Origin of the sequence: Streptomyces bicolor (assembly GCF_000719285.1) — a bacterium.
GTDB classification, from domain to species: Bacteria; Actinomycetota; Actinomycetes; order Streptomycetales; family Streptomycetaceae; genus Streptomyces; species Streptomyces bicolor.
In genome coordinates this window covers 1-57,237 of record NZ_JOFS01000001.1, presented here as the reverse complement: position 1 = coordinate 57,237, position 57,237 = coordinate 1, and the positions used below count along the sequence as shown (strand labels likewise).

Annotated in this window: 48 protein-coding genes, 1 tRNA gene and 2 pseudogenes (1 of these 51 only partly in view); 35 read left to right on the top strand and 16 right to left on the bottom strand. The window is 71.5% G+C overall.

The annotated features are described in order from the left end of the window. The 7 genes from IF78_RS0100235 to IF78_RS0100205 form a co-directional block, all read left to right on the top strand. Nucleotides 1–931 carry the 3' portion of an ABC transporter permease gene (locus IF78_RS0100235; RefSeq protein WP_031475934.1) on the top strand. Its footprint begins 89 nt before the window's first position, so the window shows 931 of its 1,020 coding nt (coding positions 90–1,020); its start codon lies beyond the left edge, outside the window; it ends in the stop codon at nucleotides 929–931. Between the two features lie 17 nt (nucleotides 932–948). Next, nucleotides 949–1,998, top strand: coding sequence for a substrate-binding domain-containing protein (locus IF78_RS0100230; protein WP_234439687.1), 1,050 nt, complete (start codon nucleotides 949–951; stop codon nucleotides 1,996–1,998). A gap of 326 nt (nucleotides 1,999–2,324) precedes the next feature. After that, a complete protein-coding gene (locus tag IF78_RS0100225) occupies nucleotides 2,325–3,554 on the top strand; it encodes a Gfo/Idh/MocA family protein (RefSeq protein WP_031475938.1) in 1,230 nt (409 codons plus the stop codon). Between the two features lie 15 nt (nucleotides 3,555–3,569). Beyond that, on the top strand, nucleotides 3,570–4,568 hold the full coding sequence (locus IF78_RS0100220; protein ID WP_031475940.1) for a sugar phosphate isomerase/epimerase family protein: 999 nt from the start codon (nucleotides 3,570–3,572) through the stop codon (nucleotides 4,566–4,568). 81 nt (nucleotides 4,569–4,649) lie between these two features. Continuing rightward, nucleotides 4,650–7,157, top strand: coding sequence for a PQQ-dependent sugar dehydrogenase (locus IF78_RS0100215; RefSeq protein ID WP_031475942.1), 2,508 nt, complete (start codon nucleotides 4,650–4,652; stop codon nucleotides 7,155–7,157). Between the two features lie 21 nt (nucleotides 7,158–7,178). Further along, nucleotides 7,179–8,558, top strand: coding sequence for a ThuA domain-containing protein (locus IF78_RS0100210; RefSeq protein WP_051827452.1), 1,380 nt, complete (start codon nucleotides 7,179–7,181; stop codon nucleotides 8,556–8,558). Between the two features lie 112 nt (nucleotides 8,559–8,670). Continuing rightward, nucleotides 8,671–9,837, top strand: a complete 1,167-nt coding sequence (locus IF78_RS0100205) for an inositol-3-phosphate synthase (RefSeq protein WP_051827432.1) — start codon at nucleotides 8,671–8,673, stop codon at nucleotides 9,835–9,837. Here the strand turns inward: IF78_RS0100205 and IF78_RS48215 are convergent. Then, entirely contained in the window at nucleotides 9,800–9,985 is a 186-nt protein-coding gene (locus tag IF78_RS48215) for a hypothetical protein (protein WP_158751237.1), read from the bottom strand. The two genes, IF78_RS0100205 and IF78_RS48215, sit on opposite strands and share 38 nt — an antisense overlap. Nucleotides 9,986–10,005: 20 nt before the next feature. Here IF78_RS48215 and IF78_RS0100200 point away from each other — a divergent pair, with 20 nt between their 5' ends. Genes IF78_RS0100200 through IF78_RS0100175 form a run of 6 tightly spaced genes read left to right on the top strand, consistent with a single transcriptional unit; the run spans nucleotide 10,006 to nucleotide 16,507 of the window. After that, nucleotides 10,006–11,031: a sugar phosphate isomerase/epimerase family protein gene (locus tag IF78_RS0100200; protein ID WP_031475948.1), complete on the top strand. Its 1,026-nt coding sequence runs from the start codon at nucleotides 10,006–10,008 to the stop codon at nucleotides 11,029–11,031. Further along, nucleotides 11,028–11,837 (top strand): EboA domain-containing protein, encoded by an 810-nt coding sequence (locus IF78_RS0100195; protein ID WP_031475950.1) that lies wholly within the window; start codon nucleotides 11,028–11,030, stop codon nucleotides 11,835–11,837. Before IF78_RS0100200 ends, IF78_RS0100195 begins: the two co-directional genes overlap by 4 nt. After that, entirely contained in the window at nucleotides 11,837–12,769 is a 933-nt protein-coding gene (locus IF78_RS0100190; protein WP_031497926.1) for a TatD family hydrolase, read from the top strand. The genes IF78_RS0100195 and IF78_RS0100190 overlap by 1 nt, the downstream gene beginning before the upstream one ends. Nucleotides 12,770–12,772: 3 nt before the next feature. Next, on the top strand, nucleotides 12,773–13,942 hold the full coding sequence (eboE, locus tag IF78_RS0100185; RefSeq protein WP_031475953.1) for a metabolite traffic protein EboE: 1,170 nt from the start codon (nucleotides 12,773–12,775) through the stop codon (nucleotides 13,940–13,942). After that, nucleotides 13,939–15,411, top strand: a complete 1,473-nt coding sequence (locus tag IF78_RS0100180; RefSeq protein WP_031475955.1) for an alkaline phosphatase family protein — start codon at nucleotides 13,939–13,941, stop codon at nucleotides 15,409–15,411. The genes eboE and IF78_RS0100180 overlap by 4 nt, the downstream gene beginning before the upstream one ends. A 46-nt stretch (nucleotides 15,412–15,457) precedes the next feature. After that, nucleotides 15,458–16,507 (top strand): sugar phosphate isomerase/epimerase family protein, encoded by a 1,050-nt coding sequence (locus tag IF78_RS0100175; protein WP_031475957.1) that lies wholly within the window; start codon nucleotides 15,458–15,460, stop codon nucleotides 16,505–16,507. 106 nt (nucleotides 16,508–16,613) lie between these two features. On the opposite strand, the gene IF78_RS0100170 is transcribed toward IF78_RS0100175, so the two are convergent. The 4 genes from IF78_RS0100170 to IF78_RS0100155 all read right to left on the bottom strand — a co-directional run bounded on the left by IF78_RS0100170 (nucleotide 16,614) and on the right by IF78_RS0100155 (nucleotide 23,197). Next, nucleotides 16,614–18,002, bottom strand: a complete 1,389-nt coding sequence (locus IF78_RS0100170) for an OFA family MFS transporter (protein WP_031475959.1) — start codon at nucleotides 18,000–18,002, stop codon at nucleotides 16,614–16,616. Nucleotides 18,003–18,123: 121 nt separating this feature from the next. Continuing rightward, nucleotides 18,124–20,268 (bottom strand): acetate--CoA ligase family protein, encoded by a 2,145-nt coding sequence (locus tag IF78_RS0100165; RefSeq protein ID WP_031475961.1) that lies wholly within the window; start codon nucleotides 20,266–20,268, stop codon nucleotides 18,124–18,126. Nucleotides 20,269–20,272: 4 nt separating this feature from the next. After that, complete coding sequence (gene frc / locus IF78_RS0100160; protein ID WP_031475963.1) at nucleotides 20,273–21,505, bottom strand: formyl-CoA transferase; 1,233 nt, start codon at nucleotides 21,503–21,505, stop codon at nucleotides 20,273–20,275. 9 nt (nucleotides 21,506–21,514) lie between these two features. Continuing rightward, nucleotides 21,515–23,197: a thiamine pyrophosphate-binding protein gene (locus IF78_RS0100155; RefSeq protein WP_031475965.1), complete on the bottom strand. Its 1,683-nt coding sequence runs from the start codon at nucleotides 23,195–23,197 to the stop codon at nucleotides 21,515–21,517. 166 nt (nucleotides 23,198–23,363) lie between these two features. Here IF78_RS0100155 and sucC point away from each other — a divergent pair, with 166 nt between their 5' ends. The 4 genes from sucC (at nucleotide 23,364) to IF78_RS0100135 (ending at nucleotide 27,411) form a co-directional block, all read left to right on the top strand. Continuing rightward, a complete protein-coding gene (gene sucC, locus IF78_RS0100150; protein ID WP_031475967.1) occupies nucleotides 23,364–24,497 on the top strand; it encodes an ADP-forming succinate--CoA ligase subunit beta in 1,134 nt (377 codons plus the stop codon). A 14-nt stretch (nucleotides 24,498–24,511) separates the two neighbouring features. Beyond that, nucleotides 24,512–25,396 (top strand): succinate--CoA ligase subunit alpha, encoded by an 885-nt coding sequence (gene sucD / locus IF78_RS0100145; RefSeq protein ID WP_031475969.1) that lies wholly within the window; start codon nucleotides 24,512–24,514, stop codon nucleotides 25,394–25,396. 167 nt (nucleotides 25,397–25,563) lie between these two features. Next, nucleotides 25,564–27,105: an aldehyde dehydrogenase family protein gene (locus IF78_RS0100140; RefSeq protein WP_031475971.1), complete on the top strand. Its 1,542-nt coding sequence runs from the start codon at nucleotides 25,564–25,566 to the stop codon at nucleotides 27,103–27,105. A 221-nt stretch (nucleotides 27,106–27,326) separates the two neighbouring features. Beyond that, nucleotides 27,327–27,411, top strand: a tRNA-Leu gene (locus IF78_RS0100135). Here the strand turns inward: IF78_RS0100135 and IF78_RS45530 are convergent. Further along, on the bottom strand, nucleotides 27,376–27,927 hold the full coding sequence (locus IF78_RS45530; protein ID WP_167348299.1) for a WD40 repeat domain-containing protein: 552 nt from the start codon (nucleotides 27,925–27,927) through the stop codon (nucleotides 27,376–27,378). The genes IF78_RS0100135 and IF78_RS45530 overlap by 36 nt on opposite strands. On the opposite strand from IF78_RS45530, the pseudogene IF78_RS49345 reads away from it, so the two are divergent. The 3 genes and pseudogenes from IF78_RS49345 to fusA form a co-directional block, all read left to right on the top strand. Next, a pseudogene (locus tag IF78_RS49345) lies at nucleotides 27,878–28,012 on the top strand (cytochrome P450); the annotation flags it as partial. The gene IF78_RS45530 and the pseudogene IF78_RS49345 overlap by 50 nt on opposite strands. Nucleotides 28,013–28,151: 139 nt before the next feature. Beyond that, entirely contained in the window at nucleotides 28,152–28,277 is a 126-nt protein-coding gene (locus IF78_RS50330; protein WP_267882929.1) for a hypothetical protein, read from the top strand. 140 nt (nucleotides 28,278–28,417) lie between these two features. After that, nucleotides 28,418–30,490: an elongation factor G gene (gene fusA / locus IF78_RS0100125; RefSeq protein ID WP_051827431.1), complete on the top strand. Its 2,073-nt coding sequence runs from the start codon at nucleotides 28,418–28,420 to the stop codon at nucleotides 30,488–30,490. Between the two features lie 125 nt (nucleotides 30,491–30,615). Here fusA and IF78_RS0100120 read toward each other — a convergent pair whose 3' ends face one another. From IF78_RS0100120 to IF78_RS0100110, 3 genes are all read right to left on the bottom strand, one after another. Continuing rightward, entirely contained in the window at nucleotides 30,616–30,999 is a 384-nt protein-coding gene (locus IF78_RS0100120; RefSeq protein ID WP_031475975.1) for a hypothetical protein, read from the bottom strand. Nucleotides 31,000–31,034: 35 nt separating this feature from the next. Continuing rightward, a complete protein-coding gene (locus tag IF78_RS0100115) occupies nucleotides 31,035–31,427 on the bottom strand; it encodes an SCO5389 family protein (protein WP_031475977.1) in 393 nt (130 codons plus the stop codon). 65 nt (nucleotides 31,428–31,492) lie between these two features. Further along, nucleotides 31,493–32,440: an ATP-binding protein gene (locus tag IF78_RS0100110; protein WP_031475979.1), complete on the bottom strand. Its 948-nt coding sequence runs from the start codon at nucleotides 32,438–32,440 to the stop codon at nucleotides 31,493–31,495. A 181-nt stretch (nucleotides 32,441–32,621) separates the two neighbouring features. Between IF78_RS0100110 and IF78_RS0100105 the strand changes: the two genes are divergently transcribed. From IF78_RS0100105 to IF78_RS0100090, 4 genes are read left to right on the top strand one after another with little or no spacing between them, the layout of a single operon-like run. Beyond that, nucleotides 32,622–33,158, top strand: a complete 537-nt coding sequence (locus tag IF78_RS0100105; protein WP_037639339.1) for a GNAT family N-acetyltransferase — start codon at nucleotides 32,622–32,624, stop codon at nucleotides 33,156–33,158. Between the two features lie 3 nt (nucleotides 33,159–33,161). Continuing rightward, nucleotides 33,162–34,664 carry an ABC transporter substrate-binding protein gene (locus IF78_RS0100100; RefSeq protein WP_031475983.1) on the top strand — a complete coding sequence of 501 codons (1,503 nt, stop codon included), beginning with the start codon at nucleotides 33,162–33,164 and terminating at the stop codon, nucleotides 34,662–34,664. A gap of 3 nt (nucleotides 34,665–34,667) precedes the next feature. Continuing rightward, nucleotides 34,668–36,464, top strand: a complete 1,797-nt coding sequence (locus IF78_RS0100095) for an ABC transporter permease subunit (protein WP_031475985.1) — start codon at nucleotides 34,668–34,670, stop codon at nucleotides 36,462–36,464. Further along, complete coding sequence (locus tag IF78_RS0100090) at nucleotides 36,461–37,690, top strand: MDR family MFS transporter (protein WP_051827430.1); 1,230 nt, start codon at nucleotides 36,461–36,463, stop codon at nucleotides 37,688–37,690. Before IF78_RS0100095 ends, IF78_RS0100090 begins: the two co-directional genes overlap by 4 nt. Nucleotides 37,691–38,105: 415 nt before the next feature. On the opposite strand, the gene IF78_RS0100085 is transcribed toward IF78_RS0100090, so the two are convergent. Further along, nucleotides 38,106–38,867, bottom strand: a complete 762-nt coding sequence (locus IF78_RS0100085; protein ID WP_031475989.1) for a CDP-alcohol phosphatidyltransferase family protein — start codon at nucleotides 38,865–38,867, stop codon at nucleotides 38,106–38,108. Between the two features lie 108 nt (nucleotides 38,868–38,975). Between IF78_RS0100085 and IF78_RS0100080 the strand changes: the two genes are divergently transcribed. The 5 genes and pseudogenes from IF78_RS0100080 to IF78_RS49340 form a co-directional block, all read left to right on the top strand. Beyond that, nucleotides 38,976–39,959, top strand: a complete 984-nt coding sequence (locus IF78_RS0100080; protein WP_031475991.1) for a zinc-dependent alcohol dehydrogenase — start codon at nucleotides 38,976–38,978, stop codon at nucleotides 39,957–39,959. A gap of 151 nt (nucleotides 39,960–40,110) precedes the next feature. Beyond that, on the top strand, nucleotides 40,111–40,509 hold the full coding sequence (locus tag IF78_RS0100075) for a 6-pyruvoyl trahydropterin synthase family protein (RefSeq protein ID WP_031475993.1): 399 nt from the start codon (nucleotides 40,111–40,113) through the stop codon (nucleotides 40,507–40,509). 107 nt (nucleotides 40,510–40,616) lie between these two features. Continuing rightward, nucleotides 40,617–41,759, top strand: a complete 1,143-nt coding sequence (locus IF78_RS0100070; protein WP_107049860.1) for a glycosyltransferase family 4 protein — start codon at nucleotides 40,617–40,619, stop codon at nucleotides 41,757–41,759. 236 nt (nucleotides 41,760–41,995) lie between these two features. Next, complete coding sequence (locus tag IF78_RS0100065) at nucleotides 41,996–42,946, top strand: class I SAM-dependent methyltransferase (protein WP_051827429.1); 951 nt, start codon at nucleotides 41,996–41,998, stop codon at nucleotides 42,944–42,946. Beyond that, a pseudogene (locus IF78_RS49340) lies at nucleotides 42,943–44,169 on the top strand (lysylphosphatidylglycerol synthase transmembrane domain-containing protein); the annotation flags it as partial. The gene IF78_RS0100065 and the pseudogene IF78_RS49340, both read left to right, overlap by 4 nt. A 146-nt stretch (nucleotides 44,170–44,315) precedes the next feature. Here IF78_RS49340 and IF78_RS45520 read toward each other — a convergent pair. Then, the gene (locus tag IF78_RS45520; RefSeq protein WP_078662253.1) at nucleotides 44,316–45,104 is read right to left on the bottom strand and encodes a creatininase family protein; all 789 of its coding nucleotides are present in this window, start codon (nucleotides 45,102–45,104) and stop codon (nucleotides 44,316–44,318) included. Nucleotides 45,105–45,145: 41 nt separating this feature from the next. On the opposite strand from IF78_RS45520, the gene ribA reads away from it, so the two are divergent. Genes ribA through IF78_RS0100035 form a run of 4 tightly spaced genes read left to right on the top strand, consistent with a single transcriptional unit; the run spans nucleotide 45,146 to nucleotide 49,241 of the window. Further along, complete coding sequence (gene ribA / locus IF78_RS0100050) at nucleotides 45,146–45,814, top strand: GTP cyclohydrolase II (protein WP_031476002.1); 669 nt, start codon at nucleotides 45,146–45,148, stop codon at nucleotides 45,812–45,814. Next, complete coding sequence (locus tag IF78_RS0100045; RefSeq protein WP_324617246.1) at nucleotides 45,792–47,027, top strand: NAD(P)/FAD-dependent oxidoreductase; 1,236 nt, start codon at nucleotides 45,792–45,794, stop codon at nucleotides 47,025–47,027. The genes ribA and IF78_RS0100045 overlap by 23 nt, the downstream gene beginning before the upstream one ends. Beyond that, on the top strand, nucleotides 47,024–48,085 hold the full coding sequence (locus IF78_RS0100040) for a saccharopine dehydrogenase (protein ID WP_031476004.1): 1,062 nt from the start codon (nucleotides 47,024–47,026) through the stop codon (nucleotides 48,083–48,085). The genes IF78_RS0100045 and IF78_RS0100040 overlap by 4 nt, the downstream gene beginning before the upstream one ends. Next, entirely contained in the window at nucleotides 48,078–49,241 is a 1,164-nt protein-coding gene (locus IF78_RS0100035; protein WP_031476006.1) for a saccharopine dehydrogenase family protein, read from the top strand. The genes IF78_RS0100040 and IF78_RS0100035 overlap by 8 nt, the downstream gene beginning before the upstream one ends. Nucleotides 49,242–49,246: 5 nt before the next feature. On the opposite strand, the gene IF78_RS0100030 is transcribed toward IF78_RS0100035, so the two are convergent. The 3 genes from IF78_RS0100030 to IF78_RS0100020 all read right to left on the bottom strand — a co-directional run bounded on the left by IF78_RS0100030 (nucleotide 49,247) and on the right by IF78_RS0100020 (nucleotide 52,482). Next, complete coding sequence (locus IF78_RS0100030; RefSeq protein WP_031476008.1) at nucleotides 49,247–50,479, bottom strand: serine hydrolase domain-containing protein; 1,233 nt, start codon at nucleotides 50,477–50,479, stop codon at nucleotides 49,247–49,249. Nucleotides 50,480–50,545: 66 nt separating this feature from the next. After that, nucleotides 50,546–51,895 carry an MFS transporter gene (locus IF78_RS0100025; protein ID WP_031476010.1) on the bottom strand — a complete coding sequence of 450 codons (1,350 nt, stop codon included), beginning with the start codon at nucleotides 51,893–51,895 and terminating at the stop codon, nucleotides 50,546–50,548. After that, nucleotides 51,892–52,482 (bottom strand): TetR/AcrR family transcriptional regulator, encoded by a 591-nt coding sequence (locus IF78_RS0100020; protein WP_234439688.1) that lies wholly within the window; start codon nucleotides 52,480–52,482, stop codon nucleotides 51,892–51,894. Before IF78_RS0100020 ends, IF78_RS0100025 begins: the two co-directional genes overlap by 4 nt. An 82-nt stretch (nucleotides 52,483–52,564) precedes the next feature. On the opposite strand from IF78_RS0100020, the gene IF78_RS0100015 reads away from it, so the two are divergent. Beyond that, complete coding sequence (locus IF78_RS0100015; RefSeq protein ID WP_031476014.1) at nucleotides 52,565–53,014, top strand: PPOX class F420-dependent oxidoreductase; 450 nt, start codon at nucleotides 52,565–52,567, stop codon at nucleotides 53,012–53,014. Nucleotides 53,015–53,094: 80 nt separating this feature from the next. Further along, nucleotides 53,095–55,194, top strand: a complete 2,100-nt coding sequence (locus IF78_RS0100010) for a tetratricopeptide repeat protein (RefSeq protein ID WP_031476016.1) — start codon at nucleotides 53,095–53,097, stop codon at nucleotides 55,192–55,194. 61 nt (nucleotides 55,195–55,255) lie between these two features. Here the strand turns inward: IF78_RS0100010 and IF78_RS43180 are convergent, their stop codons facing one another. Both IF78_RS43180 and IF78_RS50590 read right to left on the bottom strand, forming a co-directional pair. Then, entirely contained in the window at nucleotides 55,256–56,113 is an 858-nt protein-coding gene (locus IF78_RS43180) for a hypothetical protein (RefSeq protein WP_324617247.1), read from the bottom strand. Then, the gene (locus IF78_RS50590; protein WP_324617248.1) at nucleotides 56,089–56,520 is read right to left on the bottom strand and encodes a hypothetical protein; all 432 of its coding nucleotides are present in this window, start codon (nucleotides 56,518–56,520) and stop codon (nucleotides 56,089–56,091) included. Before IF78_RS50590 ends, IF78_RS43180 begins: the two co-directional genes overlap by 25 nt. Nucleotides 56,521–57,237 lie beyond the last annotated feature (717 nt).

Genomic DNA, 57,237 nt, shown 5'->3' with positions numbered 1-57,237 from the left:
CGCCGACGTGCGCACCCTCTCCCTTCTCGGCGTCCTCGCCGCGCTCATCCTCATCGGCGGCATCACCAAGCCGGACCAGTTCCTGGACAGCCGCAACCTCCAACTCGTCCTCACCCAGGCCTCCGTGATCGGCGTCGTCACCGTCGGCATGACCTTCGTCATCATCTCCGGCGGCATCGACCTGTCCGTCGGCGCGATCGTCGCGCTCGCCTCGGTGTGGGCGACGACGGTGGCCACCCAGGAGTACGGCTTCGGCGGCATCCTCTTCACGGCGGTGATCGTCGGCGTGGGATGCGGCCTGGTCAACGGAGTGCTGATCGCCTACGGCGCGATGGTCCCGTTCATCGCCACGCTCGCCATGCTGGCCTCCGCGCGCGGCCTGGCCTTGCAGATCACCGACGGCAAGACGCAGATCGTCACCATTCCCTCGGTGCTGGACCTCGGCGAGCGCGACGCGTACGTACTCGGCATCCCGCCGCTGGTCATGGTGTTCGCGGTCGTGACGATCATCGGCTGGCTGATCCTGAACCGCACCACCTTCGGGCGGCGCACGGTCGCCGTCGGCGGCAACGCGGAGGCGGCCCGGCTCGCCGGCATCGACGTCCGCCGCCAGCGGCTCTACCTCTACCTGCTGTCCGGGCTGTGCTGCGGCATCGCCGCGTTCCTGCTGATCGTCCTGTCCGGCTCCGGTCAGAACACCAACGGCAACCTCTACGAACTCGACGCCATCGCCGCCGCGATCATCGGCGGCACACTGCTCAGCGGGGGCCGCGGCACCATCGTCGGCTCCGTGCTCGGTGTCCTGATCTTCACCACGATCACCAACATCTTCGCCCTGAACAACCTGCAGAGCGACGTCCAGCAGATCGCCAAGGGCGCGATCATCGTCGCCGCCGTGCTGGTCCAGCGCCGTACCGCGAGCACGACCTGAGGAAAGGGTTCACCGCCATGCCAGAGACCATGGGCCGCTTCACCAGTCGCAGAGGGCTGCTCTTCGGGACCGCCGCCGTAGGAGCCGGTGCCCTCCTCACGGGTTGCACGAGCAACGAGTCCAAGGACGAGCCGGCCGCGAACGACCAGCCGGCCGCCGACGACAAGCCCGGCAAGCAGGTCACCATCGGCTTCGCCGGACCGCAGGCCGACCACGGCTGGCTCAACGCGATCAACGACAACGCCAAGAGCCGCGCGAAGAAATACTCCGACGTGACGCTGGAGATCACGGAGGGCTCCAACGACACCGCCGCGCAGATCGGCCAGATCGAGACGCTGATCAACAAGAAGGTCGACGTGCTGGTCGTGCTGCCCGCCGACGGCAAGGCACTCACCCAGGTCGGCCTGAAGGCGATGCGCGCGAACATCCCGGTCATCAACCTCGACCGGATCTTCAACACCCCGCAGGCCTACCGCTGCTGGATCGGCGGCGACAACTACGGCATGGGCCTGAACGCCGGGCACTACATCGGCGAAAAGCTCAAGGACAAGCCGGACGCCACCGTCATCGAACTGGCCGGCCTGGACAACCTCGAGCTCACCAAGCAGCGCACCCAGGGCTTCGACGACGCCCTGAAGAACTACCCCAACATCAAGAAGGTGGCCCGCCAGGCGGCCGAGTTCACGGTCGAGTCCGGGCAGGCCAAGATGGCCCAACTCCTGCAGGCCCAGCCGAAGTTCGACGCGCTGTGGAACCACGACGACGACCAGGGCGTGGGCGCGCTGCGGGCCATCGAGCAGGCCGGGCGCGACGACTTCCTGATGGTCGGCGGCGCCGGCGCCCTGTCCGCGTTCCAGGCGATCAAGCAGGACGACGGGGTCCTCAAGGCCACCGTCCTGTACCCGCCGACCATGGCCGCGTCCGCCATCGACCTGGCCCGTGCGCTGGGCCAGGGCAACGGCGTCAGCGGCATGGCCGAGTTCGAGATCCCCGCCTCGATCACCCTCTACTCGGCGGTCGTCGACAAGACCAACGTCGACCAGTACATGTCCACCGGCTTCAAGTGAGGCGCACCCTGCCCGGCGGGGACGAGGGGTCCGCCGGGCAGGGCGGGAGCGTTCTGTGGATCGAGCCGACCGGGACTGCGGTGACTGTGGGCGGGCCGGCCTCGCGGAGTTCGGGACTCCGGTGGGTGCGGGCCGTCGGGCCCGGCGACCCGCGCGACGGCCCCCGTGCCGGCCGGGAGCTCGGTGAGGTGGCGGCCGGCTGTGGCCGTGGTCGCCGTATGGGCCGAGGCCGCGGTACTGCCAGTCAGCTGCTACTCGACGGTCGCGAACTCCGCAGGACGTCCCCCAACCCCCCACCGCGGCACGACGACGAGGAGGACTTTCGCATGGGACAGCCGCAGCAGCCCGACCAGGCCGAGGCGGAGGCAGGGGCCACAGGGTCCGGGAATCCGCCACTGCGCGTCGGCATGGTCGGCTACGCCTTCATGGGCGCCGCCCACTCCCAGGGCTGGCGCACCGTGGGCCGTGTCTTCGACCTGCCCCGCAGCCCGGTCATGGCCGCGATCTGCGGGCGGGACGAGGCGGCCGTGCGCGCGGCGGCCGACCGGCACGGCTGGGCCACGGCGGAGAGCGACTGGCGTGCGCTGATCGCACGGGACGACATCGACCTCGTCGATATCTGCACCCCCGGCGACAGCCACGCCGAGATCGCGCTCGCCGCGCTGGCCGCCGGCAAGCACGTCCTGTGCGAGAAGCCCCTCGCGAACAGTGTCGAGGAGGCCGAGGCGATGGCCGTGGCAGCGGAAGAGGCATACGCACGCGGCCAGTTGGCGATGGTCGGCTTCAACTACCGTCGGCTGCCCGCCACTGCGCTCGCCCGCAGTATGGTCGCCGAGGGGCGCCTGGGCTCCCTGCGCCATGTCCGGGTGACGTACCTTCAGGACTGGCTGATGGATCCGGAGTTCCCGCTCACGTGGCGGCTGCGCAAGGAGCTGGCCGGCTCGGGCGCGCTCGGCGACCTGGGCGCGCACATCATCGACCTCGCGCAATATCTGGTAGGGGAGCGGCTCACCGGGGTGTCCGCCCTGACGGAGACCTTCGTGAAGGAACGCCCGCTGCCCGGCGGCCCCACGAGCGGCCTCTCCGCCGTCTCGGCCACCGGCGCCGGTCAAGTCACCGTCGACGACGCCGCCCTGTTCACCGGCCGCTTCCCGTCCGGCGCGCTCGCCTCCTTCGAGGCCACCCGCTACGCCACCGGCCGCAAGAACTCCCTGCGCATCGAACTCAACGGCTCACACGGCTCGATCGCCTTCGACCTGGAGCGGCTCAACGAGCTCGCTTACCACGACGGCACCGAACCCGCAGCCCACGCCGGCTTCCGCCGCATCCTCGTCACCGAACCCGAACACCCCTACCTGGACGCCTGGTGGCCGCCGGGCCACGGCCTCGGCTACGAGCACACCTTCGTCCACCAGGCCCGCGACCTGGTCCACGCCATCGCCGAGGGCAGGCAGCCCGAACCCTCCTTCGCCGACGGGCTGCAGGTGCAGCGCGTGCTCGCGGCGGTGGAGGAGAGCGCCGAGAAGAACTCCGTCTACACCCCGATAGCGGTCTGAGGAGGCTGACGCGCGATGCCGCGTACGTTCACGCTGTTCACCGGCCAGTGGGCCGACCTGCCGCTGGAAGAGGTCTGTCGGCTCGCCCGCGACTTCGGCTACGACGGCCTCGAACTCGCCTGCTGGGGCGACCACTTCGAGGTCGACAAGGCCCTCGCGGACCCGTCGTACATCGACTCCAGGAAGGCCCTGCTCGACAAGTACGGCCTCAAGTGCTGGGCCATCTCCAACCACCTGGTCGGCCAGGCGGTCTGCGACGCCATCATCGACGAACGCCACCAGGCCATCCTGCCGGGCGAGGTGTGGGGCGACGGGGACCCGGAAGGAGTCCGGCAGCGCGCCGCGGCCCGTATGAAGGACACCGCGCGGGCCGCGGCCGCCTTCGGCGTCGACACGGTGATCGGCTTCACCGGCTCCGCGATCTGGCACCTGGTCGCCATGTTCCCGCCCGCGCCCGAGTCGATGATCGAACGCGGCTACGAGGACTTCGCGACACGCTGGAACCCCATCCTGGACGTCTTCGACGCGGAGGGCGTGCGGTTCGCGCACGAGGTGCACCCGAGCGAGATCGCCTACGACTACTGGACGACGGTACGCGCGCTGGAAGCCGTTGACCGCCGCTCGGCCTTCGGGCTGAACTTCGACCCCTCCCATTTCGTGTGGCAGGACCTCGACCCCGTCGGCTTCCTGTGGGACTTCCGCGACCGCATCTACCACGTCGACTGCAAGGAGGCCCGCAAGCGCCTCGACGGCCGCAACGGCCGCCTCGGCTCGCACCTGCCGTGGGGCGACCCGCGCCGCGGCTGGGACTTCGTGTCGGCCGGGCACGGCGACGTGCCCTGGGAGGACGTCTTCCGGATGCTGCGGTCCATCGACTACCAGGGGCCCGTCTCCGTGGAGTGGGAGGACGCCGGCATGGACCGGCTCCAGGGCGCCCCCGAGGCGCTGACGCGTTTGAAGGCGTACGACTTCGAGCCGCCGTCGGCCTCCTTCGACGCGGCGTTCGGCAACTGATCCTTCTCTGATTCCCCGGGATGACGGCGCATCCCGGCGTACGCACCCGCCCGTACAACCGGCCCCTTTCTGGAGGCACTCGTGCACGGGAACGACCGCACCACCAGCACCGACAGAAACGAGACCCACAGACAACGCCCGTCATTCCGCAAGGCGGTGGCGCTGCTGAGCGGCGTACTGCTGGCGGGCGCCACCCTCACCTTCACCGCACCCCAGGCCGGCGCAGCCGTCGCCGACGAGGGAACCGCCGCGGCCGCCGCGGCCGAGGACTTCCAGCAGGTCACCCTCGCCAAAGGCGAGCCGGAGGTCGGCGAGCCCATGTCGCTGGCCGTCCTCCCGGACCGCTCGGTCCTGCACACCTCCCGCGACGGCGAGCTGCGCATCACCGACGCGGCCGGCAACACAAGGCTCGCGGGCAAGCTCGCCGTGTACTCACACGACGAGGAGGGCCTGCAAGGCGTCGGCGTCGACCCCGGATTCGCCGAGAACCGCTTCATCTACCTCTACTACGCACCCCCGCTCAACACCCCCGCCGGTGACGCCCCCGAAACCGGAACGGCGGCGGACTTCGCCCCGTTCGACGGCGTCAACCGCCTCTCCCGCTTCGTCCTGAAGACCGACGGCACGCTCGACACGTCCAGCGAGACGAAGATCATCGACATCCCCGCCTCCCGCGGCCTGTGCTGCCATGTCGGCGGTGACATCGACTTCGACGCGGCGGGCAACCTGTATCTGTCAACGGGCGACGACACCAATCCGTTCCAGTCGGACGGCTTCACCCCGATCGACGAGCGCTCGAACCGCAACCCGGCCTTCGACGCCCAGCGTTCGTCGGGCAACACCAACGACCTGCGCGGCAAGATCCTGCGCATCAAGGTCAACGCCGACGGCTCGTACTCGATCCCCGAGGGCAACCTCTTCGCGCCCGGCACGGACAAGACGCGGCCCGAGATCTACGCGATGGGCTTCCGCAACCCGTTCCGCTTCAGTGTCGACAAGGCGACCGGGATCCTCTACGTCGGCGACTACGGCCCCGACGCCGGCGCCGCCGACCCGGCCCGCGGCCCGGCCGGCCAGGTCGAGTTCGCCCGCGTCACCGCCCCCGGCAACTACGGGTGGCCGTACTGCACCGGCGACAACGACGCCTACGTCGACTACGACTTCGCGACCGGTCAGTCGGGCGCGTCCTTCGACTGCGCGGCGCCGAAGAACACGTCACCGAACAACACCGGCCTGACCGACCTTCCCCCGGCCCAGGCCGCCTGGATCCCGTACGACGGCGGATCCGTGCCCGAGTTCGGCTCGGGCTCCGAGTCGCCGATGGGCGGCCCGGTCTACCGCTACGACGCCTCGCTCGACTCGCCCGTGAAGTTCCCCGAGGCCTACGACGGGAACTTCTTCGCCGGCGAGTTCGGCCGCCGCTGGATCAAGCGGATCGTGAGCGACGACGCCGGGACCGTGCAGTCGATCAACGACGTCCCCTGGACCGGCACCCAGATCATGGACATGGCCTTCGGCCCGGATGGCGCGCTGTACGTCCTCGATTACGGCGTCTCCTGGTTCGGCGGCGACGAGCACTCGGCCCTGTACCGCATCGAGAACGCCACCGACGGCCACTCGCCGGTCGCACAGGCCGCGGCGAGCAAGACCTCGGGACAGGCGCCGTTGAGGGTCCAGTTCTCCTCGGAGGGCACGACCGACCAGGACGGCGACGCCGTCACGTACAGCTGGGACTTCGGCGACGGCGGCAAGTCGACGGCGGCGAACCCGACGTACCGCTACAAGAAGAACGGCACCTACACCGCGACCCTGACCGCCAAGGACGCCTCGGGCCGCAGCGGCAGCGCGAGCGTGCAGATCGTGGTCGGCAACACCGCGCCCAAGGTGACGCTGGAACTCCCGCAGGACGGGCAGCTGTTCAGCTTCGGTGACGCCATCCCGTTCAAGGTGAAGGTCACCGACCCCGAGGACCGGACGATCGACTGCTCGAAGGTCAAGGTCAGCTTCATCCTCGGCCACGACAGCCACGGCCACCCGCTGACCTCGGCGAACGGCTGCACCGGCAGCCTCCAGACCAGCGCCGACGGCGGCCATGACGAGGACGCCAACATCTTCGGCGTCATCGACGCCGAGTACACCGACGGCGGAGGCGGCGGCCAGGCCCCGCTCACCACGCACGACCAGAACGTCGCCCAGCCCCGGCACCGCCAGGCCGAGCACTTCGGCAACGGCTCCGGCGTCTCCATCATCACCAAGGCCACCGCACACGGCGGCCGTACCGTCGGCGACATCAACAACGGCGACTGGATCTCCTTCACGCCGTACGCCCTGAGCAACGCCAAGAAGATCACCGCCCGGATCTCCTCCGGCGGCGCGGGCGGCACCCTCGAGGTCCGTGCGGGGTCCTCGACGGGCACCCTGCTCGGCAAGGCGACCGTGCCGGTGACCGGCGGCTGGGAGACCTTCCAGGATGTCACGGCCGATCTGTCCCGCGCGCCGAGGGGCACGACCACGCTCTACCTGGTCTTCAAGGGGAGCGGCTCGGGCGCCCTGTACGACGTGGACGACTTCACCTTCACGACGGGCTGAGAGGAGGTACGGAGAATGCGCATGCGTCCAACGGGACGAATGACAACGGCCGTCGTGGGAGCCGCCGTACTCCTCGGCTGTGTGTCGGGACCGGCCGCCTCACAGGCCTCACGGCCGGGTGCCGACGACAAGCGGGTGCTGGTCTTCTCCAAGACGGCCGGCTTCCGCCACGACTCCATCCCCGACGGCGTCGCCGCGGTGAAACAGCTCGGTGAGCAGGGTGGCTTCACGGTCGATGCGACGGAGGACGCCGCGGCGTTCACCGCCGGCAACCTGCGCCGCTACGCCGCGGTCGTGTTCCTGTCGACGACCGGAGACGTCCTCGACGCCGCCCAGCAGAGGGCCTTCGAGGGCTACATCCGGCACGGCGGCGCCTACGTCGGCATCCACGCGGCCGCCGACACCGAGTACGACTGGGAGTTCTACGGCGGTATCGCCGGCGCCTACTTCCAGTCGCACCCGGCGATCCAGCCCGCGACCGTGGACGTCGAGGACCACGCCCATCCGGCGACCTCAGGTCTGGCGCAGACCTGGAACCGCACGGACGAGTGGTACAACTACCGCTCGAACCCGAGGGAGAGGGCCCACGTCCTCGCGTCCCTCGACGAGTCCTCGTACACCGGCGGCACCATGAACGGCGACCATCCCATCGCCTGGTGCCAGAACTACCAGGGTGGCCGCGCCTTCTACACCGGGGGCGGCCACACCAAGGAGTCCTACGCCGAGCCCCTGTTCCGCGAGCACCTGCTCGGCGGAATCCGCTGGGCCATCGGAGACGCCCAGGCCGACTGCCGCCCGGAGAACGGCTACCGCCCGCTCTTCGACGGCACCCAGGCCTCGCTGGACGCCTGGCGGCAGGCGGGCCCGGGCTCCTTCGCCCTGTCCGAGGACGGCACACTCACGTCGACCGGCGGCATGGGGATGCTCTGGTACGCCGGGTCGGGCTTCGGGTCGTACTCCCTGAAGCTCGACTGGAGGATGGCCGGCGACGACAACTCCGGTGTCTTCGTGGGCTTCCCGCCCTCGGACGACCCGTGGTCGGCCGTCAACAACGGTTACGAGATCCAGATCGACGCGACCGACGCCGCCGACCGCACCACCGGTGCGGTGTACGGCTTCAAGTCCGCCGACCTGCAAAAGCGTGACCGTGCGCTGAATCCGCCGGGGGAGTGGAACACGTACGAGATCCGCGTGGAGGGCGAACGCCTCCGCGTCTATCTCAACGGCGTGAAGATCAACGAATTCACCAACACCGACCCGGCCCGGAGCCTCACCGACGGACACATCGGCATCCAGAACCACGGAGCCGACGACGAGGTGTCCTTCCGTGACGTCCGGATCAAGGAACTGCCCGTGCAGGCCCCGAAGTCCTCCGGACTCACGGCCTCGCAGGGCGACTGAGCGACGGCGGGCGGGGGACGCCGGACTCCCGCCCGCCGTCTCCACCCCACCGGGCCTTGTCCTAGGCCCGGCCATGGGGCTCACATACGACGCGCTCGACAAGGAGGCTGCCATGTCCGCGTCCGTTTCCCCGTCCGTGTCACGCGTCGGCGTATGGCTGATCGGGGCGCGTGGCTCCGTCGCCACGACCGTCGTCGCCGGGTGCGCCGCCGTCACCGCGGGCCTGCATCCCCCAACGGGCCTGGTCACCGAGACCCCGACGTTCGCGGACAGCGGCCTGCCCGCACTGCCGTCCCTCGTCTTCGGCGGCCACGACACGGTGGACTGCCCCCTGCCCAAACGCGCCGAGGCACTGGCGGCAGGCGGCGTCCTGCCCCCGGGGCTGCCCGCGGCGGTACGGGCCGAACTCGTCGCGGCCGACCAGGAGGTCAGGCCGGGCGGCCCGCTACCCGGTGACACACGCGGCGAGGACGAGCTGATCGCCGACTTCGCCTCCGACATCCGGGACTTCGTACGGCGGTGTGAGCTCACCCGGGCGGTCGTGGTGAACGTCGCCTCCACCGAGCCCGCACCCACCGGCACCTCCCTGCCCCCGAGTTCGCTGTACGCGGCGGCGGCCCTGCGCGCGGGCTGCCCGTACGTGAACTTCACCCCCTCGACCGGCCTCAACCACCCGGCGCTCGCACCCCTGCTGTCGTCGACCGATCTGCCATTCGCCGGCCGCGACGGCAAGACGGGCCAGACCCTGCTCCGCTCGGCCCTGGGCCCGATGTTCACCCAACGAGCACTGGCGGTCCGCGCCTGGTCCGGCACGAACCTGCTCGGCGGCGGCGACGGCGCCGCCCTGTCCGACCCGGCCGCCGCGGCGGCGAAGAACGCCGGCAAGGAGCGCGTCCTGACGGACACCCTCGGCACCCCTCCCGAGGGCGAGGTCCACATCGACGACGTTCCCGCCCTCGGTGACTGGAAGACCGCCTGGGACCACATCGCCTTCGACGGCTTCCTCGGCACCCGCATGATCCTCCAGACCATCTGGCAGGGCTGCGACTCGTCCCTGGCAGCACCGCTCGTGCTCGACCTGGCTCGCCTGACCGCACGCGCCCACGAGGCCGGCCTGTCCGGACCACTCGGCGAGCTGGGCTTCTACTTCAAGGATCCGGTCGGGGACGGGCCGTCGGCGCTGGGGGAGCAGTACGCGGCGCTGACCGAGTTCGCCGAGCGACTGGCGGCCCCCACACCGCCTACGCCGCACGCCGGTTCTGCCGGGGAGCGGCCGTGAACGACGCGGTGATCCTCGCACGCCATCGGCCGCCGGCCGCACCGGAGAGCCCCATGGCCCTGCGCCAGCCCGGGCCGAACCGCCGTACCCGCCCGGCCTGTTCGCCGTCCCCGGCCACGCCCCTGGCGGGCGCTGCGGCGACCGCCACGGAAGGAAGGTGAGCGTCGGATGAGCCACGCGACGACAGCCCGGGCGCGGTCCACCGAGGCCCGGCGGGACGGCGACAGCCCCCACAGCGCCGGCGCCGAGCACGCCACCGTCGTCTCCCCGTCCCCGGCCGTCACCCCTCTCCGCCTCGGCTACGGCACCAACGGCCTCGCCGACCTGCGCCTCGACGACGCCCTGGCCCTGCTCGCCGACCTCGGTTACGACGGGGTCGGCCTGACCCTCGACCACATGCACCTCGACCCCCTCGCCCCCGACCTCGCCACCCGCACCCGCCGCGTCGCGCGGCGGCTGGACACGCTCGGTCTGGACGTCACCGTGGAGACGGGCGCCCGCTATGTGCTCGACCCGCGCCGCAAGCACGGCCCCTCCCTGCTGGACCCCGACCCGGACGACCGTGCCCGCCGCGTCGACCTGCTGATCCGTGCCGTCCGGGTCGCCGCCGACCTCGGCGCCCACGCCGTCCACTGCTTCAGCGGCATCACACCGCCGGGCACGGACCCGGAAACGGCCTGGCACCGCCTGACCGAGGCCCTCACCCCGGTACTGGACGCCGCCACCGCCGCCGGCATCCCCCTCGCCGTCGAACCCGAACCCGGCCACCTCCTCGCCACCATCGCCGACTTCCGCCGGCTCCACCGCACCCTCGGCGAACCGGAACACCTCGGCCTCACCCTCGACATCGGCCACTGCCAGTGCCTCGAACCCCTCTCTCCCGCCGACTGCGTACGCGCCGTCGCTCCCTGGCTGCGCCACGTCCAGATCGAGGACATGCGCCGCGGCGTCCATGAACACCTCCCCTTCGGCGAGGGTGAGATCGACTTCCCACCCGTGCTCGCCGCCCTCTCCGCCACCGGCTACCAGGGCCTGACCGTCGTCGAACTGCCCCGTCACTCCCACGCGGGCCCCCACTTCGCCGAACTCTCCCTCCCGTTCCTCCGCCGCGCCGAAGCCACGGCCACCGAATCACCCGTACTCGCCCCAGCCCACGGCGATCCCTCCGTCACCTCTGAAGGGAGCACCTCATGACCCACCCCCGCACCAGCCCGGCCATCCCGGGCGCGGAGGCTTCTCCGGGCGCAGAGGACAAACCGGACAAGGTCGCTCCCGCACGCGACGGCGGCCCGGCCGACGCCGTCGGCCAGTCGGCAGGCCAGGGCACCACCCTCGCCCTCACCCCGCCCACCGAACTCCGCGTCCACCTCACCGCCCGCCTCGACGCCGCCGCCCGCAACTGGCTGCACCGAGCTCTCGAGGAGGCCGCCGCGAAACCCGGCACCCATGGGCCCATCTCCGTGTGGGAGCTGCGCATCGCCGAGGCCGGCCGCCGCTGCGGCCCCGACCACGCCGACGCCGCCCGCGTCCTTATCCTGAACGCGGCCCGCGCCGACGCGGACGCCCTCACACGGGTCTACTTCCAGGGAACCGCCGCCGAACGTCGCGCCGTCCTGCACGCACTGCCCCATCTGGTGCCCGGCCCGGAGGCCCTCCCGCTCGTGGAGGACGCCCTGCGCACCAACGACACCCGGCTCCTCGCCGCCGCCGTCGGCCCTTACTCCGCCCGGCACCTCGACTCCCACCAGTGGCGTCACGCCGTCCTGAAGTGCCTGTTCACCGGTGTGCCCGTCCACAGGGTGGCCGACCTGGACCGCCGCGCCCGCCGCGACGCCGAACTCGCCCGCATGCTGGGCGACTACGCCGCCGAGCGCACCGCCGCGGGCCGTTCCGTGCCCGAAGACCTGCACCGCGTCCTGACCCTGACCGACCCCACGGCCACCCCACCCGAGCCCGCCGCCGAGCGCGGCACCCGCGGCACCGACGGCAAGGAGTCCTGATGCGCCTCTTCGACCCCCACATCCACATGACCTCGCGCACCACCGACGACTACGAAGCCATGTATGCCGCCGGCGTCCGCGCCGTCGTCGAGCCCTCCTTCTGGCTCGGCCAGCCCCGCACCTCTCCCGCCTCCTTCCTCGACTACTTCGACTCCCTTCTCGGCTGGGAGCCCTTCCGCGCCGCTCAGTACGGCATCGCCCACCACTGCACCCTCGCCCTCAACCCCAAGGAGGCGAACGACCCGCGCTGTGTCCCCGTCCTCGACGAACTGCCCCGGTATCTCGTCAAGGACCAGGTCGTCGCCGTCGGCGAGATCGGCTACGACTCGATGACCCCCGCCGAGGACACCGCCCTGTCCGCACAGCTCGAGCTCGCCGCCGAACACGAACTGCCCGCGCTGGTTCACACCCCGCACCGCGACAAGCTGGCCGGCCTGCGCCGCACCCTCGACGTCGTCCGCGAGTCCGCACTGCCCCCGGACCGTGTCCTGGTCGACCACCTCAACGAGACGACGGTCAAGGAGGCCAAGGACAGCGGCTGCTGGCTCGGCTTCTCCGTCTATCCCGACACCAAGATGGACGAGGAGCGGATGGTCGCCATCCTGCGCTCCTACGGGACCGAGCAGGTGCTGGTGAACTCGGCCGCGGACTGGGGCAGAAGCGATCCGCTCAAGACCCGTAAGGTCGCCGATCTGATGCTGGCCGAGGGCTTCGACGAGGACGACGTCGACCAGGTGCTGTGGCACAACCCCGTCGCCTTCTACGGCCTCAGCGGCCGCCTCACCCTCGACGGCGCGACCCCGGAGGCGACCCACGAGGGCAACTCCATCCTGCGCGGCGCTCCGAAGGACCCCGAAGGACAGGCCGGCGTACCCGGAGAGGCGGACGCTTGGGCCGACTCCCCGACCGACGCCCATGCCTCTGGAGCGTGAGCCATGCGCTTCCGCCACCCCGACGGGTCCACCGTCCACCTCGCCTACTGCACCAACGTCCACCCCGCGGAGAACCTCGACGGCGTCCTCGCCCAACTGCGGGACCACTGCGAACCCGTGCGCCGACGGCTCTGCCGCGACCGCCTCGGCATCGGCCTGTGGCTCGCCAAGGATGCCGCCCGCGCCCTCGTCTCCGACCCGTCCGCCCTGCGCGGACTGCGCACGGAACTCGACCGGCGCGGCCTCGAGGTCGTCACCCTCAACGGCTTTCCCTATGAGGGCTTCGGTGCCGAAGAGGTCAAGTACCGCGTCTACAAGCCGGACTGGGCCGACCCCGAACGCCTCGACCACACCACGGCCCTGGCCCGAGTCCTCGCCGGCCTCCTCCCCGACGACGTCACCGAGGGCAGCATCTCCACCCTGCCCCTCGCCTGGCGCACCGCCCACGACGACGGACGCGCGAACACGGCCCGTACCGCCCTGCTCACGCTCGCGGAACGCCTCGACGCCCTGCAGGAGTTGACCGGCCGCGACATCCGCGTCGGCCTCGAACCCGAACCCGGCTGCATCGTCGAGACCACCGCCGACGCCATCGCCCCGCTCACCGCGATCGGCCACGACCGCGTCGGCGTCTGCGTCGACACCTGTCACCTCGCCACCTCCTTCGAAGATCCGCACAGCGCCCTGGACGCGCTCGCGGAAGCCCGCGTCCCCATCGTCAAGTCCCAGCTCTCAGCCGCCCTGCACGCCGAACACCCTCACCTCCCCGACGTCCGCGAGGCCCTCGCCGCCTTCGACGAACCCCGCTTCCTGCACCAGACCCGCACCGCCACCGCCGCCGGTCTGCGTGGCACCGACGACCTCGGCGAGGCACTCAAGGGCGATGCCCTCCCCGACGCCTCCCCATGGCGCGCCCACTTCCACGTCCCGCTCCACGCAGCCCCTGCCGCGCCCCTCACCTCCACACTCCCCGTGCTCAGGGCCGCACTGACCCGGCTCGTCGCCGGACCCACCCCGCTCACCCGGCACCTCGAGGTCGAGACCTACACCTGGCAGGCCCTCCCGGCCGAACTTCGGCCCCGCGCCCGCAGCCAACTCGCCGACGGCATCGCCGCCGAACTCACCCTCGCCGGCGACCTGTTGACGGACCTCGGCCTGAAGGAGCTGCCATGACCGAGGGACCGGACCCGGCAGTCCCGGCCACCCACTCAGCACCCCGCCCGGACGCCACGGCCAAGCGCCGCCCCACCCCTCTCCTGGTCCTCGACGTCGTCGGCCTCACCCCCCGTCTCCTCGACCACATGCCCCACCTCAAGACGCTCGCCCAGTCCGGCTCCCAGGCGCCGCTCGGCACCGTCCTGCCCGCCGTCACCTGCGCGGCCCAGTCCACGTTCCTCACCGGCACCCACCCGTCGGAGCACGGCATCGTCGGCAACGGCTGGTACTTCCGCGACCTCGGCGACGTACTGCTGTGGCGTCAGCACAACGGCCTGGTCGCCGGCGACAAACTCTGGGACGCCGCCCGCCGAGCCCACCCCGGCTACACCGTCGCCAATATCTGCTGGTGGTACGCCATGGGCGCCGACACCGACATCACCGTCACCCCCCGTCCCATCTACTACTCCGACGGCCGCAAGGAGCCCGACTGCTACACCCGGCCGCCCGCCCTGCACGACGAACTCACCGAGAAACTCGGCACCTTCCCGCTCTTCCACTTCTGGGGCCCCGGAGCGGACCTCGTCTCCAGCCGCTGGATCATCGACGCGACCCGCCACATCATCCGCACCCGAAACCCCGACCTGACCCTCTGCTACCTCCCTCACCTCGACTACGACCTGCAGCGCTTCGGCCCCGACGACCCACGCTCACTGAAAGCGGCCGCCGACCTGGACGCGGCCATGGCTCCGCTCCTGGACGACGCCCGAGCGGAGGGCCGTACCGTGGTCGCGCTCTCCGAGTACGGCATCACCCGCGCGAACCGGCCCGTCGACATCAACCGCGCCCTGCGCCGCGCAGGACTGCTGGAAGTGCACACGCAGGACGGCATGGAGTACCTCGACCCGATGGCGTCACGTGCCTTCGCCGTCGCTGACCACCAGCTCGCCCACGTCTACGTACGCCAGCCGGAAGACCTGGACGCCACCCGGGCCGCCCTCGACGGGCTCCCCGGCATCGAGCAACTCCTCGACGACGAGGGCAAGAAGGGCCACCACCTCGACCATCCACGCTCGGGCGAACTCGTTGCCATCGCGGAGCCGGACGCCTGGTTCACGTACTACTACTGGCTCGACGACGCCCGCGCGCCCGACTTCGCGCGGCTCGTCGAGATCCATCGCAAACCCGGCTACGACCCGGTTGAACTCTTCCTGGATCCCCGCGACCCCTACGTCAAGGTCAAGGCGGCGACAGCGCTCGCCCGTAAGAAACTCGGCATGCGCTACCGCATGGCGGTCGTGCCCCTTGATCCGTCACCTATTCGCGGCAGCCACGGCCGCCTTCCCGCGAGCGACGACGAAGGTCCGCTCCTCATCTGCTCCACCCCCCGCGCTGTCGGCGACCGCGTCGCGGCCACCGATGTGAAGTCACTCCTGCTCCAACTCGCCGGACTCACAGGCCCGTCTCTTCCGACTGGTCACCAGTGAAGCACTCACCACTGACAACGGCCTTCGACCTCAAGGAGTTCCAGGCATGAGCCGCATTTCCCAGACGGACCCCGAACTCACCCACCGCCTCACCAGACGAGGCATGCTGGGCGTCGCCGCGGGCGCCACGGCCGCCGCGCTGCTGGGCGCCGCCGCCCCGGCGACCGCCGCCCCCGCGTCCACCACCGACGCGTCGTCACGCACCGCCGGTCGGGGCCGCCCCGTCCTCCCGCCCGGCCGACTCGGCATCCAGCTCTACAGCCTGCGCGACAAGGTCTCCACACTCGGCTTCGCCCCCGTCTTCGCCGAACTCGAGAAGTACGGCTACGACGAGGTCGAATTCGCCGGATACACCCAGGGCTCGGCCGGCCCGATCACCCTCGCCCAGCTCAAGCGGCTGGCCCGCGACCACGGCCTGAACCCGATCGGCAGCCACGTCGGCTACTACTCCAACGACCCGAACGCCTACACCTTCGCCCAGAACCTCACCAAGGTTCTCGACGATGCCCAGGCCCTCGGCCTGAAGCACATAGGCACCGCCTCCGGGCCGTTCCGCTACGGCTCCACCGTCGACGCCTGGAAGCGCGCCGCCGAGGAGTTCAACACCTACGGCGCGGCGGCGAAGGCGCGCGGCATGAAGTTCTACCAGCACAACCACTCCGAGGAGTTCTCCTTCGCCACCGACAACCCCAAGGTCCGTCTCTACGACGTGCTGCTCGCCGAGACGGACCCCGACCTCGTCTACCTGGAGATGGACATCTTCTGGGCCTACTCGGGCCAGTTCCGCTTCTCGCAGCGGCCCGACGGCACCCCCGCCCCCTTCGAGCCGCTGGACTACGTACTGAAGCAGCCCCACCGCTACCCGCTCTTCCACGTCAAGGACGGCGTGAGCGATCCGGCCAACACCTACGGCTACCGGATGGTCGACGTCGGGGACGGCGACATCGACTACCAGCGGTTCATCTCCGCCGTGACCAGACTGCGCGGGCAGCGATTCGCCCACCACTGGCAGGCGGAGCACGACAACCCGACCGACTCCCTCACGTTCGCCCGCCGTTCGAGCGAGCACCTGCACTCGCTGCGGGAGAAGTGCTGACGGCGATACGGACATGAGGAGGCCCTCCCCGAAGCGGGGAGGGCCTCCTCATGCTCGCGACAGGTCAACCCACGAGCTGCTTTCCGCGTACGGATCTGCCGTCATGTCAGGCCATGTCCTCGCCGAGCGGTTGCGGGTTGGGAACTACGCGGCTCTCTGTCTTGTCGCGCCCCGGGGGAGTGAGGAAGAGCGCCATGCAGCCGGCGAAGAGCGAGATGGACCCGGCCAGGATGAAAGCACCTGAGTGTCCCCAGGCACCGACGACCACGGCACCCATGCCCGCGCCCAGACCGGAGACGAGCTTGGCGCTGTAGACCATGCCGTAGTTGGACGCGTTGTTGTTCTCGCCGAAGTAGTCGGCGGTGAGCGCGGCGAACATCGGGAAGATGGCGCCGCCGCCGAAACCGGAGATCGAGGAGAAGACCAGGAACAGCGGAAGGTTCTTGGCCTCGGCCGACCAGAGAATGCCGTACTGGGAAAGGCCCAGGATGACGCACACGACCAGCAGGCACCGTTTGCGGCCGTAGAGGTCGGAGAGCCAGCCGATGACACCGCGGCCGGTGCCGTTGACGATTGCCTTCAGGGACATGGCCGTCGCCACTATGCCGCCCGCGAATCCGGCCTCTTCGCCGATGTCCACCTGGAAGGCGATACCGAAGATGTTCACGCCGGACGTGCACGCCAGACAGAACCACATCAGGGCCACTCGGCCGGTTTTCCATGCCTCCTTGGGCGTGTACTGGCGGACCGCCGGCGGGTTCATCCGCAGCGAGCGGGCCGCGCGCGGGTCGTTCGGCGGGTTGAGCGGGTCGACCGCTGCGGGCCACCAGTTCTTCGGCGGGTCCCTGAAGAAGAAGCCGGAGCACGCGACGATTCCGGCGAGGAACACACCCACCGAGACCAGTACCCAGCGGAAGTTGGTCAGGTCCATGTAACCGTTGAAGAGGAAGACGAAGGGCACCGATCCGTAGGCGAAACCGCCATTGACGAACCCCGTCTTGCCGCCCTTCCGCTCCGGATACCACTTGCCCACCATGTTGACGCAAGTGGCGTACACCATGCCCGCGCCCATGCCGCTGAACACGCTGAAGCCGATATAGGCGACGATGACGTGCGGCGCGAAGGCCAGCGACAGATAACCCATCAATGTGCCAATCGCGCCGAGCATCATCGCCCAGCGGGCCGGCAGTCTGCCGCTCTCACGCAGTTTTCCCGCGGGGAAGGCCACCGCGGCCTGGAAGAAGACCCAAACGGTCATCATCCAGAAAATGTGCATGCTGTTCCAGTGGTGCGCGGTGTGCAGGGTGTCCTCGGCGGACGCGAACGCGTACTCGGCGGAGGAAATGCCCATCATGCCTATCCAGGGCAGAATCACCATCCACTTGCGCTTGCGGCCCATGATGTCGATGTCGGACTCGCCGATGCGGTAGACGCGTCCGTTCTTGTCGGTCACCTCCCGATAGGCGGCGACCCGTGAAACGTCGGTGGTAGTCACGTTGGTTGCACCCCTTGCGTCGAAAGTTCTGGCCAGCGCCCCCTGTCCAATGCCTTTCGTGCGCGCGCGGGTCCCGGGGCCGGCCGACGCGCACCGTCGGCCGACCCCCCGCTGCCTCACGTCATGAACCGCCCCCCAACAGGCCCGCCGCCCGCGCCCACCGGTACTTGGCGCCCAGCACGGCCACCGGCTTCTCGGTCGTGTACGGATACGCCACGACCCCCCGCTCGTACAGGTACTGGCAGGCTTCCTCGACCTCGACGTCACCCGCGAGCGACGCGACGACGGGCTTCTCGATGCCGCGCTCCCGGAACTCGGCGACCACGCGCGCGGTGAGCTCCGCGAAGACCATCGGGGGAGTGACGATCGTGTGCCAGTAGCCCAGGACCAGGGCGTGGATGCGCGGATCCTCCAGGCCGAGCCGGATCGTCGCCTCGTACGTCGACGGTGGCTCGCCGCCCGTGATGTCGACCGGGTTGCCCGCCGCCCCGAAGGGCGGGATGAACTTCCGGAAGGCCTCGTCCAGGTCCGGCGGGATCTCCATCAGGGACAGGCCGTTGTCGGTCACCGCGTCCGACAGCAGTACGCCGCTGCCACCGGCCCCGGTGATGATCACGACGTTGTCGCCCTTGGGAGCGGGAAGCACCGGCAACGCGCGCGCGTACTCCAGCATTTCGTTCAGCCCGGGCGCCCGGATGACACCGGCCTGCCTGAGGATGTCGTCGTAGACGGCGTCGTCGCCGGCGAGCGCTCCGGTGTGCGAGCCCGCTGCCTTCGCGCCGGCCGCGGTACGGCCCGCCTTGAGGACGACCACCGGCTTCCTCGGTACGGTCGCCCGCGCTGCCTCGACGAAGGCGCGCCCGTCCTTGAGGTCCTCCAGGTGCATCGCGATGCACTCGGTGTGCGGGTCCTCGCCGAACCAGGTCAGCAGGTCGTCCTCGTCCAGGTCCGACTTGTTGCCGAGGCCCACGATCGCCGACACGCCTGTCTTCGTGGTCCGTGCGAAGCCCAGGATGGCCATCCCGATGCCGCCGGACTGCGAGGTCAGAGCAACCCCGCCCTTGACGTCGTACGGCGTGCAGAACGTGGCGCACAGGTCCTGCCAGGTCGAGTAGTAGCCGTAGATGTTCGGCCCGAGCAGCCGGATGCCGTGCCGCTCGGCGATGGCCACGATCTCCTCCTGGAGTTCGTGCTCGCCGGTCTCCGCGAACCCGGAGGGGATCAGTACGGCGTTCGGGATCTTCTTGCGTCCCACCTCCTCCAGGGCCGAGGCCACGAACTTGGCGGGGATAGCGAAGACCGCCACATCCACCTCACCGGGAACGTCCGTGACACTCTTGTACGCCTTGCGGCCCAGAATGTCATCGGCCCTGGGGTTCACCGGATGGATGTCCCCGGCGAAACCGCCGTCGATGAGGTTGCGCATGACCGAATTGCCGATCTTGCCCTGCTCGTTGGAGGCACCGATGACGGCGACCGACGACGGCTGCATCAGGCGGCGCATGGAGGTGAGGATCTCGTCGCGCGTGTAGCGGCGGCGGGGCTTTGCCGGCGCCTCCGACAGGATCACGCGGATGTCGGCGGCGACCGCCCCCTCCGCGGTCGCGATCACCGGGTTGAGGTCTACCTCGGCGATCTCCGGGAAGTCCGCGACCAGTTGTGAGACCCGGCGGATCTGCTCGGCGATCGCCCACCGGTCCACGGCCGCCTGACCACGCACCCCGCGCAGGATCTCCGCCGACCGGATCGAGTCCAGCATGGACAGCGCCTCGTCGGCGGACACGGGCGCGAGCCGGAAGGTGACGTCCTTGAGGACCTCGACGAGCACCCCGCCGAGCCCGAAGGCGACGACCTTTCCGAACGTCGGGTCGGTGACCGCTCCGACGATGACCTCCTGCCCCTTGCGAAGCAGTTCCTGGACCTGCACGCCCTCGATGCGGGCGTCGGCGTTGTACGCCCGAGCGTTGTCGACGATCTGGTGGAACGCTGCCCGTACGTCCGTCGCGCCCTCGACGCCCACGATCACGCCGCCCGCGTCGGTCTTGTGGAGGATGTCCGGCGAGACGATCTTCATCACCACGGGCCCGCCGAAGCGCGCCGCGTACGCCACCGCCTCGTCGACGTCCGTCGCGAGCTCCTCGCCCGGTACGGCGATCCCGTACGCGTCGGCGACCACCTTGCCCTCGGGCGCGGTCAGCGCGGTGCGTCCCTCGGCCCGCACGGAGTCGAGGAGCGCCCGCACCTTCAGGACGCGGTCTTCGGCCATCACGTCAGATCACTCCGTTCGACTTGAGCAGGCGCAGCTCCTCGTCGCCGAGGCCGAGCTCGCCTATGTACACCTCTTCGTTGTGCTGGCCGAGCAGAGGTGAACTGCTCACCTCGACGGGGGAGTCGGAGAGCTTCAGCGGGCTGCCCACGGTCACGAACTCGCCCCGCTCGGGGTGCGGCACGGTGACCACCATCTCGTTGGAGACCAGCGAGGAGTCCTCGATGATCTCCTTGGTGGACAGGATCGGCCCGCACGGGATGTTGTGCGCGTTGAGCTTCTCCAGCACCTCCCACTTGGGCAGGGTCGAGGACCACTCCTCGATCAGCTGGAACATCTTGTTGAGCTTGGGCAGCCGGGCCTCCGGCGTCGCCCACTCCGGGTCGTCGGCGAGTTCGGGCCGGCCGATGAGCTCGCTGATCGGCTGCCAGCCGACGGGCTGCACGATGACGTACACGTAGTCGTTCGGCCCGCCCGGCGCGCACTTGACCGCCCAGCCCGGCTGACCGCCGCCGGACGCGTTTCCCGAGCGGGGAACTTCCGTGCCGAAGTCCTCGTTCGGATATTCAGCAAGCGGCCCGTGTGCCAGACGTTGCTGGTCCCGCAGCTTCACCCGGCACAGGTTGAGTACAGCGTGCTGCATGGCCACGTTGACCCGCTGCCCACGCCCGGTGTTCTCGCGCTGGAACAGCGCCGCGAGAATCCCCGCCACGGCGTGCACTCCGGTCCCCGAGTCCCCGATCTGGGCTCCGGTCGCCAGCGGCGGCCCGTCCTCGAAACCGGTGGTCGACATCGACCCGCCCATGGCCTGCGCGACGACCTCGTACGCCTTGAAGTTGGTGTACGGGCCTTCGCCGAACCCCTTGATGGAGGCATAGACGATACGCGGATTGATCTCCTGGATGCGGTCCCAGGTGAAGCCCATGCGGTCGACCGCGCCCGGCCCGAAGTTCTCGACCATGACGTCGGAGCGCCGGATCAGCTCGGTGAGGATCTCCTTGCCGCGCTCGGTCTTGGTGTTGAGGGTGATGCTCCGCTTGTTGCAGTTGAGCATCGTGAAGTAGAGGGAGTCGACGTCCGGGAGGTCACGCAGCTGCTTGCGCGTGATGTCACCGGTCGGCGCCTCCAGCTTGACGACGTCCGCGCCGAGCCAGGCGAGCAGCTGGGTGGCGGAGGGCCCGGACTGGACGTGGGTCATGTCCAGGACGCGGATGCCTTCGAGAGCCTTGGTCGTCACCGGGTCACCTCACTTGTACATGGTCTGGTTCATGGTTCCGGGGGCGTACGCGTCCGGGTCGACCCAGACGTTTATCAGCGACGGCTTGCCGGACTCGCGGGCGCGCCGCAGCGCGGGGCCGATGTCGGCGGGGTCGCGGACCTCCTCGCCGTAACCGCCCAGCATCTGCGCGAACTTGTCGTAGTGGACGTCGCCGAGGGTGTTGCCGACCCGCTCGCGCTCCACGCCGTACTTCTGGGCCTGGCCATAGCGGATCTGGTTCATGGAGGAGTTGTTGCCGACGATGCCGACGAAGGGGAGGTTGTAGCGGACGAGAGTCTCGAAGTCCCAGCCGGTGAGGGAGAACGCGCCGTCGCCGAAGAGCGCGACGACCTCCTTGTCGGGCCGCGCCTGCTTGGCCGCGAGCACGAAGGGGACGCCGACGCCGAGCGTGCCCAGCGGACCCGGGTCCATCCAGTGCCCGGGTGACTTGGGCTGCACGACCTGACCGGAGAAGGTGACGATGTCGCCGCCGTCGCCGATGTAGATCGAGTCCTCGGTGAGAAAGTCGTTGATCTCGCTGACCAGCCGGTACGGGTGGATCGGTGAGGCGTCCGACTTCAGGCTGGGCAGCCGCTTCTCGAGGGCGGTCTGCTCGGCCGCGCGCAGCTCGTCGAGCCACTCCTTGCGCTTCGACGCGCCGCCGTTGACGCGACCGGAGGCCGCCTCGGTCACCGACTTCAGCACCAGCCCGGCGTCGCCCACGATCCCGAGGTCGATGTCACGGTTCTTGCCGACGGTGCGGTAGTCGAGGTCGATCTGCACGACGGTCGCGTCCGGTGACAGCCGCTTGCCGTAGCCCATGCGGAAGTCGAAGGGGGTGCCGACGATGACGATGACGTCGGCGTTGGAGAAGGCGTACCGGCGCGACAGCTGGAAGTGGTGCGGGTCGCCGGGCGGGAGCGTGCCGCGGCCGGCCCCGTTCATGTAGGCGGGGATGTTCAGGGTGCGCACCAGCTCGATGGCCGCCTCGGTGCCGCGGGTCGTCCACACCTGGCTGCCGAGCAGGATGGCCGGCTTTTCCGCGTGGACCAGCAGGTCGGCGAGCTTCTCGATGGCCTCGGGGTCGCCGGCCGAGCGGGTGGAGGCACGGTAGGCGCCCTGCTTGGGCACGCGTGCCTTGCTCACCGGCACCTTGGCGTCGAGGACGTCGCGCGGGATCTCCAGGAAGGAAGGCCCGGGTGCGCCGTGGTAGCACTCGCGGAACGCCATCGACACCATGTCCGCCGCGCGCGCCGTGTCCGGCACGGCCGCCGCGAACTTGGTGATCGGCGTCATCATGTCGACGTGCGGCAGGTCCTGCAGGGACCCCATCTTGTGCTGGGTGAGGGCGCCCTGGCCGCCGATGAGCAGCATTGGCGATTCGGCGCGGAAGGCGTTGGCGACACCGGTGACGGCGTCGGTCGTGCCGGGCCCGGCGGTGACGACCGCGCAGCCGGGCTTGCCGGTGATGCGGGCGTAACCGTCGGCGGCATGGGCGGCGACCTGCTCGTGGCGGACGTCGACGACCTCGATGCCCTCGTCGACGCAGCCGTCGTAGATGTCGATGATGTGGCCGCCGCACAACGTGTAGATGCGGTCGACCCCCTCGGCCTTGAGCGCCTTGGCTACGAGATGACCACCGGAAATGACGTCCTGGGTGTCGTCGGGCATGGCGAAGTCCTGTCCCTTCGTAGGGGGTTGGGAACGCACTCAGCGGTATGTCGTCGGCCGTCGGCGTACATTGCATACAGTCGACGAATACTGTATGAACCTTGTTATCCCGCATCCGGTGGGTGGTGTCCAGGGGGCGTGCGGCACTTTTGAGTCAGGAGCCGGAATGGACCTGTACGAACACCAGGCAAGGGAACTCTTCGAGGAACACGGCATCTTGGTGCCGCGGGCAGAGGTGACGGACTCACCCAAGGAAGCCCGCGAGATCGCTCGCCGGCTCGGCGGCCGTGTCGTGGTCAAGGCCCAGGTGAAGACCGGTGGCCGTGGCAAGGCGGGCGGTGTGAAGCTCGCCGCGGACCCGGCAGCCGCCGAGATCACGGCACGCCAGATCCTCGGGATGGACATCAAGGGGCACACGGTCGGCAAGGTGATGCTGGCCCAATCCGTGGACATCGAGGCCGAGTTCTATGTGTCGTTTGTGCTCGACCGGGCAGCGGGCGGGTTCCTCGCCATCGCCTCGGCCGAGGGCGGCACGGAGATCGAGGAGTTCGCCGCCAGTAGGCCCGAGGCCGTGGCGCGCATCCCCGTCGATCCCGCCGTGGGCGTCACCTCCGCGAAGGCCGGCGAGATCGCCGAGGCGGCCGGACTGCCCCCGCAGGCCGTCGACGTCCTCGTACGGCTGTGGGAGGTGCTGGTCCGCGAGGACGCCCTCCTCGTCGAGGTGAACCCGCTCGTGCGCACCGGGCACGGCCAGATCCTCGCCCTCGACGGCAAGGTCACCCTCGACGACAACGCCCGCTTCCGGCAGGCCCGGTGGGGCGCCGAGGGCGTGGAGCACGACGACGCGCTGGAGGCGGCGGCCGCCGCCAAGGGCCTCAACTACGTCAAGCTGGACGGCGAGGTCGGCATCATCGGCAACGGAGCCGGACTCGTCATGTCCACACTGGACGTGGTCGCGGGCTGCGGCGCCCGCCCCGCCAACTTCCTCGACATCGGGGGCGGGGCGTCTGCCCAGATCATGGCCGACGGCCTGTCCGTCATCCTCTCCGACCCCGCCGTGAAGTCGGTCTTCGTCAACGTCTTCGGTGGGATCACCGCGTGCGACGCGGTCGCCGACGGCATCGTGCGGGCCCTGGACAGCGTCCAGTTGACCAAGCCCCTCGTCGTACGCCTCGACGGCAACAACGCCGCGCGCGGCCGAGCGATCCTCGACGACCGCGCTCACCCCCTGGTCCAGCAGGCCACCACCATGGACGGCGCCGCGCTGCGTGCCGCCCAACTCGCCGCCGCAGCAGCCTGAGGAGACATGACGACATGGCGATCTACCTCACCAAGGAGAGCAAGGTCCTCGTCCAGGGCATGACCGGCGGCGAGGGCATGAAGCACACCCGGCGCATGCTCGCCGCCGGTACGGACGTCGTCGGCGGCGTCAACCCGCGCAAGGCCGGCCGCACCGTCGACTTCGACGACCGTGCCGTCCCGGTCTTCGGGTCGGTTGCCGACGGTGTACGGTCCACAGGCGCCGATGTGACCGTCGTCTTCGTGCCGCCCGCCTTCGCCAAGGCGGCCGTCGTCGAGGCCGCGGACGCCGGCATCGGACTCGCTGTCGTGATCACGGAGGGCATCCCGGTCCACGACTCCGTGGCCTTCACGGCGTACGCGAAGGCGCGCGGCACCCGCATCATCGGCCCCAACTGTCCGGGGCTGATCACCCCCGGCCAGTCCAACGCGGGCATCATCCCGGCCGACATCACGAAGCCGGGCCGCATCGGCCTGGTCTCCAAGTCCGGCACGCTCACCTACCAACTGATGTACGAGCTGCGCGACATCGGCTTCTCGACCTGCGTCGGCATCGGCGGCGACCCGGTCGTCGGCACGACCCACATCGACTGCCTCGCCGCCTTCCAGGACGACCCGGACAGCGAACTCATCGTCCTCATCGGAGAGATCGGCGGCGACGCCGAGGAACGCGCGGCGGCCTTCATCCGCGACCACGTCACCAAGCCGGTCGTCGGCTACATCGCCGGGTTCACCGCACCCGAGGGCAAGACGATGGGGCACGCGGGTGCGATCGTGTCCGGCTCGTCCGGTACGGCGGCGGCGAAGAAGGCGGCGCTGGAGGCGGTGGGCGTAGGGGTCGGCAGCACGCCCACCGAGACCGCGCGTCTGGTGCTGAACCGCCTGGGGGCGGATGCGTGACGTCACTCATGGTCGGCGCGAGGCTGCCGTCCGGAGTCTCCTGGCCGCGCCGGCGCCCGCCGCGGCCCTGTACGACCGCCCACCCGTCTCCCATCACCACCACCCTTCCAAGGAAGGGCCCTACCGGCCCCTTTCCTCTCGACTGTGCACCGAGAGCGGAGACCCCGATGGCAACCACCCTCACCCTCAAATCCGGCACCTCCTGGTCCGACGCCTGGCAGCGCTGCCTCGCGGTCGCACCCGAGGCCTTCCGGGACGACCGTGTCCTCAACCTCTGGAACTCCGACTGGCGGGCGGACGGCCGTGCGCTGCCCGCCACCAGCCCCGTCGACGGCAGCCCGATCGCCGGTCCGCCACGCCTGGACCGGGCCACCGCGCACCAGGCCGTACGCGCCTCGCTCGACCAGCACCGCGCCTGGCGGCACATCCCGCTGGACGGACGCCGGGCCCGCGTCGCCGCCACCCTCGACGCCCTGACCCAGCACCGGGAGCTGCTCGCCCTGCTTCTCGTCTGGGAGATCGGCAAGCCGTGGCGGCTCGCCCAGGCGGACGTCGACCGGGCCATCGACGGCGTGCGCTGGTACGTCGACGGCATCGAACCGATGGTCGCCGGCCGAGCCCCTCTGGAGGGGCCGGTATCCAACATCGCGAGTTGGAACTACCCGATGAGCGTGCTCGTTCACGCAGTGTTGGTACAAGCACTGGCAGGCAACGCGGTCATCGCCAAGACCCCGACCGACGGCGGTGTCGCCTGTCTGACCCTGGCCTGCGCGCTCGCCGCCCGCGAGGGAATTCCCGTCACCCTCGTCAGCGGCAGCGGAGGCGAGCTGTCCCCGGCGCTGGTGCGGGCGCCCGAGATCGGCTGCGTCTCCTTCGTCGGTGGCCGCGACACCGGCGCCGCGGTGGCCACGACCGTCGCCGACCTCGGCAAACGACACGTACTCGAACAGGAAGGACTCAACACCTGGGGCATCTGGAACTTCACGGACTGGGACGCGCTGACGGCGGTCGTCCCCAAGCTCTTCGACTACGGCAAACAGCGCTGCACGGCGTACCCGCGCTTCGTCGTCCAGCGTGAGCTGTTCGACGAGTTCCTCGCGGCGTACCTCCCGGCGGTGCGCACGCTGAGGGTCGGCCACCCCTTGGCGGTCGAGAAGCGGGACGATCCCTACCCGCGGCTGGACTTCGGGCCGGTTGTCAACGCGGCCAAGGCGAAGGAGCTGCACGATCAGGTCGCCGAGGCGATCGACCGCGGCGCCGTCCCGCTGCACCGGGGCAGGCTGTCCGACGCCCGCTTCCTGCCCGGCCAGGACACCTCGGCGTACGTCCAGCCGGTCACGCTGCTGAACCCGCCGCCGTCCTCCCCGCTCCATCACGCGGAACCCTTCGGTCCGGTCGACACGATCGTCCTGGTCGACACCGAGGCGGAGCTGCTGGCGGCGATGAACGCGTCCAACGGCGCGCTGGTCGCCACGCTGTCCACCGACGACCGGGCGACCTACGACCGTCTGGCCCCGCAGATCCGCGCGTTCAAGGTCGGCCACGGCAAGCCGCGCTCCCGTGGCGACCGCGACGAGCTGTTCGGCGGCTTCGGCGCGTCCTGGCGCGGGGCGTTCGTCGGCGGGGAGCTGCTGGTGCGCGCGGTCACCCAAGGGCCGGAGGGGGAGCGGCTCCCCGGGAACTTCCCGGACTACCACCTCATGCCCTGACGAGACCGGCCGGTGGGGCCCGCCGGGTCAGGGCGCCACCGGCCCGGTACCACCTGTGCGTGACCGGCGGATCACGCGTGGTGAAGCCCGTTCGGTCGCCTGGTCTCTTGCTCGCGTCGGCCGTCCGACGGGCGGATATGCAGGTGAAAGGCACTCCGAAACCTTGGTATTGTTGTCCATGTCGCCGCGGGGAACACCCCTGGCAAGGCGGCAGACACCTAGTCCGGGTGGCGGAATGGCAGACGCGCTAGCTTGAGGTGCTAGTGCCCTTTATCGGGCGTGGGGGTTCAAGTCCCCCCTCGGACACAGATCATTTCCAGCTCGTGCGGGCCGAGGACACCTCGGCCCGCACGACTGTTTTGCAGGGGCCGCGGGCCGTGCCTCCGCTCGCGCACCGATCTCCTTCCGCACGTCCCACACCCGCGCCCCGTCGTCGTACCCCGCCGTGACGATCAGCGGCGGGTCCCCGGACGGGCGGACCTGGCACACGGCGCGCACCCAGCCATGGCCGCTCATCCGGCCGGCGAGGTCGGTGCCCAGATCGCCCACACGCTCGCCGGTGACGGGGTCCCAGACGGCGATGCCCAGGCCGTCGCCGCCGGCCACGAGGAGCGTGCGGTCCTCGACGTCCGCCCGGCACAGAAGAAGGTCGGCACCGCTGACGAAGCCCGAGTCCGGACCGAGCAGGAACGCGTCCGCGGAGGCGATGCCGGCCGGTGTGCCCAGCCGTCCGGCGGCCCGTGCATCGATGATCGCGCGCATCATGGTGCCGCCGCACTCGTGCCTCGGGCAGAGCCTGGCCCACACCGAACTGCAGGTCACCCTCGAGGTCCTCCTCCGCAAGCCGCCCACCCTTCGACTCGCCGATTCGGTCCAGGAGCTCCAGCGGGTGGAGGGGCTCCTCGTGGCGGACTGTTTCGTAGCCGGTGGCGGCCGCGGAAATTCGCGTGCCTCGACCTCGCCCGTTTCTCTAAACTCACCACGAAATCACGCGCCGCCCCCAGCCCGGCGGCGCGTCACCGTGACGAGTCGAGGGGAGCCGGGCCGTGCGTGACCGCACCGCTGTCGCCGTCTCCCCCTCCCGGCATGACCGGTACGACGTGATCCTCGTGTCCTCGTCCGCCCGGTGCCCGCTGCGCGGCCGGCACCGGATGCCCGTGACGAACACCTGAGTACCGAAGCACTCGAGTACCTCAACTGCCCTGCCATTCCTTGTCGCTGACAGGCACGGCAGGTCGTTCTCGCATGCGCCTCGTCCGGGAATCGCGCTGACCCCTTCACCGCTTCCGGAGCATCCGAAAGGCCAAGGGCCGTGCGCACCAACCCCAACACCCTCGCCGTCGTCCGAAACCTCGGCATCCTCGCCCACGTCGACGCCGGCAAGACCACCGTCACCGAACGGATCCTGTACGCCACCGGGACCACGCACAAGCGCGGCGAGGTCCACTACGGCACCACCGTCACCGACTTCGACCCGCAGGAGCGCGATCGCGGCATCACCATCTTCGCGGCGGCGGTGAGCTGCGACTGGGACGGTCACCGGATCAACCTCATCGACACCCCCGGGCACGTCGACTTCGCCGACGAGGTGGAGCGGTCGCTGCGCGTCCTCGACGGCGCGGTCGCGGTGTTCGACGCCGTCGCGGGCGTCGAGCCGCAGAGCGAGTCCGTGTGGCGCCAGGCCGACCGGCACGGCGTGCCGAGGATCGCGTTCGTCAACAAGCTGGACCGGGCCGGCGCCGACCTCGACACCGCGGTCGCGTCGATCCGGGAACGGCTGCATCCGGCGCCGCTGGTCGTGCAGTTGCCCATCGGTGCGGAGGACGGTTTCCGCGGCGTCGTGGACCTCGTACGGATGCGGGCGCTGGTGTGGGCCGACGACGCCGAGACGGTCGTGGAGGAATCGGTGCCGCAGGACCTGCGCGAGGAGGCGCGGCGGCGTCGGCGACTGCTGGAGGAGGCCGTGGCCGAGCTGCACGCCGGCGCGTTCGAGGAGTTCTGCGCGCGGTCGACGGTCGCGCCTCAGACCCTCGTCACCGCCCTGCGCGACCTGACCCGCAGCGGCGACGGCGTCGTCGTTCTGTGCGGTTCGGCCTACCGCAACCGGGGGATCGAGCCGCTGCTCGACGCGGTCGTGGCGTATCTGCCGTCACCGCTCGACGTGCCGGCCGTACGCGGCCTGCGCGACGGTGCCGACGAAGAGCGACCCGCGGATCCGCGGGCTCCGTTCGCGGCACTGGCGTTCAAGGTGAGCGCCACTGCGACCGGGCGTTTGACCTACCTGCGGGTGTACTCGGGAACGATCGAGAAGGGAGGAACGGTGTACGACGCCGGCGCGCGGCGCACCGAGCGGATCGGGCGGATCCTGCGGGTCCAGGCCGACCGTCACGCCCAGGTGGACCGGGCGGTCGCCGGGGACATCGTGGCCGTTGTCGGTCTGAAGTCGGCCCGCCCGGGCGCCACGCTGTGCGCACCGGACGCCCCGCTCGTCCTCGAACCGCCCGGCGTGGCCGACCCGGTGGTGTCCGTGGCGATCGAGGCTCGCAGGTCGACCGACGCCGACCGGCTCGCCTCCGCGCTGGGACGGTTGGCCGAGGAGGACCCGTCGCTGGTCGTGCGGACCGACGCCGAGACCGGGCAGACCGTGCTGTCCGGCATGGGTGAACTGCATCTGGAGGTCGCGGTGGAGAAGATCCGTCGGGACAACGGGCTGGAGGTCAACGTCGGTCGTCCGAGGGTGTCCTACCGGGAGACGGTCGGCCGCGGGGTGTCCGGCTTCGTCTTCCGGCACGTCAAACAGGACGGCGGGGCCGGGCAGTTCGCGCATGTCGTCCTCGACGTGGAACCTGCGCAAACCGAGTCCGGCTTCGAGTTCCGCTCGGCCGTCGTCGGCGGTCGCGTTCCGCAGGAGTACGTCCGTGCCGTCGAGGCGGGCTGCCGGGACGCCCTCGCCGAAGGCCCGCTCGGCGGCCACCCGGTGACCGGGCTGCGCGTCACCCTCACCGACGGGGCGACCCACGTGAAGGACTCCTCCGACACGGCCTTCCGCACCGCCGGCCGCCTCGGCCTCCGCGACGCCCTGCGCACCTGCGCGATGGTCCTCCTGGAGCCGGTCGTCGAGGTCACGGTCACCGTGCCCGACGACGCGGTCGGCGGAGTGCTCGGCGATCTCGCGGCGCGACGGGGCCGCGTGACCGGCTCCACCACGCGCGTGGGCGCGGCGGTCGTGACGGCGACCGTGCCGCTGGCGGAGCTGTTCGGCTACGCGACCCGGCTGCGCAGCCGGACGCAGGGGCGCGGCAGCTTCACGGCCCGGCCGACGGGGTACGCACCGGCGCCGGCCCCGTCACAGCCGTCGGCTTCGACGACGACGGCGCCACGGTAGGGCGAACGGAAGCCCCGCCCCATCGAGGAGCCGGGGCCTCCGCCCTCCACGGGCGGCCCCTCCCCCTGACGGGGAGGGGCCGCCCCTCTCGTGCCACCCGGTGATCCGCGGCGACGCCGAAGGGGTCACGGCGTCGCCGCGCGGAAGAGAGCCAGGAGGGCCTGAGCCGGCGGAGTGTCCGCGCCGAAGAACTGCGTGGCCAACGCGGGCGGGACGGCTGCCCCGTGCATCCGGACCTCGTGGCAGCTGAAGCAGAACGCCGCTTCGAACAGGGCCAGATCGAGGGAGTCCTCGTACGCACGAACGCTCCAGCCCGGTGAGAAGCCACAGCGGTGCTGTTTGCCGCTGGGCAGTGTCCCGATCAGGGTCAGGGCGTCGGCCGCTTCGATCCCGGCCCAGTGGGCGACAGCCCTGCCGGGATACGGAGCGCCCGGCTTCACCGGGAGGGCGGAGATCCGTACGACCTCGATCAACGCGGTGGCGGCCACGGCGTCCTCGGGGAGCTGCATGAGCACAGTCTCCCCGTCGAACTCGGTGTATCAGATCAGCAGTCCCGGAACTCCGGCGACTGGTTCAGTACCTGCGACCGCACCGAAGTGAACCGCGCATACGTCTCCCCGTCCCGCGCCTCGGGCCGGAACGCCGCCACCCGGTGGCAGTTCTGGAAGGCGAGGCTCACGCCGAAGTGGCGCTCCAGGCTGCCGCGGATCGCGTCGCTGGCCAGAGCTCGCAGGAGTTGGCCGCGTTCCTGCTCGGACGGGGGAGGGGTCTGGTTGTCGGTGAACTCGGCCGTGTTGTCGTGGAGTTCGGCGGCCAGGGAGGCGATCAGGTCGTAGGCGTACGGCAGGGAGGTGCGGACGGTGTCCACGAAGTCCTCCTCGCGGATGTCACCGTGTTCGGCTTCGGCGAGGAGCTTCGGGGAGACGTCGAGAGACATGTGCGTGTGTTCCTGTTCGGGGGAGGTGGTGATGCGGGGGTGCTGAGGGGACGGTGGCGTCGTCGTCAGGCCAGTGCCGCCGGGCCGGGTACGAAGTCAGGGTCCACCTGCGCGGCCAGGTCGTGGCCCGTCCTGTCGTCCGCCCAGGCGCGGGCGTTGCGCAGGTGGAACTCGACGGCGTGGGCGTGGGTCGTGGGCCAGTCCTTGGGGTGGGCGTCCACCGCCTCGCGCAGGACGTTGAGGGCGTGCACGTTGTGGGACTCCAGCTCGCCCTGCTGCCTGCCCTGTTCGGCGGCCCGGACCCAGGGGGAGTGGACCAGGTGCGTGAGGAGGTCGTCGCCCACCTCCTCCTTCAGGAAGAGCAGGTCGTCCTCGCCCGTCACCTTGTTGCCGACGACCGCGATGCGGATCCCGAACTCCCTCGCGTGGTCCCGGTACTGGCGGTACACGGAGACACCCTTGCGCGTGGGCTCCGCCACCAGGAACGTCATGTCGAAGCGGGTGAACAGCCCCGACGCGAAGGCGTCCGCGCCCGCCGTCATGTCGACCACCACGTACTCGCCGGGGCCGTCGACCAGGTGGCCGAGGTAGAGCTCGACCCCGCCGAGCTTGGAGTGGTAGCAGGCCACCCCGAGGTCGCTCTCGTCGAACTCGCCCGTCACCATCAGCGGCACGTCGCCCACGCGCCGGACGTGCCGTGCGTGCAGCTCGTCGTCGCCGAGGAGGCGCAGGAGACGGGAGCCGCGGCCGGGTGGCGTGGTCTTGACCATGGCGTCTGCGGAGGGGATACGCGGGTTGGTGCCGCGCAAGTACTCCTTGATGTCCCGCACGTGGGCACCGAGCGGCGGGGCGTCCAAGGCGTCGCCCTCGTGGCCCAGTGCCTCGGCGAGGTGCTGGTTGATGTCGCCGTCGATGGCCAGCGCGGGGGCGCCGGAGCGGGCCAGGTGGCGGGAGAAGAGCGCCGACAGCGTCGTCTTGCCGCTGCCGCCCTTGCCGACGAATGCGATACGCATCAGCAGCGGCCCGCCTTCGCGGCCGGGGCAGCCTGCGGGATACCCTTGTTGAAAATGGATGTCATGTGGGTAGGGTGTCGGCGGCTCTGATCACTGTCAAATCGCCTGCTGTGTAAGGGGGTTGTGGCGGCCGCGGGGGCCGTCGCGATCACCCATTGCCCTTAATGCATATGATGTGCAAGTGCACGACTACAGCATCAGGGTGGCAAGCCCGGACGATCTCGACGGTGCGCGAGCCCTGATGCTCGACACCGTCTACCACGACTTCGGCACCGGCTACGTGCCCCGCTGGCACGCGGACATCATCGATCCGGCCGCCGCCTACCTCGGCCCGCCCCGCCACACCCTCCTCGTCGCGCTCGACCCGAGCGACAACGCTGTCGTGGCCACCGCTGCCCTCGACTCGCGCGGCCCCGCCCACCCGCCGAATCCGCGCGACCTCGCCGAGCGCTACCCCTGCGGCGAGACCGCGCAGCTGCGCCGCGTCTACGTCCGCCCCGAGCATCGCAGGCGCGGCCTGGCCCGGCGGCTGGTCGAGGAACTGCTCGCCTTCGCCGCTGCGGACGGCGGCTACCGCGCCGTGTATCTGCACACCGACCCGAAGGTGCCCGGCGCCGAGGGCTTCTGGCGCTCCCTCGGCAAGGTCGTGCACGACGAACGCGAGGAAACCGGCGGCGTGAACGGCGTCGTTCACTTCGAGATACCGATGGAGCGATAGACCGTGCGACACCGACTCCGCCCGCTCCTCGCCCTCGTACTGGCCCCCGTCCTCGCCGGCTGCTTCGCCTCCGGCGGCGGCACCGACGCCGCGGACAACGCCCAGGACGGCTCCCGCCTGCGCGTCGCCCTCGCCTTCCCGCCCGCCGAGAACCTCTCGCCGTACGGCGCCGACGCCACCATCCTCAGCCGCCTCGGCGTCACCGAGGGCCTCACCGCGCTGGACGCCAACGGTGCCGCCGCCCCCGCTCTCGCCGCCTCCTGGCGCCAGGAGAACGACCGCACCTGGCTGTTCACCCTGCGCGAGGCCACCTTCCAGGACGGCTCGAAGGTCACCCCGGCCGCGGTCGCCGCCTCCCTCACCCACGCCACACAGGCCAAGCCCGCCCCGGCCGCCCTGTCCGGCGTCACCCTCACCGCCAAGGCCGAGGGCAGCACCGGCGTACGGATCAGCACGGGCCGACCCGACCCGATCCTCCCGCTGCGACTGTCCAGCCCCTCGCTCGCCATCCTCGCCGACAAGGCGTACGGAAAGGACGGCAAGGAGGAGAAGGTCGACCCGGTCGGCACCGCCACCGGGCCCTTCGAGCTCACCAAGGTCATGGGCGCCACCGCGGCCACCCTCGACCGCTACGACGACTACTGGGGCGGCCGCGCCCAGGCCGCCGGCATCGACGTCAAGTTCGTCGCCGACGGCACCGCCCGCGCGAGCGCCCTGCGCACCGACCAGGTCGACCTCGCCGAGGCGATCCCCGTCGCCCAGGCCGCCACCCTCGACAAGGCCACCCGCGAGGCGACCGCCACCACCCGCACCACGAGCCTGCTCCTCAACACCGAGAAGGGCCCCTTCAAGGACGCCGCGCTCCGGGCCGCCGCCCGGCAGGCCGTCGATACGTCCGTACTGGCCAAGGACGTCTACGAGGGATACGCGGACGCCGGCGCCGGTATCTACGGGCCCGCCGTCACCTGGGCCGCCGGCAAGCGGACCGAGCCGGTCGGGCGGGCGAAGGCGGGCAAGGCCGACGGGACGCGGATCACCCTCGCCACGTACGACAACCGGCCCGAGCTCCCGGAGGTCGCCCAGGTGCTGAAGCAGCAGCTGGCGAAGGCCGGTTTCGACGTCACGCTGGAGGTGCGCGAGTACTCCCGCCTGGAGAGCGACGCGCTGGCCGGTGAGTTCGACGCCTTCGTCCTCGCCCGCAACACCCTCGTCGACACCGGCGACCCCGTCTCCGTCCTCGCCGGCGACTACACCTGCGACGGCGGCTACAACATCGCCCAGCTCTGCGACAAGGACGTCGACCGGGCCGTGGCCAAGGCCGAGGACACCGCCGGCACCGCCGAGCGGCAGGACGCGGCCATGGCCGCCGAGGCCCGCATCCTCGGCACGGACGCCGTGGTGCCGCTGGTCCACCAGCGCATCATCACCGGCGTCGCGACCTCCGTCCGGGGCGCGCTCCTCGACCCGTACGAGCGCACCCTCGTCGGCACCGGCACCCGGCGCTGAGCCATGCGGAGCCAGGCAGTCACGCTCCTGTGGCGTGCGGGGATCGCGGCCGCCCTGGTGGGTGTCATCGGCGTAATGCCCTGGCTCTCGCACACCGACCCGGCGCTCACCGTGCTCAAGGCCCGCTCGGCGGACCGCGACCCGACCCCCGAGGTGCTGGCGGACATCCGTGCCCAGCTGGGCCTGGACCACGGCCCGTTCCGCCTTCTCGGTGACTGGCTGGGCGGACTGTGGCGCGGGGACGCCGGCCGGTCGTGGATCTCCGGCAGCGAGGTCACCCCCGCCGTGCTCCAAGCCCTCGGCGTGTCCCTGCTGCTCATGGCGGTGGCCCTCGCGGTCGCCGCCGTCACCGCCGCGCTGATCTGCGCGCGCACCCTGTGGCTGGGCGCACGGCGGCGGCTGGACGGGCGGCGCGCCGGAGGCACCGGTTCCGCCGTCCTCGCCGCACTGCCCGAGTTCCTCACCGCCTCGGTGCTTGCCACCGTCGTAGGAGTGCAGTTGGGCTGGCTGCCGGCCCTGGGCTGGTACGGCCCCCAGTGGACGATCCTGCCCGCCCTCGCCCTCGGCCTGCCCGCCGGCGCGGTCCTCGGCCGGCTCCTCGACGACCTGCTGCCCGGCGCCTTCGCCGAACCCTGGGCCCTGGCCGCCGGCGCACGCGGACTGCCCGGCCGCACGGTCGCCCGCCAGGCCCTGCGCCGCTGCCTGCCCGGACTGCTGCCCAACACCGGCCTGTTCGTCGTGGGCATCACCGGCGGAGCGGTCACCGTCGAGCAGATCTTCGACATCCCCGGCCTCGGCCGCACCACCCTCCAGGCCGCCCTCGCCCAGGACCTGCCCGTCCTCCAGGCTGGCACCCTCGCCCTCGTCCTGCTCGCCGCGGCCGCCGCCGCACTGGCCCACCTCCTCACCCGCCTGCTGATCGGCCCGGCCCTGCGCGACGGCGCGCTGCCGACGCTGCACCGCCGGTCGTCGCCCGCACACGGGTACCTGCCGATTGCCTACGGTGGCCTGCTGACGGCCGTCATCGCCCTCGGCCTGCCCCGCGACCCACTGGCCCTCGACACCGCCGAGCGGCTCACGAGCCCATCACTGTCCCACCCGTTCGGCACCGACGCCCTCGGCAGGGACATGCTCGCCCGCGTCGCGCACGGCGCACTCGACACGCTGCTGCTCGCCCTCGCGATCAGCGCGGTCACCCTGCTCACCGGAGTCGCGCTAGGCCTGCTGCCCCGGCTGTCCGGCCCGCTCGTCGACACCGTCACCGCGCTGCCGCCGGTCCTCGTCGCCCTGCTCGTCACCGCGGTCGCCGGCAGCGGAACCGCCACACCCGCGCTCGCCGTGGCCGCCGTCGCCTGGGCGCCGCTCGCCGCGCACACCTCCGCGCTGCTCCGTCAGGAACGCGCCGCCCTCCACCTGACCGCGACCCGCGCCCTGGGCGCCGGCCCCTGGTACCTGCTGCGCCACGAACTGCTACCCGCAGTCCTCCCGCCCGTCACCCGACACGCCCTGCTCCGCCTCCCCGGTATCGCCCTCGCACTCGCCTCGCTCGCCTTCCTCGGCCTGGGCGCGCAGCCGCCCTCCCCGGAGTGGGGCCTGCTCCTCGCCGAGAACCAGCCCTACGCCGAGCGCGCACCCTGGGCGGTCCTCGCCCCCGCCGCCGTACTCGCCCTGCTGGGGGCGCTGGCGGTGACGGCGGCCGGAGGAGTGCGGCGGGGCCTGCGTCGCAGTCACAAAGCGGAGGCCACCACGCCCGTACTCGAACAGCGGTCGGACACAAGAGAGTTGGTGGCCACTCGATGACGGCGCCCCTGATGCTCCGCTTCCGCGGGACGGCTCCCGACCGGCCCCGCCTCTCCCCGCTCCTCCGTCTCCTCATCCTCACCCAACTCGCCTTCAACATCGGCTTCTACGCCGTCCTGCCCTTCCTCGCCGAACACCTGGGACAGGCCGTCGGCATGGCGGGGTGGCTGGTCGGGTTCGTGCTGGGGCTGCGGACCTTCAGCCAGCAGGGGCTGTTCGTGGTGGGCGGGGCGCTGGCCGACCGGTACGGGATCCGACCGGTCGTGCTCACGGGGTGCGTGCTGCGGATCGCCGGGTTCGCCTGGCTGGGGTACGCGCAGGAGACGTGGGCGGTCATCGGCGCGGTGCTGCTGATCGGATTCGCGGCCGCGCTGTTCTCGCCCGCCGTCGAGTCCGAGGTGGCCCGGCAGGCCGTGGTGTGGGAGGAGTCGGGCCGCGGCTCACGCACCCACGTCCTCGCGCTGCTCACCGTGGCGGGACAGGCGGGCGCGTTCGTCGGGCCACTGCTGGGCGCGCTGCTGCTCTCGGTGGACTTCCGTACGGTCTGCCTCGCCGGCGCCGGCATCTTCGTACTCGTCCTCGCCGGGCACGCGTGGCTGCTGCCGCAGCACATACCCGGGCGCGGCGGCGTCGCGGTCCGCGGCGGCATGGGAACCCTGCTCCGCAACCGCCGCTTCCTCGCGCTGTGCGGTGCGTACGGCGCCTACCTCCTCGCCTACAACCAGCTCTACCTCGCCCTCCCCGACGAGGTGGAGCGCGCCACGGGCTCCCAGACGGCACTGGCCTGGCTGTTCGCCCTGTCCTCGCTGCTGGTGGTGATCGCCCAGTTGCCGGTCACCCGCTGGGTCGGGGGGCGGCTCACCCTGCGCCGGTCCATGGTGGCCGGACTGCTGCTGATCGCCGCGGGATTCGCGCTCGTTGCGGCGGCACGGCCCGCCCACTGGACCGGTACGGCGGGTCTGCTGCCCGCGGCCGGCTTCGTCGTCCTGCTCACCTTCGGCCAGATGCTGGTCGCCCCGGTCGCCCGGGCCTGGGTCCCCGACCTCGCCGAAGAGGGCCGACTCGGCCTCTACACCGGCGCGTTGTCCTCGGTCTCCGGCCTGATCGTCCTGCTCGGCAGCTCGGCGACGGGAACGCTCCTGGACACGGGCCTGCCGGCGGCCGTGCCGTGGCTGGTGCTGGCGGCTGTGCCGGTTGCGGCGATCGCAGTGCTGCCGCGCAGATAGAAGCGGTACCACGGATAGCTGCCTGCCCGCTGCCTTGTGGCTTGCCCAGCGTTGCGGCTGGGCGGGGGTGGGTCGCGCAACCCGGCGCTGGCGGGGTGCCGCTGCGCCCACCCGTGCCGCCCCAGCGGCACGACTGCCCGCAGCTAGGCGGGCGTGGAAGGACGTGTACCCCCACGGGCCTGCGGTCGCGTACGGCGGGAAGGGGACGGGCCGGGGGGTGTCCGCCCGCAGTGGCCGGCGTCAACACGCAGCCCCTCCTGGCCTAAGTCCAGCCGCCGGTCCGAGGACGGACACCCCCCGGCCCGGCCCCGACCCACAACCCACCCGCAGGCGCTACGCACGCCCCCACCGAACCCGCACAGGCGCCGCAGGCATCCGCACCGCAACCACCGGCTTCCGCCAGACGACTGACCCCTCACGACGCCACCAGCTCCCGCACCTCCACCACACGGACCTCCTTCGCCCGCGACGTCCGGTGCAGCCACAGCACGTCCCGCCCGAACGACCAGACCAGCGCCCCCAGAGCCACCGCGGCGACCGCGAACGTCGCCGCGTACGGGAGGTAGCCGGACGCGGCCAGCAACAGGAACACGCCCTGCATCGCGGCGACCGTCTTGCGGGCCGTGCTCGGCGGGAGCGGGGCGTTCAGCCAGGGCCAGACGCGGGCGGCGGCGACGAAGGCGTAGCGCATGGTGCCGATGAGGAGCACCCAGGGGCCCAGCGACATCGAGACGTACACGCTCAGGACGAGGATCAGGAACGCGTCGACCTCCATGTCGAACCGTGCGCCCAGGGGAGTCGAGGTGCCGGTACGGCGGGCCACCTTGCCGTCGACGCCGTCGAGGATCAGGGCGACCGCCGTCAGGCCGACGAAGAGCGTGACGGGCGGAGAACTCTGGAAGAAGGAGTCCGCCACCAGCGCCGTGACACCGCCCACCAGCGTCGCGCGGCCGAGGGTGACCCGGTTGGCCGGGCCGAAGGAGCGGAGCCTGGAGCGGTGCAGGGCCGTCGAGAGCAGCGCCCAGGTCGCGATCGCGAAGACGAGGCCGGTCAGCCAGCCCGCCGGCCCCAGTCCGATCGCCGAACCGAGCAGGGCCAGCACCAGGATCTGCACGCCCGCTCCCACAGCGGTCTCCTGCTGGACCAGCCTCGCGTCGTAAGTGTTGTTCAGGGCCACCGCACATTCCTCCGGCCAGGTGACAGAGTCGATCAAGGCCGCGTACTGTGCGCGACCTGTGCACTCCTCGGTACGTGCACAGCTTCACGATCGTTCAGGAGGATTCCGATGAACCGCACCGCACGCGCGTTCTGGCTCGCCTCTCCGGGTGAAGGCGAGATCCGTGAGGTCGCCCTTCCGGAGCCGGGCGAGGGCGATGTGCTGGTGCGGTCGCTGTACTCCGGGGTCAGCCGGGGCACCGAGACACTCGTGTTCCGCGGCGGTGTTCCGCGGAGTCAGTACGCGCCCATGCGCGCGCCGTTCCAGGAGGGCGAGTTCCCCGCCCCGGTGAAGTACGGCTACCTCAGCGTCGGAGTGGTGGAAGAGGGGCCGACAGAACTCGTCGGCCGTACGGTCTTCTGCCTGTATCCGCATCAGACGCGGTACGTCGTCCCTGCGAGCGCGGTCACCGTCGTACCGGACACCGTGCCCCCCGCCCGGGCCGTCCTCGCCGGCACTGTCGAGACCGCCGTCAACGCCCTCTGGGACGCCGCGCCCCTGGTCGGCGACCGGATCGCGGTGGTCGGCGGCGGCATGGTCGGCTGCTCGGTGGCCGCCCTCCTGGCCCGCTTCCCCGGCGTACGGCTGCAGTTGGTCGACGCCGATCCCGGCCGGGCGAAGGTCGCGGAGGCCCTCGGCGTCGGCTTCGCGTCGCCCGAGGAGGCGCTCGGCGACTGCGACCTGGTCGTCCACGCCAGCGCCACCGAGCAGGGCCTGGCCCGTTCCCTCGAACTGCTCACCGCCGAGGGCACGGTCCTCGAACTCAGCTGGTACGGCGACCGGCAGGTCAGCCTCCCCCTCGGCGAGGCCTTCCACTCCCGGCGGCTCGTCATCCGCAGCAGCCAGGTCGGCACCGTCTCCCCGGCCCGCCGCGCCAGCCGCACCTACGCCGACCGGCTCGCCCTAGCCCTCGAACTGCTCGCCGACCCGGCTCTCGACGCGCTCGTCACGGGGGAGAGCGCTTTCGCGGAGCTGCCGGATGTGATGCCGAAGCTCACCTCCGGGGAGATCCCGGCCCTCTGTCACCGCGTCAGGTACGCGGACACGCCCTGACGGACTCGTTCAATCCGGGACGACAGGAGCGCCTGACCTGAGAAAAGAGTGAGAGAGGGCTGAACAACGGGAAGCGAAGAGCCGTACTACACGACATCCCCGCCAGCCATCAGCGGGGATGAGGAGCGCACCGCACCTGGAGGGTCGTCCGTTGTTCAGCATCACCGTCCGCGATCACATCATGATCGCCCACAGCTTCCGCGGCGAGGTCTTCGGACCCGCGCAGCGCCTGCATGGAGCGACGTTCCTGGTGGACGCCACGTTCCGGCGTGAGCAGCTGGACGACGACAACATCGTCGTCGACATCGGGCTGGCGACCCGGGAGCTGGGCGCCGTCGTCGGAGAGCTGAACTACCGGAACCTCGACAACGAACCCGACTTCGCCGGGATCAACACCTCCACCGAGTTCCTGGCCAAGGTCATCGCGGACCGGCTGGCCGAGCGGATCGAGAAGGGCGCGCTGGGCGAGGGCGCCAAGGGGCTCGCGGGGCTCACGGTCACGCTGCACGAGTCGCATGTCGCGTGGGCGAGTTATGAGCGTGCGCTGTGACCGATACCGTCATGGAAAAGCCCGAAATGGTGGGTAAGCCGGAGACGACGCAGCAGCCGGGGCAGACGAAGCTGTCGGAGCAGACGGAGCGGACCACCCTCGGCTATATGCCCGTTCAGCACTCCGTCCTGAAGAACGCCGAGATCATCCCCATGTCCCTGCGCTCCGTGCACTTCGTCATGCCGGGCGGCGTCGACGACGCGGCCGCGCCGAGCGGCGGCAACGCCTATGACCGGCGGGTGAGTCTGGACCTGCCCGGCTTCGGCTGGCAGGTGCACAAGCACGCGGTGGACGGCAGCTGGCCTCGCCCCGACGCCGCCGCCCGTACGGAACTCGCCCGCACACTAAGGGAGTTCCCGGACGGCACCGTCGTACTCCTCGACGGGCTCGTCGCCTGCGGAGTGCCCGAGATCATCGTCCCGGAGGCGGAGCGGCTGCGACTCGCGGTCCTCGTCCACCTCCCGCTCGGTGACGAGACGGGGCTCGACCCCGCCGTGGCCCTGGAACTGGACGCCCGTGAACGCACCGTGCTCCGCGCGGTCCCCGCGGTGATCGCCACCAGCGACTGGGCGGTCCGCCGCCTCGTCTCCCATCACGGCCTCGCCCCCGAGCGGGTCCATGCCGCGGCCCCCGGCGCCGACATCGCGCCCCTCGCCTCCGGTACGGACGGCGTGTCGCGGCTGCTGTGCGTGGCCGCCGTGACCCCGCGCAAGGGACAGCACCGGCTGGTCGAGGCGCTGGCGGCGGTGACCGACCTGCCCTGGAGCTGCGTGTGCGTGGGCGGGCTGAACCAGGACCCCGAGTACGTGGCCGGGTTGCGGGCCCTGATAGCGAAGCACGGCCTGCAGGACCGGCTGATCCTGGCGGGCCCGCAGGCCGGCGCCGAACTCGACGCCAGCTACAACGCCGCCGACCTCATGGTGCTCACCTCCTACGCGGAGACGTACGGCATGGCGGTGACGGAGGCCCTCGCGCGCGGCATCCCCGTGCTGGCGTCGGACGTCGGCGGCCTCCCGGAGGCGGTCGGCGTGGCCCCCGACGGAGGCGTCCCCGGCATCCTCGTCCCGCCGGAGAACCCCGCCGCGATCGCCGCGGAGCTGCGCGGCTGGTTCGGCGAGGCGGACGTACGACGCCGGCTCAAGGCGGCGGCCCGGGGACGTCGGGCCGCCCTGAACGGCTGGGCCGGCACGGCCCGCAGCCTGGCCGCGGTACTGGGCCGACTGCCGAACGAACCCCGGAGGGCGGCATGAGGAAGACAGCGACGGCACGGAGCGGGGGGACGATCCCGGCCCAGCCGGGGCCGAGGGACGCGACCGACGCCACACAGGCGACGCGGCGGGGTCCGCAGGGCGGGGCGCTCGCCGCGGAGGCCGGGCAGTCGGATCGCCCGGGTTCGGTGACGGGTGCTCCAAGCGGTGACGTGTCATCATCGGTCGCTGCCGGGAAGGCGGCGCCGCAGAGCGGGATCGTTTCAGCAGGGGGCGACATGACTGGCGTGTCCGTACCGGCCGAGTCCGACGCCGACGCCGTGATCCTCGGTGCCGGGCCCGGGATCGGTCCCGGTGAGCGGGCCACCGTACGGCTGCGGGACGCCGGGCCGGACGACCCGCCCCGCTACGCCCCCGAGTGGCTGGAGCTGCGTGAGGGCGCCGACGCGGCCGCGCGGGCGCACGACTTGCTCGACCCGCTGCGGATCCGGCTCGCCAACCTGCCGGGCCGGGCAGGCGGCCTGGTCATCCACGACGTGGGCTGCGGCACCGGCTCCATGGGCCGCTGGCTCGCGCCCCACCTGGACGGCGCCCAGCACTGGGTCCTGCACGACCGCGACCCGTACCTCCTGCACTTCGCCGCCGTGGCCTCCCCGCGCTCCGCCGCCGACGGCAGCCGTGTCACCGTCGAGACGCGCCGCGGCGACATCGGCCGCCTCACCCCGGACGCGCTCCTCGGCGCCTCGCTGGTGACGGCCTCCGCACTGCTCGACGTCCTCACCCGCGAGGAGGTCGGCACCCTCGCCGCCGCCTGCGCCGGCGCGGGCTGCGCGGCGCTGCTGACGCTCTCCGTCGCCGGCCGCGTCGAACTCACCCCGTCCGACCCGCTGGACGCGGAGATCGCCGAGGCGTTCAACGCCCACCAGCGGCGCTCCGGGCTGCTCGGACCGGACGCGGTCACCGCGGCGGCCGAGGCCTTCTCCGAGCACGGCGCGACCGTCCAGGTGCACCCCAGCCCCTGGCGCCTCGGCCCCGACGAGTCGGCGCTCACAGCCCAGTGGCTGCGCGGCTGGGTCGGCGCGGCGGTCGAACAACGACCGGAACTCCGGGAGCGCGCGGAGCGATACCTGAGCGAGCGCCTCGCCGCCTGCCAGGCCGGCGAGCTGCGGGTCGTCGTCCACCACAGCGACCTGCTGGCACTGTCCCGACCGACGGGCGGAGCGTCATGAGCGTGGAGACGGTGGCACGGTCACGCCGGGCGCGGCCGGGCACCGAGCCACGGGACCGGCGCGGGGACCGCGCGGCCGAGGCCGCCACCCGGGGTGAGACGAGCGGGCCGTTGGGGCGAGCGGGGCTGTCCGGGCCCGCGGCGGCCTCGGCGGAAGCTGCCGACGGCGACGTGGTCGCGGCGGCTCCGGCGGTTGCGGATGCCCCCGTCTCCCACCCCGAGGCGGGGGCCGCGACCCTCGCCGCCCCTGCTGCCCCACTCGTACCCAGGCCCGAAGCCGTCTCTCCTTCCCGCATCGGCGTCATCGTCTCCGAGCCCCGTCCGGAAGCCGACACGCCTGGCGCACCGCGCCCCAGCACGCCGCGCCTCACCTCCGTGCGCACCTTTCTGTCCCGCCTGAACACCCCGGCCGTCCGCACACACCTGGGCACGGCCGTCGGCGTCGCCATCCTCGTGGTGCTGTTCTGGCGGCTCGGTACCGGTGTCTTCCTCGACGGGCTGCGGCGGATCGACGCGGCGGCGCTGTTCGGGGCGCTCGGGATCGGGGTCGTCACCACCGTGTTCAGCGCGTGGCGTTGGCAGCTGGTGGCACGCGGGCTGCGGATCGGGCTGCCTCTCGGGCCGGCCGTCGCCGACTACTACCGCTCCCTGTTCCTCAACGCGGCCCTTCCCGGCGGCGTCCTCGGCGATGTGCACCGGGCGGTGCGGCACGGGCAGAGCACCGGTGACCTGGGGCGCGGCGTCCGCGCGGTCGTGCTGGAGCGGACGGCCGGTCAGGTCGTCCTCATGGTCGCCGGCGCCGTCGTCCTGCTGACCATGCCGTCACCGGTACTCAACGAGGCCCGCGACCTCACGCCCGTCCTGCTGTTCGCAGCGGTGGGCGCGCTCGCCGTGGTGGCCGCCGTGCGGATGAACCGCGCGCCGTCCCGCCGTGACAGGTCGAACCCGACGGCTCTGGGCACCACGCTCACCGAGGCCCGGGAAGCCCTGCTGTCCCGCCGTAACGGGCCCGGTGTCGCCGTCTCCTCCGGCATCGTCCTCGCCGGCCACATCGCGACGTTCGTGCTCGCCGCACACCTCGCGGGCACCACCGCGTCGGTTGCCGTCCTGCTGCCGCTCGCCGTCCTCGCCCTGCTCGCCATGGGCGTGCCCCTGAACGTCGGCGGCTTCGGCCCTCGCGAGGGCGTCACCGCCTGGGCGTTCGGCGCGGCGGGCCTGGGCGCCGACACCGGACTGGCCGTCGCCGTCGTGTACGGCGTGCTCAGCTTCGTGGCCGCCCTGCCCGGCGCCCTCGTCCTCGTCGCCCGCTGGTACCTGGGCCTGCGCGCAGGCTCCGGGACCGCCGCCGAGGCGGCCCCGGAACCCGGCCGCTACGCCCTTGCGTCTCCTGTGTCCCGTACGGAATCGTCCGCGGAGGTCAGCAGTGACACATACGCGCCGAAGGAATCCGCGAGGCTCGCCAGCAGCCGCTTGCCCTTTTCCGCGGAACCCAGCGAAGGACGGCCTATGACACCCGAATCGGTATAGGCGGACATACCGAGAGTCAGGAGATGACGGCGGTCGTCCGCCACGAAATCGGAAGTCTCATATCCCGGTCGGATCAATTCGGGATGAGTGTGCAGAAGGATGGAGGTCTCAATTTCCCCCGCGTGCATGTCGGTGAGCAGCGAGGTCTCCACCCCCGCCCGCTCCCGTGCCGCTTCCCAGTCCTCCGGGGCCGGGAACAGCGCCATTCGCTCGCCGCGCGCGGCGGACTCCTGAACGACATTGCCCAGTACGTAGTTTCCGCCGTGCCCGTTGACCAGCACCAGGGCGTCGACGCCGGACCGGCGGAGTGAAGCCGCTATGTCCCGTATCACCGCATGAAGGGTCACGGAGGAGATGCTGACGGTCCCCGGCCAGGCCGCGTGCTCGTGCGAGCAGGAGATCGTCACGGGCGGAAGGAGGTGCACCGGGTGCGCGGCGGCTGTCTCACGAGCGATCGCGCAGGCCACGAGCGTGTCGGTGGCCAGGGGCAGGAACGGGCCGTGCTGCTCGAAGCTCCCGACGGGGAGGACCGCGACCTGTCGTGAGACGTCCGCTCCTCGCGCCCGTACGTCCTCGGTGGTGTCCGCCGGCACCAGCGAGTGTGCCGCCGGCCGCGTCTGCGAATCACTCATCTTTTCCCGGCCTTTCGTCTCTGCTTAGGAACTGAAGAATCATGACAGAAAAAATTGGCGTCCTCGGCAAGAAGTCCGCACCGCGGACGCAGCGTTCCGGCGCGGAACGTGTGGTGAATGCCCCCCTGCCCACCGTGTACGGGGAATTCCGCGCGATCGGTTACCTCGACCACGACCGCGGTGACGAGCAAGTCGCCCTCGTCTACGGCGAGATCGGCACCGAGGACGTGCTCACCCGGCTGCACTCCGAGTGCCTGACCGGCGACGCCTTCGGTTCCCAGCACTGCGAGTGCGGCGACCAGCTCGCCTCCGCGCTGCGCGCGGTCGTCGCCGAAGGAAGCGGCGTCGTCGTCTACTTGCGGGGCCACGAGGGCCGCGGCATCGGCCTGCTCGCCAAGCTGCGCGCGATGGCCCTGCAGGCGGAGGGCCTGGACACCGTCGAGGCCAACCTCGCGCTCGGCCTGCCGGTGGACGCCCGCGACTACGGCGTGGCCGCGGAGATCCTGCACGACCTGGGCGTCAACTCCGTCCGGCTGATGTCCAACAACCCGCGCAAGCGGGAAGCGTTGCTGGAGCACGGGATCAAGGTGGCCGAGCAGGTTCCGCTGCTGATCCCGCCGTGCGAGAACAACATCACGTATCTGCGGACCAAGCGGGAGCGGCTCGACCATCATCTGCCTCATCTGGATGCGGTGGCGCACTTGTCCTGATTCCCGTACGGGCCGGCTGGGAAGGGTCGCGACGCGAGTGCCGGCCCGTAGGCAGGAAGGTGAGGCCGTGAACACCGACGCCAGCGTCGTCGTCATCGGTGGCGGGGTGATGGGCACCAGCATCGCCTGTCACCTCGCCCGCGCCGGGGTACGGGACGTCGTCCTCGTCGAGCGGGACGAGCTGGCCTCCGGGTCCACCTCGAAGGCGGCGGGCGGGGTGCGGGCGCAGTTCTCCGACGAGCTCAACATCCAGCTCGGGGCGCGCAGTCTGGAGGCGTTCGGGCGGTTCGAGGAGGACACCGGGTACGACATCGGGCTGCACCGGGTCGGGTATCTGTTCCTGCTGTCGACTCCGGAGGACGTCGCCGGCTTCGAGGCGAGCGTCCGGCTGCAGAACTCCCTCGGCGTGCCCAGCCGGATGATCGACCCCGCCGAGGCGCAGCGGCTCTCTCCGCTGATCACCACCGACGGACTGCTGGCGGCCGCGTTCTCGCCGGACGACGGCCACTGCACCCCCGAATCCGTCGTCCACGGCTACGCGTCCGCCGCCCGCGCGCACGGCGCGCGGATCTTACGCCACACCGACGTCACCGGTATCGAACTGCACGGCGACCGGATCACCGCCGTGACGACGACCATCGGCCGGATCGCCACCGACACGGTGATCTGCGCGGCCGGTGCCTGGTCGCGGGCCGTCGGCGCGATGGCCGGCGTGGACCTGCCGGTGGTGCCGCTGCGCCGTCAGATCGCGGTCACCGAACCGGTCGAGGGACTGCCGCCGCACCTGCCCATGACCATCGACTTCAGCAGCAGCCTCTACTTCCACGGCGAGGGCCCCGGCCTCCTGCTCGGCATGTCCGACCCCGACGAGCGACCCGGCTTCGCCACCGACACCCACGACCGCTGGATCCCCCGTCTGGCCGCGGCCATGGAGCACCGCGCCCCCGCCCTGCTCGACCTGCGCCGCACGGCAGGGTGGGCGGGCCTGTACGAGGTCACCCCGGACCACAACGCGCTGATCGGCGAGGCGACTTCCGTATCCCGTTTCCTGTATGCGACAGGTTTCTCCGGCCATGGCTTTCTGCAGGGGCCGGCCGTCGGCGAGGTCGTCCGCGACCTGTACCTCGGCCGCGTACCCTTCGTGGACGTCAGCCCCTTGAGCGCCGGCCGGTTCGCGGCCGACGCCCCCCGCCCGGAGGCCAACCGCGTATGACCGATCTCCACCTGTGGCTGCGCCACGAGGTCCGTTCCACCGAGCGACGCACCCCGATCGTGCCGTCCGACGCGCGGCGGCTCGTCGAGAACGGGGTCACGCTGACCGTCGAGGAGTCACCGCAGCGGATCTTCCCGGTCGAGGAGTACGAGGCGGCCGGCTGCCGGGTCGCACTCGCCGACTCGTGGGTGTCGGCCCCGGCGGACGCCGTGATCCTCGGCCTGAAGGAACTCCCGGACGAACCCGCCGAGCTGACGCACCGGCACATCTACTTCGGGCACGCCTACAAGCAGCAGCCCGGCGCCGAGGACCTGCTGCGGCGGTTCGCGGCCGGGGGAGGGGCGCTGCTCGACCTGGAGTACCTGGTCGACGACAGCGGCCGCCGCCTTGCCGCCTTCGGTTTCTGGGCCGGCTACCTCGGTGCCGCCCTGGCCGTCCTCCAGCACCGGGGGAAGCTCGTCGCGCCGCTCACCCCCACGTCGAAGGAAGAGCTGGACGAGCTCCTCCGACCGGCGGCGGGGGACGAGGAGTTCACCGCGCTCGTGACAGGGGCTCTGGGCCGCAGCGGCCGGGGTGCCCGCCTCGCATTCCTGACCGCTGGCGTCGAGGCGACGCCCTGGGACCTCGCCGAGACCCGCGACCTGGACCGCGCGGCCCTGCTGGCGCACGACGTGCTGGTCAACGCCGTCCTCGCCACCACCCCCGTCCCGCCCTTCCTGCGCGAGGAGGACCTCGACGACCCGGCCCGCCGCCTGCGCACCCTCTGCGACGTCACCGTCGACGTCGGCTCCCCGCTGAACGTCCTGCCGATCTACGACCGCACCACCGAGTGGACCGACCCGGTACGCCGCCTGCGCAAGGAACCCCGGCTCGATCTGATCGCCATCGACAACCTCCCCTCCCTGCTGCCCCGAGAGTCCAGCACCGACTTCTCGTCGGCGCTGCTGCCCCAGCTGCTGGAGTTCGAGACCGGCGGGCCATGGGGGCGCTGCCTGGACCGGTTCCACCAGGCCTGCCGTGAACTCGGCTTCCCGGAAGGGCAGTTCCCCAATGACTGACAACGCCGGCAGGGTGCCCGCGAGCGGCACCGTCCACTGGGTGGGCGCCGGGCTGTCCACCGGCAGTGGTCTGACCCGGCTGTGCGACACGGCCGACCGCGTACGGCTGTGGCACCGCACCGAGGGCCGCGCCGCCGACGCCCTGGCCCGGCTGGGCCTCACCGGGCGCGCAGAGCCCCGCGCGTTCACGCTGACCGCGCTCACGGCCGAACTGGCGCCCGGCGACATCGTCGTATCGATGCTGCCCGCGCCGGAGCACGCCGGGATCCTGGCGGCCTGCGTCCGGCAGCGGGCGCACTTCGCCTGCTCCAGCTATGTGTCGCAAGCGGTCCTCGACCAGGTGGCCGCGGCCGCCGCGGCCGGGCTCGTCGTCCTCACCGAGGCGGGCCTGGACCCGGGCATCGACCACCTCTTCGCCCACTGTCTCGTCGGTCGCGCCCGCGAGAGCATCGGCGGTGACACGGCGGCCTCGTACAGCCTCACCTCGTACTGCGGTGGTGTCCCCGCGGTCCCGAACGACTTCCGGTACCGCTTCAGCTGGGCACCGGCAGGAGTGCTGGGCGCCCTGCGCTCACCGGCGCGTTACCTGATGGACGGTGCCGAGACCGTCGCCGAGCGGCCCTGGGAGGCGACCCGGCGGCATGTCGTCGACGGGGAGACGTTCGAGGTCTACCCCAACCGCGACAGCGTGCCGTTCGTCGAGCAGTACGGACTGCCGCCCGCCTGGAAGCCGCGGACCTTCGTACGCGGCACCCTGCGCCTGGAGGGCTGGCTGCGCGCCTGGAGTGCCGTCTTCGAGGAGCTGAAGACCGGTGACGACGCCCGAATCGCCGCTCTGGCAGAGGAGTTGGCGGCCGCCTACCCCACCACGGACGCCGACCGCGACCGCGTCGTCCTCGCCGTGTCGCTGGACGTGCGCGGCGGGGCCGGGCAGTCGTGGTCCGGCAGTTACCTCCTGGACCTGGTGGGGGACAGGGAGGAGAGCGCGATGGCCCGCTGTGTCTCCCGCCCCCTCGCTCTCGGCGTCCGCCACATCCTGGACGGCTCCCTGCCGGCGGGCCTGAACCGGGCCGCCGGGACGGCGGCCCGCTCGGAGGAGTGGCTTCGCGAACTCGCGCTGGAGGGGCTGGAGTTCACCTTGCGCGTCGACCAGTAGAGCCTTCAGGCCCCGGTGTCGGCCTCGTGCACGAGCCGCTTCAAGTCCTGGAACATCGTGTGCGAGGTCCTCGGCCGCACCTGCGTCATGAACTGCACCGTCAGGTCGCGGCCCGGGTCGACGAAGAACGTCGTGGTCGCCACCCCGCTCCAGCCGTATGTGCCGAGGCCGGCCGGGGCCTTGGTACGGGCCGGGTCGATCACCACGGAGACGCCGAGGCCGAAGCCGAGTCCGTCGTTGCCGGGTTCGTCATGGGCGGGACGGCTGCCGAAGGCGCGCAGGTCGGCGCCGCCCGGGAGCTGGTTGGAGGTCATCAGGTCCACGGTCGCGGGGGAGAGGAGACGGGTGCCGTCGAGTTCGCCGCGGCGGCGCAGCAACTCCATGAACCGGTGGACGTCGTGTGCGGAGGCCGCCATGCCGCCGCTGCCGGACAGGAAGCGGGGCCTGCCGCGCAGCGGAAGCCCGGGGATCGGCTCGATGCCGCCGCCCTCGGTCTCGCCGTACAACTCGGCGAGCCTTCCCGCCTGTTCGTCGCTCACGCAGAACCCGGCGTCGGTCATCCCGAGCGGCCCGAAGATCCGCTGCGCGAAGAACTCGTCGAGCGGCTGCCCGGACACGACCTCGATGACCCGGCCCAGGACGTTGGTGGCGACCGAGTAGTTCCACTGCGTCCCCGGCTCGAACTGCAGCGGCAGGCTCGCGTACACGTCGACCGTCTCGGCCAGGTCGGAGCCCGGAACCACCGCGGCCTCCAGGTTGGCGTCGCGGTAGAGGGCGTCCACGGGGTGCGTGTGGTAGAAGGCGAAGGTCAGTCCGGCGGTGTGGGTCATCAGGTGCCGGACGGTTATCGGCCCGTCGGCGGGACGGGTCACCGTGTCGGCGCCGGATCCGCTGACGTACACCCGAGGCTCGGCGAAGGCGGGCAGGTGGCGGTCGAGCGGGTCGTCGAGGGACAGCTTGCCCTCCTCCACCAGCAGCAGCGCGGCGACCGACGTCACCGGCTTGGTCATGGAGTAGATCCGCCACAGCGTGTCCGCCTCGACGGGCAGCCCGGCCGCGCGGTCGCGGTGGCCGTGCGTGGTCAGGTGCGCGACGCGTCCACCGCGGGCGACGGACACCAGGAAGCCGGGCAGCCGCCCCTCGTCGACGTAGTGGGCGAAGTACTGGTCGAGGCGGTCCAGTGCCTTCGCGTCCAGCCCGACCTCACCCGGGTCGACCTCTTGTGTCAGCAGTGCCATCGCTCTCCTCCGAATGCCTACGACGAGGGTGCGCTCCGGCATACCCCGCGGGAACGCCCTCTGACCTCATCGTCGCGCAGGAACACGTGTACGGTCCTTCGATCGGCCATGATCGTCGATTGTCCCGCCGGTCCGTCCCGGCAGGCGACGGCCCAGTACCGCACCGGCCAGGGCGAGCCCGGCGAGGACACCGAGCGGCCGCTCAGGGTCACCGCCCGCTCCCATGAGCGCGGTCGCGGCGGCGACGCCCAGCACCGGCCCGATGTTCATCGCGGTCTGCTGGAGCCCACCCGCCACCCCGGCCGAAGCGACGTCGGCCTCCCGTACGACGACATGGGTCGCCGCCACCATCACCGTGCCGAACCCGGCTCCCACCAGGGCGAACGCCAGACACAGGACCGGTATCGCCGACGCGCGGGACAGGGCGAGGACCCCCAGCGCGAGCACCGCCATCGCCGCCGCGGTCGTCCGCCGGGCACCGACGCGGCGTAGCAGCACCGCGCACGTGGGTGCCGCGAGCACCATCAGGGCGGCCAGCGGCAGGCTGACCAGCGCGCTCCGGAACGGGTCCAGGCCGAGCCCGCCCTGCAACAGGAACGTGCCGACGAAGAGGCTGCCGGACAGCGCCGCCGAAGCCGCCACCAGCATGCCGAGCGCCGAGCCCACGGCCGGTGACCCAATGACGTCCGGTGGCAGGAGGGGGCTCGCGCTACGGCGCACGTGCCGGACGAAAGCGGCCCCGGTGACCGTGGCGACCGCGGCGGTCCAGACCCACCCCGGCTGCGCGACGAGCGCGTGGACCAGGCAGGCCAGGGACACCGCGAGAAGGAGGGCGCCGGGTATGTCCAGCCGGGCGGGCGAGGCCGTGCGTGGGGGCAGTACGGCGAGGGCGAGCACGCCGAAGACGACGGCGGGCACGACATTCACCAGGAACACCACCCGCCAGCCCGGCCCCGCCACCAGCGCCCCGCCCACGACCGGCCCGGCAGCCGCCGCCACCCCGATCGCGGCCGTCCGTACGGCGATCGGCGTCCGCAGCCGGTCGGCCGGGAACACGACCCGCAGCATCCCGAGCGTGGCCGGCTGCAGCAGCGCCCCGAACACGCCCTGCGCGACCCGCAGCCCGATCACCCACTCGATACCCGGCGCCAGTGCGATGCCTGCCGACGCGACCCCGAAGCCGAGCATGCCGACACCGAAGACCCGATGGTGCCCGTACCGGTCGCCGAGCCGCCCGGCGAACACCAACAGGCTTGCCACCGCGATGAGATAGCCGGTGCTGGTCCACTGCACCTGACCGAAGGAGGCGCCGAGTTCGTGCCGCAGGGTGGGTTGGGCGACCGTCAGCACGGTGCCGTCGAGCGCGACGATCACGGCTCCGGCGACGCTGCCGGCGAGGGTGAGCCGTGGGTTCACGAGCTCTCCCGTCCGAGGTGCGCGTCCAGGGCCGAACGCAGAAGCGGTGCGAAGTCGTCGGAGTCCGTGGCGAGTTGGAGGCTTCCCCAGCCCCACAGTTGGGCGATCCCGTGCAGATTGGCCCACAGTGCGCCCGCGACGAGCCGGGCGTCGGCTTCGGGACGCACCTGGCCGACCAGGTCCACCAGACGGCCGAAGAGGGGAAGGCTGGTGTCGCGCAGACCCAGATGCCCGCTTTCCAGCAGGTCATGACGGAACATCAGCTCGTACATGCCGCGGTTGCCGAGCGCGAACTCCAAGTAGGCCCGTCCCAGCGCGGTCAGCCGGGCCCGCGGGCCCGCCGCTGCTCCGTCGCCGTCGGCGCCGTCGGCGGACGCCGCCCGGTGGGCGAGGTCCTCGAACCCCCGGCGCGCGATGGCCGAGAGCAGTTCCAGGTGGGTGGGGAAGTAGCGACGCGGGGCGCCGTGCGAGACGCCGGCCCGGCGGGCGATCTCCCGCAGGGTGAGCGCCTGGGCGCCCTCCCGGGCCACGAGATCCACACCGACGTCGACCAGTCGGGCCCGCAGCCCCGTATCGGATTCACGCACAGGCATAGACAGTGTCTACCATCTTCGCGTAGACACTGTCTACACGGGAATGCCTCGCCTGCACGCCAGGGTTGACCCAGGTATGACTGAGGACGCCACCCAGAACGCACTGCTCGCGATGCTCTCCGAGGGCCACGGCGGGGTGCTGGTCACCCTCAAGCGCGACGGCCGGCCGCAGCTGTCGAACGTCAGCCACGCCTACTACCCCGACGAGCGGATCATCCGCGTCTCGATCACCGACGACCGTGCCAAGACCCGCAACCTGCGCCGGGACCCCAGGGCGTCGTACCACGTCACGAGCCCCGACCGAAGCGCCTACGTCGTGGCCGAAGGCACGGCCGACCTCACGCCGGTCGCGAGGGACCCGTACGACGCCACGGTCGACGAACTCGTCCGCCTCTACCGGGACGTCCTGGGCGAGCACCCCGACTGGGAGGACTTCCGGGCGGCGATGGTGCGGGACGGGCGGCTGGTGCTCCGGTTGCGCGTCGAGCGGACGTACGGGATCCCGAAGGGCGCCAACCGGGGCTGATCCTCCGTCACCTTCGCTGCCTGCCGCTAGGGTTGATCCACGGCGAGCGACGCGGAGTCTTGGACGGGGGAGTGCGCGGCATGGTGGATCCGATCTCGCTGGGCGCGATCGCGGCGGTCCTCGGAGCGGTCGGATCGGGCATGGCGAACGAAGCCGGCAAGTGGGCCTGGGAGACGGCGGGTGGCCTCGTGCGCCGTATCGCGGGACGCGAGGTGGCCGCGCCCACCACACCGGGCGAACTGGACGACGTGGCCCGCCTGGTGCACGACCGCGTCCGGATGGATCCTCAACTCGCCGTCTCATGGGCGCAGTTCGCCCGAGGGGTACGGCTTCCCGGGGCGCCCGGCGCTCTCGACCGCCCGTGTCTTCCCACCGCGCCCCGCTTATTCACGGACCGTCACCAGGCCCTGAAGCTCCTCGACAAGGAAGCCACCCGGCCCTTCGAGGGACGCCCGAGGCTCGCCCTCCTCCACGGCCCCCAGGGCATCGGCACCAGCACGCTCGCCCTCCACTGGGGCTGGCGGCAGACCGCCCGCTTCCCCGACGGCCAGCTGTACGCCGACCTGGACACCCTCACCCCCGACGCGGTCCTCGGCACGCTCCTGCGCCGACTCGGGCTGCCGGACGAGGAGATACCTCCGGCCGCCACCGACCGCGCCGACCTCTTCCGGCGCTGCCTGGCCGGCCGGCGGCTGCTCCTCGTCCTCGACCACGTCCGGTCCGCGACGCAGGTGCGACCGCTGCTGACCTCGGCGCCCGACGTGTTCACGGTCGTCGTCGCCCGCCGCCTGCTCACCGGCTTCGACGCGCTGCGGATTCCCGTCGGCCCGCTGGCCCGGCGTGACGCCACGCGGCTGCTCACCGAACTGGTCGGCAAACCGGCGGTCAGCGCCGCCCGCGCCACACTGCCCGCCGTCCTCGACCGCTGCGCCGGCTCGCCCTACGCCCTGCGCGCGGCCGCACCCCGGCTGACCTCCCCGCCCGAGCGCCAGGAGGCCCCCGCCGTGCCCGACAGCGACCCGGTCCACGCCGCCGCCGACGACGCCTACCGCGCGCTCGCGCCGGACGCGGCCCTCCTCTACCGACTCGCCGGCCTGCGCGACTGGCCCGCCCTCGACGCCAAGGCCGCCGCGCGGGCCGCGGACTTCGACGAGGGGACGGCCGCCGGGCTCCTGGAGGACCTCGCCGACGCGCTGCTCGTGGAGCGCACCGAAACCGGCCGCTACCGCTACCGCCCCTCGGTCCGCACCCACGCCGAGCGCATGGCGGTCACCGCCGACGGCATCGCGGCCTGCTCGGCGGCGGTCGCCCGGGTCGTCGAGGGCTACCGCGACCTGGCCGTCGGCGCGGCCCGCGCGGCGCTGCCGGAGAGCTGGCGGGTGCCGTCCGCCGACTCACCGGTCACCTACCCGGACCGGGGCGCGGCCGTCGCCGCCCTCGCCGCGGAGGCGCCCGGCCTGGTGGAGGCGGTGCACGCGGCCGAGGAGTTCCGTGACCTGGACACCGCGCTCCTGATCTGCCAGTCCCTGTGGCCGCTCCAGCTGAAGGCCGGCCACCACGAGATCCTGCTGCCCGCGCTCCGGGCCGGCGCGCGCGTCGCCGACGAGCAGGTCCCCGGCAGTCGTACGGCCGGTGCCCTGCACGCCCAACTGGCCCACTCCCTCACCGAGTTGCGCCGCTGGGACGAGGCCGAACCCGAGGCCCTCGCCGCCGCCCGCGACGAACGCGCCGCCGGGCATGTGCGCGGCCACGCCTCCGCCGTCGAGTTCCTCGGCCTGCTGCGGCTGCGGCAGTGGCGGTTCCCCGAGGCGTACACCTGCTTCGAGGAGGCGTACGGCATCCTCGACGCCATCGGCCCCGGCGACGAGGGCGCCGCCGACCTTCCGCGCGCCCGCGCCCTGCTGGAACGCCACCGAGGCCGTGCCCTGCGCGGCCTCGGACGCCGGGCCGAGGCGACCGAGCGCCTGGAGCGCGCCCTGCGCTTCTTCCGCGACAGCGGCGAGGCCTACAACACCGCCCGCACCCTCACCGACCTCGCCGAGACCCGCCTCGACGGCGGCGAGTCCGACGCCGCGCTGCCCCTGATCGACGAGGCGCTCGCGGCGCTCGGGCGGGAGAACGCCGCGTATCACGTGGCGCGGCTGCGGGTGCTGCGGGAGCGGTGCGTCACGCCGGAGTGACCGTCGTGTTCGCTGGACGGTCGGCGCGACCGTCACATCCGATGGACGGCCGGAATGGCTGTCACGCCCGATGGACGTCCACCGGGTGGGCCGTCGCCCCTGTCCGGACGACCAGCCCCTGCCCGAACAACTCCTCCGGTGCCTTGCCCGCCGCCAGCCACGCATGCAGCGCCGAGGCGTACACCGCGGGGTCGGCGTCCGCGCCGGGCCCGGCGACCAGCCGCAGCAGCGCCCCGGCGCGGGTGCGGAGCACGCAGGCCCGGGGGCCGGTGACGTATGCGGCGAGGGCGCAGTGCGGATGCCGGTCGAGAACCTCCGTCGTCCAGTCGGCCGGGGATCCGAGGCGTGGGTCGTCGGCGGGCCCGTGCCTGAACACCACGTCGGCGATGACGAGTTGGTCGACCTCACGGGTGGCCTCGTGGACGGCCGTGTGCGCCTCGCCCGTGCCGTACGGAGCCGCGTGCGGGCCCGCGTACCGGGTGACCGCGACCTCGCCGGAGCCCAGGAGCCGGGTGTGCACCGACAGCGGCACCGAGTGCGCGGCGGGCTCGTACGCAGGCAATGGGAGGGGTTCGAGGCGGGCGGGGTCGTCGGGTTCGGGGATGCCGATCAGGTCGTAGAAGAGGCGCCGCAGACGGGTTGCCGACTCGCCGGGGACGGAGCTGACGAAGTCGGCCGGTTCGGGCGAGGGTTGGTGGTGGGCGAGGAGATCCTCGATCTGCGGGCGCAGGGGAAGCGCGGGGTCGAGGCGGGGTGCCGTGCGTACGAAGGCGTGGACCGGGGCCTCGGGGGCCAGGCCGCCCAGGGGCGCGGCACCCAGCAGGACCGGCGTACCGAGGGCGGCGGCATAGTAGGTGACCGAGCCGTGGTCGCCGATCACGGCGTCGGAGGCGATCAGTGCCTGCCGCCAGCCGTCCAACCGAGGGCGGCGGCATAGTAGGTGACCGAGCCGTGGTCGCCGATCACGGCGTCGGAGGCGATCAGTGCCTGCCGCCAGCCGTCCAAGGGGTCGATCAGGGCGAGGCCCGCGCGCCGGGCGCGGTCGAGCCAGGCGCGGAGCTGGCCGGGGCCGTGTCCGAGCCAGATGTTGGGGTGCAGCACGGCGGCGAGACGGTACTCGTCGGCGGGGAACTCCGAAGTTAGACGGGGCAGCAGGGAGGGCAGTACGTCATCGCCGCCGCCGTCGCCGAACAGCGACTCCGGGTTCCATGTGGAGTTGAGGACGATCAGGCGCTGACCCCGGCCCACACCGAGGGCGCGGCGGTAGCGCTCGCGGTACGGGCGGGCCGCCAGCATGCGGTCCCAGCACGGGTCCCCGGCGAGCACGGCTGTGGGCGCGGCCTGCGGACAGACCGTGCGCAGCCGCTCGTACTGCTCGGGATGGGAGAGGACGAGGGTGTCGACGATCGGCTTGCCGGTCTCGTCGAGCAGCCACTCCGGTGACAGCCCGAAGACCGGTTCCGACCGCCCTTGCCGCTCGCCGACCGTCGGGTGTCGGGTGTCGGGTGTCGGGTGTCGCCAGCCTCTTAGTGTATCCGACCCCGTGCGACAAGACTGTCAGTACACCGGAAAGTGCCCGGAGTTGACCGCCGAAGCTCGCCGAGACCGCCAACGCGACCGGTGTCCCGATCGCCTGCTCCCACGGCACCACGGGCACGCCCGTGTCCGCGAGCAACTCCGCGATCCCCGCCCGGAACGCCGACGACCCGGGGCAGGTGGCGAGCAACTGAACCCGGAGGTCGTCGTGGAACAGCGGGAGCACATCCAGCAGCCGGGTCGCCGAAGTCACGTTGTGGACGATCAGAAGAACCTTCCGGGTCCGCCCCCGCGTGGCCCATCGCGCCGAGTCGTCCCCGACCGGCACCCGTATCCACCCGGCCCCCGCCACGCCCTCGCCTGCCTCTCGCGCCCGCTCATGTGATCAGGCAACGATAGTCAACGGGGCCTAGTACTCCAGCAGCGTTTCGCTATCTGGCCTGGTCAGAGGCATCGTCGGGAGTGTAGTTGGCTGCTGGCATGTCAGGGGCGGTCTTGCCGGACCGC

Coding starts and splice junctions, on each gene's coding strand:
- eboE (WP_031475953.1), top strand. CDS start 12,773: ATGCGCTTCCGCCACCCCGACGGGTCCACCGTCCACCTCGCCTACTGC.
- IF78_RS0100210 (WP_051827452.1), top strand. CDS start 7,179: ATGCGTCCAACGGGACGAATGACAACGGCCGTCGTGGGAGCCGCCGTA.
- IF78_RS0100080 (WP_031475991.1), top strand. CDS start 38,976: ATGAACCGCACCGCACGCGCGTTCTGGCTCGCCTCTCCGGGTGAAGGC.
- IF78_RS0100230 (WP_234439687.1), top strand. CDS start 949: ATGCCAGAGACCATGGGCCGCTTCACCAGTCGCAGAGGGCTGCTCTTC.
- IF78_RS45520 (WP_078662253.1), bottom strand. CDS start 45,104: ATGAGTGATTCGCAGACGCGGCCGGCGGCACACTCGCTGGTGCCGGCG.
- IF78_RS0100165 (WP_031475961.1), bottom strand. CDS start 20,268: ATGGCCGAAGACCGCGTCCTGAAGGTGCGGGCGCTCCTCGACTCCGTG.
- IF78_RS0100225 (WP_031475938.1), top strand. CDS start 2,325: ATGGGACAGCCGCAGCAGCCCGACCAGGCCGAGGCGGAGGCAGGGGCC.
- IF78_RS0100115 (WP_031475977.1), bottom strand. CDS start 31,427: ATGTCTCTCGACGTCTCCCCGAAGCTCCTCGCCGAAGCCGAACACGGT.
- IF78_RS0100155 (WP_031475965.1), bottom strand. CDS start 23,197: ATGCCCGACGACACCCAGGACGTCATTTCCGGTGGTCATCTCGTAGCC.
- IF78_RS0100090 (WP_051827430.1), top strand. CDS start 36,461: ATGACGGCGCCCCTGATGCTCCGCTTCCGCGGGACGGCTCCCGACCGG.
- IF78_RS0100120 (WP_031475975.1), bottom strand. CDS start 30,999: ATGCAGCTCCCCGAGGACGCCGTGGCCGCCACCGCGTTGATCGAGGTC.
- IF78_RS0100035 (WP_031476006.1), top strand. CDS start 48,078: ATGACTGACAACGCCGGCAGGGTGCCCGCGAGCGGCACCGTCCACTGG.
- IF78_RS0100070 (WP_107049860.1), top strand. CDS start 40,617: ATGCCCGTTCAGCACTCCGTCCTGAAGAACGCCGAGATCATCCCCATG.
- IF78_RS0100190 (WP_031497926.1), top strand. CDS start 11,837: ATGCGCCTCTTCGACCCCCACATCCACATGACCTCGCGCACCACCGAC.
- IF78_RS0100045 (WP_324617246.1), top strand. CDS start 45,792: ATGCGGTGGCGCACTTGTCCTGATTCCCGTACGGGCCGGCTGGGAAGG.
- IF78_RS0100180 (WP_031475955.1), top strand. CDS start 13,939: ATGACCGAGGGACCGGACCCGGCAGTCCCGGCCACCCACTCAGCACCC.
- IF78_RS0100010 (WP_031476016.1), top strand. CDS start 53,095: ATGGTGGATCCGATCTCGCTGGGCGCGATCGCGGCGGTCCTCGGAGCG.
- IF78_RS0100220 (WP_031475940.1), top strand. CDS start 3,570: ATGCCGCGTACGTTCACGCTGTTCACCGGCCAGTGGGCCGACCTGCCG.
- IF78_RS0100065 (WP_051827429.1), top strand. CDS start 41,996: ATGACTGGCGTGTCCGTACCGGCCGAGTCCGACGCCGACGCCGTGATC.
- IF78_RS0100195 (WP_031475950.1), top strand. CDS start 11,028: ATGACCCACCCCCGCACCAGCCCGGCCATCCCGGGCGCGGAGGCTTCT.
- ribA (WP_031476002.1), top strand. CDS start 45,146: ATGACAGAAAAAATTGGCGTCCTCGGCAAGAAGTCCGCACCGCGGACG.
- IF78_RS0100175 (WP_031475957.1), top strand. CDS start 15,458: ATGAGCCGCATTTCCCAGACGGACCCCGAACTCACCCACCGCCTCACC.
- IF78_RS0100140 (WP_031475971.1), top strand. CDS start 25,564: ATGGCAACCACCCTCACCCTCAAATCCGGCACCTCCTGGTCCGACGCC.
- IF78_RS0100015 (WP_031476014.1), top strand. CDS start 52,565: ATGACTGAGGACGCCACCCAGAACGCACTGCTCGCGATGCTCTCCGAG.
- IF78_RS0100030 (WP_031476008.1), bottom strand. CDS start 50,479: ATGGCACTGCTGACACAAGAGGTCGACCCGGGTGAGGTCGGGCTGGAC.
- sucC (WP_031475967.1), top strand. CDS start 23,364: ATGGACCTGTACGAACACCAGGCAAGGGAACTCTTCGAGGAACACGGC.
- IF78_RS0100200 (WP_031475948.1), top strand. CDS start 10,006: ATGAGCCACGCGACGACAGCCCGGGCGCGGTCCACCGAGGCCCGGCGG.
- IF78_RS0100040 (WP_031476004.1), top strand. CDS start 47,024: ATGACCGATCTCCACCTGTGGCTGCGCCACGAGGTCCGTTCCACCGAG.
- IF78_RS0100110 (WP_031475979.1), bottom strand. CDS start 32,440: ATGCGTATCGCATTCGTCGGCAAGGGCGGCAGCGGCAAGACGACGCTG.
- IF78_RS0100205 (WP_051827432.1), top strand. CDS start 8,671: ATGTCCGCGTCCGTTTCCCCGTCCGTGTCACGCGTCGGCGTATGGCTG.
- sucD (WP_031475969.1), top strand. CDS start 24,512: ATGGCGATCTACCTCACCAAGGAGAGCAAGGTCCTCGTCCAGGGCATG.
- IF78_RS0100095 (WP_031475985.1), top strand. CDS start 34,668: ATGCGGAGCCAGGCAGTCACGCTCCTGTGGCGTGCGGGGATCGCGGCC.